Source organism: Pseudomonas viridiflava, assembly GCF_001642795.1.
GTDB classification, from domain to species: domain Bacteria; phylum Pseudomonadota; class Gammaproteobacteria; order Pseudomonadales; family Pseudomonadaceae; genus Aquipseudomonas; species Aquipseudomonas viridiflava.
The window spans coordinates 427,238-483,024 of sequence record NZ_LKEH01000018.1; the positions used below are offsets into that span (position 1 = coordinate 427,238).

Genomic DNA, 55,787 nt, shown 5'->3' on the forward strand with positions numbered 1-55,787 from the left:
AGAGTCCGAACAGGATCACCAGCATGCCACCGGCCGTGCGAACGCTGCGTCTGCGCAGCAGTGCGGTGGTGCGTTCGGCGGCCAGGCCGGTGGCAAGCAGCACGGGCCAGGTACCCAGTCCGAACGCCAGCATCAGCAAGGCGCTGTCGATGGCATTGCCCTGACTGGCAGCCCAGAGCAGGGTGCTGTAGACCAGTCCGCAGGGCAGCCAGCCCCACAGTGCGCCGAGCAACAGGGCGCGGGGGATGCTTGAAATCGGCAGCAGGCGCGTGGCGAAAGGTTGCAGGTAGCGCCAGAGGCCTCGGCCCAGGCGCTCGATGCGGGTCAGGCCGCTCCACCAGCCAGCGAGGTACAGGCCCATGGCGATCAGCAGAAGCGCTGCCGAGACACGCAGGGTCGTCGCGCCCGGGCTGTTCGCCACGGCCCAGCCGACCACTCCGCTGAAGAAACCGGCAATCGCGTAGCTGACGATGCGGCCCAGGTTGTAGGCCATCAATAGCTGCATGCGGCGTGCGCGCTGCTCTCGGGGAATGGCGAGCGTCAATGCGCCCATCAGCCCGCCACACATGCCCAGGCAATGGCCGCCGCCCAGCAGCCCCAGCACGAGCGCGGAAAACAGCAGCGGGATGAGGTCAAGCATGATGAGCGTCAGGCATCAGGTTTTCCGGCGCGGTTAGACGCTTCGGGATCGGGCGTGCTGCGTTGCGCCGCAGCCTGATGATCGGGGTCCTGGTCGTCGAACAGGATGCTGTGGGCCGGACCGTCCATGTCGTCGTACTGACCACTGTCCACCGCCCAGAAAAAGATGTAGATCGCGACCGCCACCAGCACCAGCGCGGCGGGAATCATGATGTAGAGCGCGGGCATGAAACCTCCGGGACGAATGGCGGTGCAGACGGCGGCATGCGTGTCAGGCGCAGGGCGTTGAGCACCACGATCAATGAACTTGCAGACATACCGATGGCAGCCCAGACCGGTGTGATCCAGCCCAGCGCCGCGAACGGCAGCATCAGGCCATTGTACAAGCCTGCCCACAGCAGGTTCTCGACAATCACCCGGCGTGTACGTCGCGCCAGATCAAAGGCATCGATCAGGCTGTGCAAGCGGTTGGACAGCAGCACCGCGTCTGCCCCGGTTCTGGTCAGGTCGGTGGCCGCGCCCATCGCCACGCTGATGGTGGCTGCGGCCATGGCCGGTACATCATTCACGCCGTCGCCGATCATCAGCACTGTGTGTCCTTGCGCCTGCAATTGCTGCAGCACGGCCAGCTTGTCGTCAGGTCGCAGACCGCCGCGCGCATCATCAATGCCCAGCGTGGCTGCCACTGTCTGCACCATCGGCGAACTGTCCCCCGACAACAGCAGGGTTTTCCAGCCGCGAGCCTGGCAGGCCTGGAGCAGTTCAACGGCATCGTCGCGCAGCCGGTCATCAAGGCCGAACCACGCCAGCGGGCCGTCGGTGTCGCCGAGCAGCAGCCATTGGCCGGTTTCGTCAGGCATCTGCAGGACGCGGGTATCGCTTAACGCGCAGACGAACTCAGGCTGACCGATGCGCAGGCGACGATTATCCACACTGCCCTCCAGGCCGAGTCCAGGCGTATTCGTGACCTGCCCGGCTTCCTTCGGTGCGCGGCCAAAGGCACGGGCGATGGGGTGTTCGGAACGGCTTTCCAGCGCGGCAGCCAACGCCAGGCACGTGTCTGCATCCAGCGTTGCCAATGGACGGACAGCCCGCACTGTCAGGCGACCCTCGGTGAGGGTGCCGGTCTTGTCGAAGATGACGGTGTCGATTGTGTTCAGGCCTTCCAGCACATGACCGCGTGTCACCAACAGCCCGAGTTTATGCAGCGTGCCGGTCGCAGCGGTCAGTGCGGTGGGCGTTGCCAGTGACAGGGCGCAGGGGCAGGTGGCGACCAGCATCGCCAAAACGATCCACAGGGCGCGGGATGAATCGAGTTGCCACCAGACGATGCCGATCACCGCAGCGGCAATCAGTGAAATCAGCAGAAATGTCTGTGCGGCACGATCCGCCATTCCTGCCAGCCGTGGCTTGTCGGCCTGGGCGCGCTCCAGCAGACGAACAATGGCGGACAGTTGCGTGTCATGACCCAGCGCGAGCACCTGGATCTTCAGGGCGCTCTCGACATTGAGCGTGCCCGCCGTGACGCCGTCACCGACGATTCTCGTGCGAGGCAGGTATTCGCCGGTCAACAATGACTCATCGACACTGGACTGCCCTTCAAGAATCCTGCCATCCACCGGAATCACTGCGCCGGGCTGCACCAGCACCTGATCGTCGATGCGCAGCTCGTTGAGCAGAATGCGTTCTGTCCGGCCGCTCGGGTTCACGCGCAGGCATGAGGCAGGTAACACGTTGACCAACTGTGCCGTCGCCACTGCCGTGCGTTCCCTCGCCCGGCGTTCCAGATAGCGTCCAGCCAGCAGAAACAGCGCGAACATGCCGACGGCATCGACGTACAGCTCTCCTGTTCCGCTGATGGCGGTCCAGAACCCTGCGACGTAGGCCGTGCCAATGGCCAGCGACACCGACACATCCATGGTCAGATGGCGGCTGCGCAAATCGCGTAACGCGCCGCGAAAGAACGGCGCGCAGCTGTAGAGCACGATGGGCGTGGTCAGAAACAGCGCTACCCAGCGCAGGATGGTATGCATCGACGGGCTGAGGTCCAGATTGAATTCCGGCCAGGTTGCCATGGTTGCCATCATTGCCTGAAACCACAGCAGACCGGCAACGCCCAGTTGCCGCAGTGCAAGCCTGTTCTCGCTTGCCAGCCGTTCGGCAGCGTGATCGGCCTGCCAGGGATGGGCGGCGTAGCCGATGTTGCGCAGCGTGTTCAACAGCTGGCTGAACGCAACCTGATCGCTGATCCAGCGCACCTGCAGTCGATGGTTCGACAGGTTCAGTCGCGCCTCGACCACACCCGGCAGCCTGCCGAGCCGTTGCTCGATCAGCCAGCCACAGGCCGCGCAACTGATGCCCTCTATGAGCAGGGTGGTTTCCGAAACGTCGGCGTCATGACGTACGAAAGGCGCCTGCACATCCGGGCGGTCGTAGAGTGCCAACTCATCAAGCACACGTGTTGGCAGGCTTTCCGGGTTGGCGGAGGTTTCGCTGCGATGGGCGTAATAGTGTTCCAGGCCGCCCGCGACAATGGCCTCGACCACTGCCTGACATCCTGGGCAGCACAGCTCACGGGTTTCTCCGAGTACGACGGCAGTGAAACGGCTGCCTGCCGGAACGGGGAGGGCGCAGTGATAGCAGAGCAGGGGCGCGTTCACGTCAGTCCTTGCGGCCTTGAGCCGCCTGCAGCGGCTCGTCGCCCAGCGTCAGTGTGCGGTCATGGCCCAGCCATTCCTCCTCGAACAGACGCCAGGTCTGACCGCCTTCGCTGCCCAGCAGTTCGACGAAGCGACGGCCTTCGACCCGGTCCTGAAGTTGCCCGACATAGCGACCGGCCTGCGAAGGGCTGCGGGTCAGAAATACACGGCGATCCCTGTCCGGCTGAGTGGGTGAGATCAGGTTCAATTCCAGCCTTTCGGGATTGCTGTTGCCACTCAGGTGCAGTTCGGCTTCGCCCGTCACGTCGTCCAGATGAAGGCTGGCGCGCAGTTTGAGGGTCTGGGCGAGTATCTCGCGATTGATCGAGCGATTGATGCCTTTGCCCGCTTCGTAATAGTTGTCGGTGACCAGATTGTCCGGGTGATTGATGGCGATGCCCGCCATGGTCAGGCTGAGCACGACCGAGCCACCCAGCATGGCAATGATGATCCATGGCCAGAGGTGCCTGTACCAGGGGCTTGCAGCGGTTGCGGCGGGCATGGCGATGCTCTTAGCGGGTGGACGGGCCGATGAACCGGCTTCTGGTTTCGAGGCGAATCTCGTCGTCATGCACATCCCTGAGGATGAACGTGATGTCCTGCGTGCTCGACGGCAGGGCTTCGGCAGCGCTGGACAGTTGCACTGGCGTGCTGAGAATCTCGCCTGCTTCGACCGTTATTTCACGACGTCCCTGCCATTTCAGATCAGGCAGCCCATGGGCTTCCAGTGCATAGGTACGGGCGACCTGATCCTTGTTCATGACCTTGAGGCTGTAGACGTTTTCGATCCGCCCCTCAGCGTTTTCCCGGTACAGCATGCGGTCCTTGCTGACATCCAGCCCGACCAGAGAGCGGGTCAGGAAGGCGCTGGTCAGCAACCCGATCATCAGCAGCAACACCAGCGCATAGCCGATCAGACGCGGGCGCAGTGTACGCGTTGTGTGCCCTGACAATCTGTTCTCGGTGGTGTAGCTGATCAGCCCGCGCGGGTAGGCCATTCTGTCCATGACCGTGTCGCAGGCATCGATACAGGCTGCGCAGCCGATACACTCGACCTGCAAGCCGTCGCGAATGTCGATGCCGGTCGGGCAGACCTGCACGCACATCGTGCAGTCAATGCAATCACCCAGACCTTGCGCCTGATGATCAGCCTCTTTTTTCCTTGCCCCGCGTGGTTCACCGCGTTGCGGGTCGTAGGACACGATCAGGGTATCCCTGTCGAACATCACGCTCTGGAATCGCGCGTAGGGGCACATGTAAATGCACACCTGTTCGCGCAGCCAGCCCGCGTTGACGTAGGTCGCCAGCGTGAAGAACCCGACCCAGAAATACGCCCAGCCATCGGCCTGCCCGGTGAACAGGTCCGTGATCAGTTGGCGGATTGGTGAAAAATAGCCGACGAAGGTCAAGCCAGTGGCGACGCCGATCAACAACCAAAGACTGTGTTTGGCCAGCTTGCGCGCCAGTTTTCCGATGGACATCGGTGAGCTGTCGAGTCTGATGCGCTGGTTGCGGTCGCCTTCGGTGAGTTTTTCGCACCACATGAAGATCCAGGTCCAGACGCTTTGCGGGCAGGTATAACCGCACCACACGCGTCCTGCGTAAACCGTCACGAAGAACAGGCCGAACGCGGCGACGATCAACAGACCTGAAAGCAGGATGAAATCCTGTGGCCAGAAGGTTGCGCCGAAAATGTAGAACCGGCGCTCAGGCAGGTCCCACCAGATGGCCTGATGACCCTCGCGATTGAGCCAGACCGCGCCGAAGTAGATCAGCAGCAACACCACGCCGGTGGTCATGCGCAGGTTGCGATAGACACCCTTGAACGTACGGGTGTAGATGTTTTTCCGCGAGGCGTACAGGTCGACGAACGCGTCGTCGCTCCCGGTCGGTGGTGTGATGTTGTGTAGCGGGATCCGCTCACTCATGGCGCGTTCCTGCGGCGAGGGTATTCACCGGGCCGCCGTCGAGTCGCTTGCAGGCTCCTCGTTCAACTGGCTGATCCACGGATTCAGCAGCGCGACATTGCAGGGCTGGAAATCCGCCGTGTTGCGCGTGACCACGGTCATGCCGTGAACCAGTGCGGTGGCTGCAATCAAGGCATCGCATTCGTTACGTGGGTCGGGAATATGAAGGTGTGCGCACCGTTTGGCAACGGCAGTGTCGACCGCCAGAATGCGCCCGGCGAAAGCTTTCAGAACGTGATGTTCCAACCAGGTTCTGAGCGCTGCGCCCTGAATCGGATCACGTCGTTCGACACGCAGGACGCCTGTTTCCAGCTCAAGAAGGGTGATGGATGAAATGAACAGGCTCGACGCCATGTGTGACCGGGACCATCTGAGCACGTTGGCGTCCGGGCTGCGTTTTCTGAGTTCGGAGACGACGTTGGTGTCGAGCAGAAACATCAGGAGAGGTCCACCGGACGGGGTGTGATAGCAGCCCGTTGTGGTTCGAATTCAATGTCTACAGGCATCGCGAGCAGGTCGGCAATGCTGACCGCGCTGCCTGTCAGCTTCAGATAATCTTCGATTGAAAGCAGAACATGGGCTGGGCGGCCCCGGTCGGTGATGATGACCGGACCTTCTTTGGCAGCCTTTTTGGCGCCGCTGGTGTCCTGATTGAATTCCCGGCTCGAGAGGGTAGTTGTCATGGGCGACCTCCTTGGAACAGCTAGCGCAGAGAAACGAAGTCTAGCCATGTAGAAATGTAACTACAAGTCTGGAATCTTTTCAGAATGAGCCGCGATATTGTCTATGGACGGGCCGCTGCGTGGTCATGCAGCTGGATCACTCTGCTTGAGCCGGCTTTTCCCGACGCGACAGGCTGTACACGTACGCCGCCAGAATATGCACCCGGTCATCACCCTGAGTCGCCTGTTGCGCAGGCATCTGCCCCTGACGGCCATAACGGATCGTCTGTTGAAGCTGGGCAAAGCCCGATCCGTAAATGAAGCCCGCTGGATGAGTCAAATCCGGCGCACCGAGAATCGCCAGACCTTTGCCTTCGGCACCGTGGCAGGCGATGCAACTGGTTGCGTAGATCTTCTGCCCGGCAACCGGGTCGGCCTTCGCGCCTTCGGGCAGGTTTCGACCGTCCATGAGCGTGATGACGTACGCCGAAACGTCACGTACGCCTTGCTCACCCAGTACTTCGCCCCAAGCGGGCATGACCGCACGACGGCCGTTCAGGATCGAGGTTTTGATCGATTGCGGGTCGCCGCCCCAACGCCAGTTGTCGTCCGTCAGGTTCGGAAAACCATAGGCCCCCTTGGCGTCCGAACCGTGGCAGACCGAGCAATTGGACGCAAACAGCCGCGCGCCCATGCCCAGTGCTTTCTGATCTTTGGCGACTTCCTCGATGGGCATGGCGGCGTATTTCGCAAACAGCGGGCCGTACTGGGCTTCGGCGCTCGCCACTTCCTTTTCCCATTCGTGAACGCCAGTCCAGCCTTGCTTACCGTCGGCAAATTGCAGCTGTTTGTCTTTGTCCAGATAGGTGTAGCCAGGCAGCAGGCCTTGCCAGTTGCCCAGGCCCGGATACAGCACCAGATAGCCCACGGCAAACACGATGGTGGCGATGAACAGCTTGAACCACCAGTTGGGCAGAGGGTTGTCGTATTCCTCGATACCGTCAAAGGAGTGACCCATGGTTTCGTCGGTCTGATCCTTGCGCTCTCCCTTGCGGGTCGCCATCAACAGCCAGACCAGAGCGACCAGCGTGCCCAGCGTAAGGACCGAGACATACAGGCTCCAGAACGTACTCATGGCGCATCGCTCCGGGAGGTTGTGGACCGCGTGACCTTGCTGATGGCTTCAGGATCATCGGCGAACGGCAGCAGCGTTGCGTCATCGAACTCGGCCTTGCGCTTCGGGCTGAACACCCACAGCGTCAGGCCGATGAACGCCACCATCACCACCAGCGTGCCAAGGCCTCGAATCATTCCGATGTCCATCATGTTCACCGTTTGCTCTTGATGAGGGTGCCGAGGCCTTGCAGGTACGCGACCAGCGCGTCCATTTCGGTCTTGCCTTGCACGGCCGCCGCAGCACCGGCGATATCGGCATCGGTGTAAGGCGTGCCCAGCGTGCGCAGCACTTCGAGCTTTTTCGCGGTGTCCTTGCCGTCGAGTACCTTTTCGACCAGAAACGGGTAGGCAGGCATTTTCGATTCAGGTACCACGTCGCGCGGGTTGTACAGGTGCGCGCGGTGCCAGTCGTCCGAGTAGCGACCGCCGACTCTCGCCAGATCCGGCCCTGTGCGTTTCGAGCCCCACAGGAAAGGGTGATCCCAGACGCTTTCGCCTGCGACCGAATAATGCCCGTAACGCTCGGTCTCAGCCCGGAACGGACGGATCATCTGCGAATGGCAACCCACACAGCCGTTGGCGATATAGACGTCGCGGCCTTCCACCTCCAGCGCCGTGCGCGGCTTCATACCCTCGATGGGTTGATTGGTCACGTCCTGAAAGAACAGCGGCACGATCTGCGTCAGGCCACCGATGCTGACAGCAATGACCATGAACAAGGCCAGCAGACCGATGTTCTTTTCCAGCACTTCATGCTTCATCAGTGCGCCCCCACGACGGTGATACGGGCCGCTGCCTCTGCTTCTGCAGGGCTGGAAGCGCGCACCGTGCGCCATACGTTCCACGCCATCAACAACATGCCACTGGTGAAAATCGCACCGCCGATAAACCGCACCACGTAGCCGGGATGGCTGGCCTGCATGGCTTCAACGAAGGAGTAGGTGAGCGTGCCGTCGGTATTGATCGCGCGCCACATCAGGCCTTGCGTGATGCCGTTGACCCACATCGAGGTGATGTACAACACGGTGCCGATGGTTGCCAGCCAGAAATGTGCGTTGATCAGGCCGACGCTGTGCATCTGCTGCCGACCGAAAACCCTGGGGATCATGTGGTAGGTCGCGCCGATGGTGATCATTGCCACCCAGCCCAGCGCGCCGGAATGTACATGGCCGATGGTCCAGTCGGTGTAGTGCGACAGTGAGTTGACCGTTTTGATCGCCATCATCGGCCCTTCGAACGTCGACATGCCGTAGAACGCCAGCGAGACCACCAGAAAGCGCAGGATCGGGTCGGTGCGCAATTTATGCCACGCCCCGGACAGGGTCATCATGCCGTTGATCATGCCGCCCCAGCTCGGCGCCAGCAGGATGATCGACATGACCATGCCCAGCGACTGTGCCCAGTCGGGCAGGGCGGTGTAATGCAGGTGGTGCGGGCCGGCCCAGATGTACAGCGTGATCAATGCCCAGAAATGCACGATGGACAGACGATAGGAGTAGATCGGGCGTTCGGCCTGCTTGGGCACGAAGTAGTACATCATCCCGAGAAAGCCTGTGGTCAGGAAAAAGCCCACGGCATTGTGCCCGTACCACCATTGGATCATCGCATCGGTAGCGCCCGCGTAGGCCGAGTAGGATTTGAACAGGCTGACCGGCAGGGCGATGTGATTGACCACGTGCAGCATGCCTGTTACCACAATGAATGCGCCGTAAAACCAGTTGGCGACGTAAATATGCCGGGTCTTGCGCCGCACGATAGTGCCGAAGAACACCGCGCCATAGGCGATCCACACAATGGCCAGCAGGATTGCAATCGGCCACTCGAGCTCTGCGTATTCCTTGGTGGTGGTGTAGCCCATCGGCAGCGAGACGATGGCGCTGACGATAACGGCCTGCCAGCCCCAGAAGGTAAAGGCCGCAAGCCGGTCTGAGATCAGCCGGGTTTGGCAGGTGCGCTGGACCACGTAATAGGACGTGCCGAACAGCGCACAGCCGCCGAAGGCAAAGATCACCAGATTGGTGTGCAGCGGACGCAAGCGACCGAACGTTGTCCACTCCAGACCGAAGTTCAGCTCGGGCCAGACCAGTTGCGAGGCAATGAACACACCCAGTGCCATGCCGACAATGCCCCAGACCACGGTCATGATGGCGAACTGGCGAACCACGGTGTAGTTGTAAGCCGTCGGGCTGATTGCTGCGCTCATTTACAGACTTCCAGAATTCAGATTTTTGCGAAGCATAAGCGGGCTCTGGCGAGGCGCGACATCGCCGGAACAGACCGAAAAGGCGGGGCAAGAGGAGACCGGCAAAGCGCTCTGGCACAAGGTGTCTGCGACAGGTCTCTGGTCGGCAAGCTTAACTTTGAAAGGCACACGTGGGAAGCCGACGCACTCATCTGGCGTGGCATCGAGGTGCGGTTGCCGATCGGTCACGGGTATAGTCCGTTTTTTTACCGCTATCCCTATAGAAGAGAAGCATCCATGAGTACCGGGACACAGGTCGAACATCAGTGCATGCGTCTGGCGCAGGATAACGGCTGGCTATGGACGGCAGGTCAGCGTGGTGCCGGGCAGGAGCCTGTCACGCTGTTGCTGGCGCATGGTGCCGGTGCGCCAATGGACAGCGATTTCATGAACAACATCGCGGGGTTTCTTGGCAGACAAGGTGTGGATGTCATGCGCTTCGAGTTCCCGTATATGGCCCAGCGACGTCAGGGTGGGAGCAAGCGTCCGCCCAATCAGCAAGGCCAACTGCTCGACTGTTGGCGTGAGGTTTATGCACAGCTGCGACCCTGTGTCACGGGACGGCTGGCGATTGGGGGCAAATCCATGGGGGGCAGGATGGCGAGCCTGATTGCCGACGAATTGAGCGTCGATGCGCTGGTGTGTCTGGGCTATCCCTTCTATGCGGTGGGCAAGCCGGAAAAACCGCGAACTGCACACCTGGCTGATCTTCGTACGCGGGCGCTGATCGTGCAGGGCGAGCGTGATGCGCTGGGTAATCGCGAGGCGGTCGAGCAATACGTGCTGTCAGGCACGATACGCCTGCACTGGCTGCCGACGGCCAATCATGACCTCAAGCCGTTGAAGGCTGCAGGCGTCACTCATGATCAATGCCTGATGGATTCGGCAGAGAACATTGCAGTATTTCTTCGCGAATGAGTCATTTGCACAGCACCTCGAAGGCACCTTCGGTGACCTCGAATGCCACGGCCGACATGCTGAAACTGAATTCGCCTCTCAAACGCATCGTGCGCGGATTGGCTTCGATCAGTTTCAGTACACCTGCCTGAAAATGCCCCGAGTGGTAGATCACGCTCTGCCAATGGGGCGTTTCGTTATAGATGACCTTGATTCGGTCGTGACCGATCAGGTTGTGCGTTCCCGGACGCAGGTCATGATCGAAGAACAGTCCGATGCTGGTGCGCTTGTTGCCGACCTTGCCGTCGGCAATCACTTTCCAGATCCAGTGATCAGGCGCGTGGGACAGTTCCGGGCGCTGCGTCAGTCGCCCCAGCAGCGAGGTCAGGACGAAAGGCTTCTGGTTGACGCGGGCGTCGAAAGTGCCTTCGCTGGAAGGTGGGCGGACAAAGCGGCGAGTGGGCGTGGCAGTGTGGCGCATGGTCGGGCTCTTGAAGCGGGAGGGCTGTACGCCTGATGTGCATACATGAAAAGAGGGCGTTACGTTATTCACGTAACGCCCTGGCTAACGCTTCAGCAATCGCTTAGCGAATGGCGACGCCAAGACTGGCATTGTGGTGCAGCAATTTGAAGTCTGCGCCTGTGACCAGATTTTTCACGTAGTACCATTTCCAGCCCACAAGGTTTACCGCCGCGACGGTCGACGACCAGTAGTTGCCTTTGCCTAGCGGCCAGCGGTTGCCGTAGGTGGCGTAGATTTCCTTCAACTCGTTGATCGACGGAATTCTGCCGCCCTTGGCCGAGGCTGCGCTGCTCATCTGCGACAGACTGCCGCTGCCCAGCCCCAGGCAATGAATGACCTTGGTGACGGTCACTTGATAACGCTTGCTGGCCCCTGACGCATCGGTGACCGAAATGGTTGCCGTGCCGTTGCCGCGCACGGTGGTCAGACCATTACCGTCCACTTTTGCCACCAGCGGGTTGCTCGATGTGTAACGGTAAGGTGCCTGTCCACCCGAAGCCTGTCGCCTGACGCTGGTGCCAGCCGGAAGCGAAGGCAGCAGATCCGGCACGCTCGGAATCAGATAAACCTTGCCCGCCAGCGTGACGGGCGAGGTATCGAACACCAGCTCCTTTTCCACCGTGAGCCACAATGGGACTGAACCCTTGGAAACGCTGTCACGTGTCACGGTATAGGTGACACTGACAGAGTTACCTTGCGAAGCGATGATCCATGCCTTGGGTACGTTGAAGAGCAGTTCATTACCCGTCGCAGGTTTGGCCGACGTGTCATGACTGGAAAGACCGCGCCAGTTGAGCACCACACTGTCCTCGCCGCTCATGCCCGGATAACTCACTCGCACCGTTGCCCCGGATTCAGGAATCAACGACGGCTTGACCACACCATCGTGACCGACCGTCTCCATGCTCGGTGCCGGGAGCTTCGTCAGGCCAGCGAGAACCTTCAAGGTCAGAGTCTCCGACGTCTGCACCAATCCATTGGCGCGGTTGACGGTATAAACCACTTCAACGTTCTGCCCGGCATTGGCGACCACCAGCGCAGGGGCAAACACGGTTTCCAGCGGCTGACCAGCCTCGCTGTCGATGAGGGTCTTTTCCTTCGTGTCGCTGCCTTTCGGACCTTTCCACTGAACCGTGACTCGATCACCGGCCTTGAAGCTTGCGCTGGCGTCGATGACAACGGTTGCACCATTCGGGGCGTTGGTTGGGTCGAGGGTGTCGCCGTTGGCTTGTTTTACGGTGGGGGTGGGCGTCGCAGGGACGATCATCTCTCGAACGTTGATCAACAGCTTTTCCGACAGGGCGATCCTGGTACCTCGCTGCACTTCGTACCATGCCTCTACCGTTCTGCCGATGCTGGCGTCCACGTAGCGTTTGGGAACCCGGAAGACAGCCTCGCGATTGATCATGCCGCTATTGATCACGGTATAGGTGCTGTACGTCCCGCCGATAGCACTCGAGTCCCAGTGCGCGGTGACTTTGTCGCCTTCTGCCATTCCCTGATAGGGCATTACACGCAGCAACGCTTCAAGCACAATATCGGCCGGATCGAGAAACCCGTCGGCGTCGACCTTGTCCGCAACAGGTGCTGGCAATGGTGTGGTGTTATCGATGTCTACCAACAGTTGCAGCACAGGCGATTTGAAGAACGCTTTTGTGTAGGTCTTGACGGTGTAGTAGACCTCCAGCGAACCACCGGCCAATGCACTGACCTTGTCGTCCGGGATCAGGAATTCTAGCGTTTTGTCGACATCATCCTGATTGAGATTTTTGACTTCGTCATGCATTACGGTTTCGCCACCTGGCGTGCGCCCCATCAGCACGAGCGTGACGTCGTTACCGTCCGCCATGAAGTGATAGGGTGGCACTTCGGCGATGACGTTGCGCTGCTTGGGGTCAAGCAATCCATTGACTGCCGCAGGGACACGCGGCGGCTCAAGCTGTTGAGCTTCGCCGAGGATCGTCAGAGGCAGGCTTTTGGAGCGCAGCACATCACCCGATGCCTTGGTGACGTTGTACTTGAGGCGGGCACGGCCCTGTGCGATGGGCTGAAACTGGTCGTTGGCAATCAGGAACTCGACAAAACTGCCAGGTACCTGCACCACTTTGGAAGCGGAATACGGTTCCAGAGCAATGCCTTCTGCAGTACTGCGCTCCACGATGAACTCAATGGTGTCGCCAATGACGATGTTCGCGTTGGAAAGCACCAGTGCCTGCACATCACCGCCGCCCAGTTTGTCCAGATCCAGCTCCATGTTGGGAGCTTGCGGAGCAATTGGGGCAGGCAGGCTGGAGAGGCCGATTTCTACCTCTGTGTAGGTCGGCAGCGAGAAGCGCGACCAGTTGTTGACGACATCCCGAATCTCGTAGCGCACGACGATGTTTTCAGAGTCGCCTGCTTCAATAATGACTTCTTCACCTATGTCGACGACAACCGGTTTGCCGAGCTGAGCGTCGGTCAAGGGTGGGCATTCAACTTCAACGCCGTGCCAGTAGACGGCAATCACATCGCCTACCGTCATATTCTCGTACGGCTGAACGGTGACCGATACGTTCGCCGGCGAAGTGATGATGCCCGCCGGACTGATCGCTGGAAGTTGTAGCTTTTCGTTTTCGTACGGCGTAGCGGGATCGGGGTCACGGCCGCCGGGCAGGTCCAGTTTTACGATCACCTTTTGGATGGGGGAGTGTTCCGGTGCATTCGAAGGGAACGGTAGATAGGCATACCGCACATCGGTTATTCCCGATTTGATCCAGCGAGTGTCCACATACAGTGAAAAGGTGCCATTGGTATCAGGATAATCTGAGGAATGGGTGTAGGTGTCGATAACCTCATCATTTGCGCCCCAGAACAATTCCAGGCGATCACGTTGTTTCAAAGTGATGGGGCCGACGAGTACTTCCAATGGTTTCGACGGGTCGGCTACGTCCACGTCACCGATACCCTGCTGGTTATAACTGAGGGGCAAGGGGGCAGGCAGAATGCTCAGTGCCAATGCTGATTTCATACAATATCCTTATTAACTTTTTTGTAGATAGCACCGACGCTTATCGAATGCCGCACAGACCGCCTAAACGCATATCCACATAGGCAGTGGCACGTTTGGAATTACCTTGGCCGCGATCACTTCGAACCTGAAAGGAAACTTCGGTATGCCCATAGCAGTGCTGCTCTAGCGTTGAGCGTGGAACGACCACCGTATAGCCGTTATTGACTTCATTTTGAGTGAGTGCCGGGGAAGTGTGCGTCCATTCAAATTTCTTGGTGCCACCGACAAGGTCGTCGTAAGCCTCGTAGGTGAAGTCAATGATTTGTCCTTCTTGAATATTGGTGTAAGGCTTGATGAAAATGAACGCGCCGTGTTCGCCGTTCTCGCGATTGATCGCTCCGTTTTCGTTGAGCGAATTGAAATGAGGTGCATCGGGGCCACTCGGTCCGCCTGGAAGTTCATCTTTGGACCGTACGATAATGCCTTGCTCTGGGGACGTCGTCATGTTGGGGTTTCCTGTCTGTGTAATGGTGTAATAAACGCGGATGTCATTGCCTGTACCGACCGGCTTGAACTTGCTGTTCAATGCGTTGAGTAAGAGCGGTCGACTTGCTGCAATGTCGCTATTGGTAATGGTGTAGGGTTGTTCGAGAACTTCTTGTCCGCCCCAAAAAACAGTGACGATTTGTGAGGCCTTGAAAAGCGTGTTCCAATTGATTAAAAGCGTGGCGTCGAGTTCGAAATCATTCTCATCAATAAGATTGTCTTCGTTGCTTGGGCTGCCGCTGCCGCCTTTGACGGTGAGTTTGTCCAATGCACCCGGAACAGGGAGTTCAATATTGACATTGATTTCAAGTCTTTCAGACGTGCCGATGATCTGGCCATTTCTGATTACGTCATACCTGAGCTCCCGCAGACCATTCTGTGCCAGGTCTATCGTCGCGTACTGAACATCGAAGATAAGAATAAAGGGTTCGCTAACATCCTCTGCTTCCACAGGCACTGGCCCGAGTCTTTCCGAGCCCCAGTAGAGAGCAATTTCATCTCCTCCTTCGATGATGGCGGAGCCAGGAATCTTGACTTCGACGCTGGCCAGAGCATCAGCGTTATCGATAAGGCCGTCGTATCCGTCAATGACCGGGGCCGGCAAGTCAGGTGTCACTTCTATCAGAAGCAGAGGGATCGTGATCTTTTTCGATTCGGCAGATACATTGCCTGCACGGTCTGTGACGGTGTAGTAGGTAGCACCGGCAGGGCTTTCAAGACGGGTCAGGAAGTCCTTTGTGAATGCGATTTCAATTGCTTCATTTTCATCCTCGGCACCACTCAGCTCCAGTGTCGGGCCTGGTACATCGCCCCAGTAGGTGTTGATGGTGTCGCCCTGCTTGAGCCCTGAGTAGCCAAAGATGCTGCCCGTCAGCACATCACCCATGGCGCTCAGTTCTTCAAGCGTCAAGCCGTCTTTTGCGATGTCCGGAAAATCCATGTAGCCCAGTTGATGGGTGCCCGGTGGCGTGCGATCAACGACGATGTTTCTTGGAGACGAAGATTGTGGGGATCCGCTTGGATAGCCTGTGACTCGATAGGTAAGCGTGTAGTCTCCATCAGACTTTAGTTCGTTTGCCACTTGTATATTCATTCGCAAGAGAGTGCCTTCCGGAGGCAGTGGCTCAAGTCTGACTGCACTGCCGATAGCGTTGTCATTCAGCTCTAACTGATACAGGTCTTTTGGGCGGGCACCTTCCCAAACAGGAAATTCGACAACTACATCGCGTTCCAGGTCGATCGTCTTGATCAGCCCGTCTGTTTCGTCCGCCACTGACACGAAGGGAGGCACGAGTGAAAGTTCTTGCTTGGGACGGCGGGTGTGCAAATCTTTACGGTTACGCATGATTATTTCCATATTGATTATTGATGCCATGGCTTTAAAAGCACTTGGTGCAGTGGGTGCTAAAAAGACAGGGTATTGTGCAGAAGATGCTTAACATCTGAAAATCACGTAATAGCAATTGCGATGGCTTGTCAATAATGGATTTATGTTTTTTTAGAGGCTCTAATAAAATAAAATTCTTTTCTTGCGACTGTAAGAATCAGACTACGCATTTTTCGGATATGGACGGCTTTGATTTCGGTTTTAGATAAGAGGGGCAGTGACGACACGCAAGCACAATGGTTCTTTTGAATGATGAGGTGACCTATTGTGATGAGCCGTTTCTTTGGCAGTAAGATAGCGATCAGTAAAGGCGTGGGCTTCACGCTCTACCTGACGGCCTCGCCTTTGATGGCGGGTTCTGTTTCTGTGGATCGATATATGTATATTGATGTTGACAGTCCAGTGAGTGCTTACGTAGTGGAGCCGGGAGGGCATCTTGTTTCAAATGGCGCGGTGATCAACGTTATCAATGCGCGAGGGGGACAGGTTGACTTGACCGGAGGGACGCTTGTGCAGGGCCGTCTTGATTCAGGTGAAACTGCTCGAACGATCATAAAGGACTCCAAGGTGATACATGACGATTTAATTGCAATGACTGTTTACAAAGGCTCTTACGCAAAGCTGGAGAACAGCGAAGTAGAGTCGCTGGGCATGGCGGTCAGCATAGCGAACGGCTCATCAATGGACATCGAAAATACCCGAGCCACAGCAGTGAAAACCTTCGATGACTATATAGGTATCGGCGTGGGTGTTTTCGGTTCGCAAGCCAATGTCTCGCGTCAAAGCTACATAAAAGGCCTCAATAACGGTATCTGGATTACCGATTCCCGGATCGAACAAAACGGAACCCGTTTTGATCGTGGCCGGCTGACGGTCGACAGCTCTACCGTTGAAGGTGTCAATGGCGCAGCGATAAAAGTGGACGGGCTTGAGGGCATACCGCATTTTGCGGAGATCGATATCCTGAACCGCGCTGTACTGATATCGGGTAACGGAAATCTTCTTGAAAGCGTCATCAACAGTACGTCCACCGTGAACGTCGACGACAGCGTCCTCTATGGCAATCTCTTCGCCGATGACACCAGTACCCTGAACGTCACTCTGCAAAACCGTGCCAGCCTCACCGGCGATATCTTCAATGGCAACACCCTGGCTGTGAAGTCCGGTGGCAACTGGCAGATGGTGGGGGATAACGCCATCAGATCGCTTTCCATGGACGGCGGTAGCGTGAATTTTGCCAAAGAGGGATTTCATACCTTGTCGCTGAATGAGCTGTCGGGGCAGGGCAGTTTTGGGATGCGGTTGGATCTGGACCAAGGCGTCGGCGACCTGATAGATGTCAACGGTCAGGCCAGCGGGCAGTTCGGGTTGCGGGTGCGTAATACCGGATTGGAGGTCGTTTCTTCCGACATGGAGCCGCTGAAAGTGGTCCACACCGAGGGCGGCGACGCGCAGTTCAGTCTGCTCGGCGGCCGAGTGGACCTGGGTGCTTTTTCCTATCAGTTGAAGCAGCAAGGCAATGACTGGTTCATCGTGGGCGAGGATAAGGTGATCAGTCCGTCCACTCAAAGTGCATTGGCGTTGTTCAATGCCGCGCCAACGGTGTGGATGGGTGAGCTTTCGACGCTGCGAACGCGCATGGGAGAGATTCGTGGCACGGGTCAGGGCGGTAGCTGGATGCGCGCCTATGGCAGTCGCCTCAACGCTACGACCGGCGACGGCGTGGACTATCGCCAGCAGATCAGCGGACTTTCGCTCGGCGCTGATGCGCCGGTCGAGGTCAGCAACGGTCAGTTGCTGTTCGGTGTGCTGGGCGGTTACAGCAAGTCCGATCTGGACCTGAGTCGTGGCACGTCGGGCAAGATCGACAGCTACTATGCGGGCGCTTACGGCACCTGGCTGGCGGACGATGGCTACTACATGGATGGCGTGCTCAAGCTCAACCGCTTCCGCAACAAGGCCAAGGTGGCGATGAGCGATTCCAGCCAGGCCAAGGGTGATTACAGCAACACCGCAGTGGGTGGTTGGGTAGAGTTCGGTCGCCACATCAAGCTGGAGGACGACTACTTTCTGGAACCGTTCGCTCAGTTGTCCAGCGTTGTCGTTGAAGGGAAGGACTACCGCATGGACAACGGTTTGAAGGCAAAGAACGACCGTACCCACTCGCTGCTGGGCAAGGTCGGCACCTCTGCGGGTCGTACCATCGCGCTCAAGGACGGCGGCGTGCTTCAGCCCTATGTGCGTGTCGCGTTGGCACAGGAGTTCTCGCGCAGCAACGACGTGAGCGTCAATGACGCGAAGTTCGACAACAGCCTGTTCGGCTCGAGGGCAGAACTGGGTGCCGGTGTGTCGGTATCGCTGTCCGAGCGCCTGCAGGTGCATGCGGACTTCGATTACATGAAAGGCAGGCATGTCGAGCAACCCTGGGGAGCCAATGTGGGGCTGAGCCTGGCGTTTTAACGCTTAGAGCGCAGCAGGTTTCATCCAGTCCAAGGCCCCCGGTGATCGCTCACCGGGGGCTTTTCAGTCAGTTATCGGGGAAGCGGCGGCTGATCCAGCGCTTTCGTTGTCGTTGTTTGGGCGTCAGCGGAGGCGAATAGTTGACGGTCACTTTCAAGGCAGGTGACGTGCCGATCAGGTGTGTATCCCGATGGATTTCATAATAGAGATCGACAAGCCCGTACTGCGGCTCGGCCATGAAGTGGTAGGACAGGCACATCTCTCGCACGATGCTGTTCGCTCCGACACGGTGATAGACCTGTGTCTGGGATGCGTTCCTGCCCCAATAAAAGATGATCACGTCGCCTTCGCACAGTTTTACGGAACCGGGTATGTGAATAACGATGCCCGCAAAAACCTGCTCCTGAGTGATGGCGTCAGGATTGACATGGGGCAGTTGAGGCGGTTTCAAGGTGTCTGAAATATCAGATGGCGGTATCGCTGCAACCGCAGGCTTACTCTCTGCATAGGCAGCAGCGGGTTCTTCGACCACGTTTGCTGCGTCTTCTTTCGGTCGTTCATCCGGGGTTGGTGTTTTCGAATCATCTTCGCTCATCGCGTTCCCTTGCCTGATATATTTAGTCGTTATGAGGTGTTGTGTTCGCAACGGTGGTTTTTCGTTGCGGAAAATATTACAAGGCAATCTGCGTTCAATATCAAGTCACTCGCCATTGGCGAGATGTGCAATGGGTATTTGATTATGGTGTTACAGGTTGTGTCTGTTTAAGATGTTTATTTATGACTGCTGGTCCCGTGTTTAAGGGGTCAGGCTTGAATTCGGATCTTTCGGTGCGATCAATTTTTCACGAGTAGCGTAGGACGCTTACTACAGTAATTTCTGAAAATTAGAAAAAGATTCTGCAATCATCCTTATCCCACTCCTATGTAGGATATTTCGTTCAACATTATTACCGAAATCGTTCACGCGTTCGCGTGAACGATGGTTTTTCAAGTATTCATATGAGTGTCTTTGTAAGGCTTAACGCTGCATGGACAACTCGACGAGTTGCGCCATGATCGAAACATTACCTGCCCGGTCGACTACCTGATAGCTGAACGTGATGTGCTCGCTGTCCAGGTTCGTCAGAAATTCACGCTCAAAGCCGATTTGCACAGGCCGGTCGGTCAGGTCTTGCGGTGTGACCACGTGAACCGGTCCTTCGATGCCGTTGCACAGGGTCTGAATCCGGTCACCGGACTGCATGTCCGCGTAGCCAGGGATCGCGCCTTTCAGGACGTCACCGAAGTTGACTTGCGGGAATATGATCGGGGCGAGAAGGGTTGCGCCGGGGGCGGTGCGGTCAACGACCAGCGGAGTGATGGGTGAGTCTTCGCTGACTTGATTGATATGATTCGTTACTTCAAACCCTACGTGATAAAGGCCCGACTTCATTAAGTATTGCTCCTCAAGATGCATGAGCAATGTATCGCCAGGCTCGTTTATGTTCGACACGACTTTGACTTCGCCGACGTTGAAATCATTAAGCTTCAGTTGGATGCTGTAACCAGCGCGTACGCCGTCCCATAATACTATTTCAACGGCGAGCGGTTGATTCAGACTTGCCGTGGTGATCAGCCCGTCAATCGGGCTGGCGGCAGGGATTATGGGGGCTGAAAATTCATAGCTCCTGTTATTTAAGTTCATGTGTTTCTCCGTTTAATCGTGGTTGATTATGCTGATCTTGAAGAGCGATATCGCACGAGGTTTTCAGATTCGTGGTAACGACGTTCAATGATCATTTATTGAGTCTTCACGTAATCGGAGTATGTTGGCGTTGTCAATGGCTTGCTAATTGATTTTTGGGAGTATTAAGGTGTTACGGAATAATCCTACTTTATGCTAGGGTCATGCTGTAGGAAAGTGGCTCTCAAAGAACAACGGATAATGGTTGAAAATAAAAAAGCCCCGACAAACCCAAATCTGCCGAGGCTCTTCCAAACACTATTCCCTTACCGATTAAACCGCTCCACTAACGAATATTGCGAATTCGCCGTATCCGTCAATTCCGCACTCAATACCGCAGAGCGATGCGCTTCATCCGAAGTCTTATCGGCCAATCCGGCAATGGTCGAGATATTGCGGTTGATCTCTTCAGCCACCGAACTCTGTTCTTCGGTGGCCGTGGCGATCTGGGTGGTCATGTCGGTGATGTTGGCCACCGCTTCGCTGATGCCCACCAGCGCCTGATCGGCTTCCAGTACGCGGGCTACGCCTTCTTCGGCCTGGCGATGCCCGGTGTTCATGGTTTGTACGGCGTCGTTTGCGGTCTGTTGCAGTTTGGCGATCAGGCCATGGATCTGTCCGGTGGATTCGGCGGTGCGTTGCGCCAGTTGCCGGACTTCGTCGGCGACCACGGCAAACCCACGGCCCATTTCTCCGGCGCGGGCGGCTTCGATGGCGGCGTTGAGGGCCAGCAGGTTGGTCTGGTCGGCGATGCCTTTGATCACATCGACCACGCCGCCGATTTCATCGCTGTCCTTGGCCAGTTGCGTCACGGTCAGGCCGGTTTCGCCGACCGATGTCGACAAACGCTGAATGGCTTCGCGGGTCTCGCCGGCAATATCGCGGCCGCGACGGGTCAGTTCGTTGGCCTGTTGCGTGGCCTCGGCGGCGCGGTTCACGTGGCTGGCGACTTCTTGTGTGGTAGCCGCCATTTCGTTGATCGCAGCGGCAACCTGTTCTGTTTCCACGCGCTGACGCTCGAGCCCGGTCGAGCTGGCGTTGGCCAGCGAGTTGGATTGACGTGCCTGATGGTTCAGGTGTTCAGCGGTGTCCTGCAGGCGCGTCAGGCAGGTTTTCATGCGCGCCTCCTGGCTGAGTATCGACATCTCCAGACGCGCCTGCGGACCGCGACTGTCGGTGTACATCTGCGCTATCAGCGGGTCGGACGTGGTCTGTTCGGCCAGGCGCAGCAGGCGCTTGGTGCCACGTTGTTGCCACGACAGCCCCAGCAGGCCCAGCGGCACCGAGAGCGCGGCGGCCAGGGCAAAGCCCCATGACGAGTTCAGCCATACACCGATCAGAAAACCGAGCTGGCTGACGAGGATGAACGGCAGCCAGTCCTGCAGCATCGGCAGCCATTTATCGCGCCCTGGCACTGCGCTCTTGCCCTGGTTCAGGCGCGCGTAGAGCCCTTCGGCACGACGGATCTGCTCGGCGGTCGGCTTGATGCGCACTGACTCGAAACCCACAACCTGGCGGTTTTCCAGCATCGGCGTCACGTAGGCGTTGACCCAGTAGTGATCGCCGTTCTTGCAGCGGTTCTTGACGATGCCCATCCAGGGTTGACCAGATTTGAGCGTCGTCCACATGTGCTCAAAAACGGCAGGCGGCACGTCAGGGTGGCGGACGGTATTGTGAGGCGCGCCGACGAGTTCTTCATGGCTGTACCCACTGATGTCCACGAAGGCTTCGTTGCAGTACGTGATGGTGCCGCGGGTGTCGGTGGTGGAAATCAGACGTTGTTCGGCAGGAAAAGTCCGCTCACGTTGAGTGATTGGCTGGTTATTGCGCATTGGATTTCGGTCCTTCGATCAATAAGACTTTCGCGTGTTATCGACCGGTCAGCTCGAAAATTGAATATTACTGGCAGTTTCTGATTCGTCAGACGCAGCTACCGGTCCAGCATAGGGTAGGTAAACAGTGCGAAATGCACCAGATTCAGCCCGAAGTGGCTGATCACCGCAGCCGTCAGGCCACCGAAACGGAAAGCCACGCCGTAACCGATACCCGCCATGCCCGCGAGCAGTCCCCATTCCCATCCGGCGCCCAGATGTGAAAGTCCGAAAAGACAGGCTGTGAGGGTGATCGCCAGCGGTGTCGCGAACCTTGCCGAACCGAACCATCGTTGCAGACCGCCTTGAAGATAGGCGCGGAAGAACAGCTCTTCTGTCAGCGTTACCAGGAGCAGGTTGTTCACCCACCAGATCGTGCTTTGCGCAGGCCATTTGGGTGCCCAGCCCGTTATGCCCAGCATAACGGCCGTCGTCATGCAAAAGGCCGATGTGACGACGAGTGCGAGAACGCCGACTTTGAGTGAATGGGCAATGCCGACGCCGACCAGAATCCAGGGGCAGGCCAGCAGCAGCCAGAAGCCGATCAGAGGCTTGTCCAGGTTCAGGTCCATCGTGTAGGCCGCCGCGTCGGGCGTAAACCGTACGGCATCAATGACGATCGCGTTGTTGAAACCGGGCATCACGCTTAAAGCCAGCGCAAGGCCCGTCAGAATGAACATTGCGTGACCGATCACGCGAACGTAGCGAGGGCGAGTGTTCTGGACGCACACGCCAGCAATGATCAGCAGGCTCAGGCCCAGTATCGCTGAAGGGGCGAGGCTGCCCTGTAAAAGCGCCAGTCCGTACCCGATGCTCAGAAGACTTAAAGCCAGCCAGTGCCGTAAGGCCATAGCAATAACCCTGATGAATGAAATCGGGGAGTCTACAGCGCTTTGGGCGGGGAATTTGTTTCTAACCACTTCCGCAGGCACCTGGGGACATCCCAGGTGCCGTCGCGGTCATCAGGACGCGATCAACTGCCGCAGTACGTAATGCAGAATACCGCCGGACTTGAAGTACTCGACTTCATTCAGCGTATCAATGCGGCACAGCACGTCGACCGTCTCCTGACTGCCATCTTCACGGGTGATGTGCAATTGCAGGCCGATACCCGGACGGATGTCGGCATCGGTCAGCCCGGTGATGCTTAACGTCTCCTTGCCGCTCAGGTTCAGGCTCTTGCGGGTCTGCCCGTTCTTGAACTGCAGCGGCAATACGCCCATGCCCACCAGGTTGGAACGGTGAATACGCTCGAAGCTCTCGGCGATCACTGCCTTGACGCCTAGCAGGTTGGTGCCTTTGGCTGCCCAGTCGCGGCTGGAGCCGGTGCCGTATTCCTGCCCGGCAATGATCACCAGCGGCGTACCTTCCTGCTGATAACGCATGGCTGCGTCGTAGATCGCCAGCTTCTCGCCGGAAGGGACGTGCACAGTATTGCCGCCTTCCTCACCCCCCAGCATTTCGTTGCGAATGCGGATATTGGCGAAGGTGCCGCGCATCATCACTTCGTGGTTGCCGCGTCGCGAGCCGTAAGAGTTGAAATCCTGATAGTCGACGCCTTTCTCCTTCAGGTAACGCCCGGCAGGGCTATCGGCCTTGATGTTGCCCGCAGGAGAGATATGGTCAGTGGTCACGGAATCGCCCAGCAGCGCAAGGATGCGCGCATTCTCGACATCCTTGATGACCGGCAACGGGCCGCCGATGTCTTCGAAGAACGGCGGATGCTGGATGTAGGTCGAATCGTCCTGCCAGACATAGGTTGCCGCTTGCGGCACCTCAATAGACTGCCACTGCTCGTCACCGGCAAACACTTCGGCGTATTCCTTGTGGAACATGCTGGTGTTGACGCTTTCCACGGCTTCGGCGATTTCTTTCTGGGTCGGCCAGATATCACGCAGATAGACTGGCTTGCCATCCGAGCCTTCGCCCAGCGGCTCGCTGCTGATGTCGATGCGCACCGAGCCTGCCAGTGCGTAGGCCACCACCAGCGGCGGTGAAGCCAGCCAGTTGGTTTTCACCAATGGGTGAACACGACCTTCAAAGTTGCGGTTGCCCGACAGCACTGAGGCGACGGTCAGGTCCGACTGTTGAATGGCTTTTTCGATGGGTTCCAGCAGCGGGCCTGAGTTACCGATACAGGTGGTGCAACCGTAGCCCACCAGATCGAAACCCAGCTTATCGAGATATTCGGTCAGCCCTGCCGCTTTGTAATAGTCGGTGACGACCTTGGAGCCCGGAGCCAGCGAGCTTTTGACCCACGGCTTGCGCTGCAGGCCTTTTTCGACGGCCTTCTTCGCAACCAGCCCGGCTGCCATCATGACGCTCGGGTTGGAGGTGTTGGTGCAGGACGTGATGGCGGCGATGACCACGGCACCATCCTTCAAACGATGGGTTTCTCCATTGTGCTCGTAAGAAATCTCACCGCTGACCTGCGCTTCGTTGCCCACGGCAACACCGCCTCCGCCTTCGCTTTCAAGTCGACCTTCTTCGACTTTCGCAGGCTTGACCTGCAAGCCGAGGAAATCACTGAACGCCTGAGCCACATTGGGCAGAGCAACCCGGTCCTGCGGGCGCTTCGGCCCTGCAAGGCTGGCTTCCACCGTGCTCATGTCCAGTTCCAGGCTGTCGGTGAACACCGGTTCCTGACCTGGCAGACGCCACAGGCCCTGCGCCTTGCTATAGGCCTCGACCAGCTTCACGGTTTCATCCGGGCGACCGGACAGGCGCAGGTAATCCAGCGTCACGTCATCGACCGGAAAGAAGCCGCAAGTCGCGCCATATTCCGGCGCCATGTTGGCGATGGTGGCGCGGTCCGCCAGCGGCAGATCGGCCAGGCCGTCGCCGAAGAACTCGACGAATTTTCCCACCACGCCTTTCTTGCGCAGCATCTGGGTCACGGTCAGCACCAGGTCGGTGGCCGTGATGCCTTCCTTCAATTTGCCGGTCAGCTTGAAGCCGATCACCTCCGGAATCAGCATCGACACCGGCTGGCCAAGCATGGCCGCTTCGGCTTCGATACCGCCCACACCCCAGCCGAGCACGCCCAGGCCATTGATCATGGTGGTGTGCGAGTCGGTTCCGACCAAGGTATCCGGGAACGCGTAGGTGCGACCGTCTTCTTCCTTGGTCCAGACCGTGCGGCCCAGATACTCCAGGTTCACCTGGTGGCAGATGCCAGTGCCTGGCGGCACTACGCTGAAGTTGTCGAAGGCGCTCTGGCCCCAGCGAAGAAACGCATAACGCTCACCGTTGCGCTGCATCTCGATATCGACGTTCTGCTCGAACGCCTGCGAATCGCCGAACTTGTCGACCATCACCGAGTGGTCGATCACCAGGTCCACCGGCGACAACGGGTTGATACGCTGCGGATCGCCACCGGCCTTAGCCACGGCGGCGCGCATGGCGGCCAGATCGACAACAGCAGGTACGCCGGTGAAGTCCTGCATCAGCACCCGTGCAGGGCGGTACTGAATCTCGCGGTTGGAACGACGGTCCTTCAACCAGCCGGCAATGGCCTTGAGGTCGTCACCGGTAACGGTCTTGTCGTCTTCCCAGCGCAACAGGTTTTCCAGCAGCACCTTGAGTGACATCGGCAGCTTGTCCAGATCACCCAGCGAGCGGGCGGCGTCGGGCAGGCTGAAGTAATGGTAGGTCTTGTTATCGATGTCGAGTGTTTTCAGGCTTTTCAGGCTATCGAGGGAGGGCATGAACGGCTCCTTGTAGAATAATCTGTGAGCGACGAATCGCGGGTCCGGGTGAATCAGGTCGTGGACGCCGCGTGTGGCCTCAAGCTTAGTGGACTGCCGGGCCGCGCCAGTGGTTCCTGATTCCGTTATCATGCGCGGCTTTCAAGTCCGCCGGGTTACGCCCGCGTGTCGTTGTCCCAGGAGTCACCATGAATACGCTGTTTATGCATTGCCGGCCCGGTTTCGAAAGCGAGGTTTGCTCGGAGATCGCCGAGCATGCTGCGCGCCTGGAGGTTGCCGGTTACGCCAAGGCGCGCCCCAACACCGCCTGCGCGGAATTCATCTGCAGCGAGCCCGACGGTGCCGAACGGCTGATGAGTGGCCAGCGCTTCGATCAACTGATTTTTCCTCGGCAGTGGGCACGCGGCGTCTTTCTGGACCTGCCGGAAACCGACCGCATCAGTGTGATTCTCGGTCAGATGGCCGATTTTCCGGTCTGCGGCAGCCTGTGGCTGGAGGTCGTGGACACCAACGACGGCAAGGAACTGTCGAATTTCTGCAAGAAGTTCGAAGCGCCTCTGCGCAAGGCCCTGAGCCAGGCGGGCAAGCTGATCGACGACCCGCGCAAGCCGCGTCTGCTGTTGACCTTCAAGAGTGGTCGCGAGGTGTTTCTGGGGCTGGCCGACGCGGGCAATTCAGCGATGTGGCCGATGGGCATTCCGCGTTTGAAGTTCCCGCGTGAGGCGCCCAGCCGCTCGACCTTGAAGCTGGAAGAAGCCTGGCATCACTTCATTCCCAGGGATCAGTGGGATGAGCGCCTATCCGGCGACATGACCGGCGTGGATCTGGGCGCTGCGCCCGGCGGCTGGACTTATCAACTGGTGCGCCGCGGCATGCTGGTGACCGCGATCGATAACGGTCCGATGGCGGAAAGCCTGATGGACACCGGGCTCGTTCAACACCTGATGGCCGACGGCTTTACCTACAAGCCTCGTCAGCCGGTGGACTGGATGGTGTGCGACATCGTCGAAAAACCTGCGCGCAACGCTGCGCTGCTGGAAACCTGGCTGGGCGAAGGCCTGTGCCGTGAAGCGGTGGTCAATCTCAAGTTGCCGATGAAACAGCGCTACGCTGAAGTGCGCCGTCTGCTCGACAGGATCGAGGAAGGTTTCAAGGAGCGGGGCATTCGCGTATCGATCGGCTGCAAGCAGCTCTATCACGACCGTGAAGAAGTCACCTGTCATTTGCGCAGACTGGACGTCGCCAAGACAGCACGTCCGCGCAAGGGCTGACGTGATCGTGTGAATTAGGTAACAATGACCACCCGTTTCTGGAGCCCCCCATGTCTGAATCCACCGAAAGCCTCACCGTCGATGCCGTGCTGGATGCCAGCGGACTGTTCTGCCCGGAGCCGGTAATGATGTTGCATCAGAAGGTGCGCGACCTGCCTGCTGGCGGATTGCTAAAGGTGATTGCGACCGACCCGTCGACTACCCGCGACATCCCCAAGTTCTGCGTTTTCCTCGGTCATGAACTGATCGAGCAGCAGGCCGGTGACGGGACCTTCCTGTACTGGATCCGCAAGAAGCTGGACTGATCGGTTGTCGCCGCCTCTCGCCCTTGCTCGCGCTGAGCAAGGGCCAATGCCCGCCTTCAGAGAGACCCCCCATGCGCATTGTCGCTGATGAAAACATTCCCCTGCTCGACGCCTTTTTTGCTCACTTTGGCGACATCCGTCGTCTGCCGGGCCGCTCCATCGACCGTGCTGCCGTTGCCGACGCCGACATCCTGTTGGTGCGCTCGGTGACGCCGGTCACTCGCGAGTTGCTGGAAGGCAGTGCAGTACGTTTTGTCGGGACCTGCACCATCGGTACCGACCATCTGGATCTGGCCTATTTTCTGGAAGCCGGAATCCAGTGGTCCAGTGCGCCGGGCTGCAATGCCCGTGGTGTGGTGGACTATGTGCTGGGCAGCCTGCTCACGCTGGCGGAAATCGAAGGTGCCGACCTCGCGCAACGCACCTATGGCATCGTCGGTGCCGGGCAGGTGGGCGGGCGGCTGGTCAATGTCCTGAAAGGGCTCGGCTGGAACGTGCTGGTCTGCGACCCTCCGCGTCAGGCGGCTGAGTCGGTTGATTTCGTCACGCTTGATGAGATTGTCGAGCGCTGCGATGTGATCAGCTTGCACACCCCGCTCAACAGAACCGGCAACTTACCGACCTGGCACCTGTTCGACGAATCACGTCTGCGCCAGCTCAGGCAGGGTGCCTGGCTGATCAATGCCAGCCGTGGAGCGGTGGTCGATAACGCCGCACTGCATGAGGTGCTTCTCGATCGTGAAGATCTGCAGGCTGTGCTCGACGTCTGGGAAGGCGAACCGCAGGTCAACGTACCGCTGGCTGATCTGTGTGTGATTGCCACGCCGCACATCGCCGGTTATAGCCTGGACGGCCGGCAGCGCGGGACTGCGCAGATCTATCAGGCGCTCTGTGCCTTTCTCGGTCAGCCAGCCTCCATTGTGCTTGAGGATCTGCTGCCCCGACCCTGGCTTGCCCAGGTGACGCTGGATGAGAGAACCGACCCGGTCTGGGCCTTGAACATGCTGTGCCGGGGTGTTTACGACCCGCGTCGGGATGATGCCGACTTCAGGCGCAGTCTGGTGGGTGATACCGCCAGTCAGCGTCTGGCCTTCGACGCGCTGCGTAAACACTATCCGCCGCGTCGGGAGATCGAAGGGCTCAAGGTTTGCCTGAGTGGCGAATCCGAGGCGCTGGCGAAGATTGTCCGTGCGCTTGGTGCGGTGGTCATGCAGGTGGAATGACAGGTAGAAAAAACCCGACTCTGGAGTCGGGTTTCAAGGTATTCGGTGTCACTCAGTTTTGTTCTTCAGGGGTGACCCAAAGCTTGTCACACGCCTGGCAGGCTGCCTGAACCATTTCTTCAGTGATCACAACTTCGCGTCCATCCTGGTCGAGAATCGCACCGCCAACGGGCAGGTCTGGGGTCGCTCGAACGATAGTGACTTCGCTACTGCTGCGCTCTTGCAGGCTCATGGTGTTTCTCCTTTCATCAGGGTTGCGCGTTGAATTTAGCGACACTTGATGACCGCCCGATGACATCGTTCAGTCGTTCAAGCGTGGCTCCAGTCCAGCAGAAACAGGATAAATCTGCCAGCAATTGCTTAGATCGATCCCTTATAGGGGGCTCGTAAAGCTGTCATATCACATGACCCGTCAAACGCCGATCAAGTTCACTGATTTTTGCCGACGTCCTCGAGCGTTTTTGTCGCGCGAGAGGTGTAGGCTGGCGGCTTGGTCAATCAAGACGTACAGGCAGGTTGGTTTTTTCATGATTTCAGTGGTTCCCCGTCGTCACCGTCAGGCCATTCGTCTGGCTGTGGGTTTTATCGCGCCTTATCGATGGCATGCACTGGGCGCCTTGCTTGCGCTGATTGTCACGGCAGGCATCACGTTGTCCATGGGGCAGGGCATCAAGCTGATGGTCGATCAGGGCTTCATGACCCGCTCGCCCGAATTGCTCGAACGCTCCATCGGCCTGTTCATGTTGCTGACGCTCGGTCTGGCCGTCGGCACGTTCACGCGTTTCTATCTGGTGTCATGGATTGGCGAGCGCGTTGTCGCAGACCTGCGCAAGAGAGTCTTCGATCATTTGATCGAGCTGCATCCCGGCTTTTACGAGAACAACCGCAGTTCCGAGATCCAGTCGCGACTGACGGCCGACACCACGTTGCTGCAGTCAGTGATCGGCTCTTCACTGTCGATGTTTTTGCGAAACGCCTTGATGGTGGTCGGGGGCGTCATATTGCTGTTCGTGACCAACCCCAAGCTGACCAGTATCGTGGTGGTCGCCTTGCCGTTGATCATCGCGCCGATCCTGATGTTCGGCAGGCGTGTGCGCAGTTTGTCGCGGGAAAGCCAGGATCGGGTGGCCGATGTCGGCAGCTATGTGGCTGAAGCACTGGGACAGATCAAGACGGTCCAGGCCTACAACCACCAGCAACAGGACAAACAGCGCTTTTCGGTGACCGCCGAGCAGGCTTTCGATACGGCTCGCAAGCGGATTCTGCAGCGTTCATGGCTGGTCACGGTAGTGATCGTGCTGGTATTGGGCGCGGTCGCGGTAATGCTTTGGGTTGGCGGCATGGACGTGATCAGCGGCCGTATCTCCAGCGGTGAGCTGGCAGCGTTCGTGTTCTATGCGCTGGTGGTCGGCATGGCAATCGGTACATTGAGCGAGGTGATCGGTGAGCTGCAGCGGGCAGCGGGTGCTGCCGAGCGGATCAGTGAACTGCTTCAGGCCCGCAGCGAAATCACAGCGCCGACGGTCAATCTGCAACGCCTGCCTGCACGGGTCACCGGAAGACTGGCGCTGGAAGGCGTCAGCTTTGCCTACCCGTCTCGTCCGGAACGCAATGCGATCGATGACTTGAGTCTGGCCATCCAGGCAGGCGAAACCCTGGCCATCGTCGGGCCTTCGGGAGCCGGAAAATCAACGCTTTTTGACCTGCTACTGCGCTTCTATGATCCTCAGCAAGGACGTGTCCTGCTCGAAGGTGTGCCTGTCACCGAGCTTGATCCTCTCGATCTGCGCCGCTGTTTCGCGTTTGTCTCTCAATCACCTGCGCTGTTTTTCGGCAGTGTCGAAGACAACATCCGCTACGGCAACGCTGCCGCGACGTCTGAGCAGGTTGAGGCCGCCGCACGCATCGCTCATGCCCACGAATTCATCCTCGACATGGCTGACGGTTACCAGACTCATCTGGGGGATGGCGGGATGGGGCTTTCAGGCGGACAGCGTCAACGTCTGGCCATTGCCAGAGCGCTGCTGGTCGATGCGCCGATTCTGCTGCTGGATGAGGCCACCAGCGCACTGGATGCGCAAAGTGAGCATCTCATCCAGCAGGCGCTGCCGAGCCTTATGAAAGGGCGTACGACGCTGGTGATCGCCCACAGGCTGGCGACGGTTCAGAACGCCGACCGTATTGCGGTGATGGACAAGGGGCGCCTGGTGGCTGTCGGTACGCACAAACAACTGATTGCCAACAACCCGCTGTACGCGAGGCTGGCGGCGTTGCAGTTCAATGCCGGGATGGATGAAGCGGGGTAGGGCGTGGATACCTTGCGCGAAGCCGTGGGAGGACAGGCCCTCCCACGTTGGTCTGTCAGCGGTACTCACACAGATAGGCGGTATCGACACTGACCTTGAGCTGGAATTTGCTGTTGGCGGGAACGTTGAACTGGCTGCCGGTGGCGAAGGTTTCCCAGTCGGTGCTGTCAGGGAGCTTCACACTTAACTCGCCCGAAATCACGTGCATGATTTCCTTTTGCGCAGTACCGAACTCGTATTCGCCCGCCGCCATCACACCGATGGTTGCCTGACCTTCAGCCTGGCTGAAAGCGATGGATTTGACGGTGCCGTCGAAGTACTCGTTAACCTTGAACATGGGCGATTCCTTATGAAAGGGTTAAAAAGGGCTTGCCAGTATGCCCAACGGGCGAAATCCCGTCACTTTTAATACAAAAGGCTTAATACCAAGTGACTGACGGTCGTTCTGGGCGTCCTGCGGCAAACATCTCACCGTGGGAGGCGGTTTGCCGGCGATATCAGGAACCACCGTAATCAATTAGGCAGAATCAACGGCAGTAGTCTGGCGGTGTTTCGCGCATCGACCAGTGCGCGATGCTGTTGCCCCGTGAACTGCATGCCGGCCAGTTGCAATGCGCTGTTGAGCCCCACGGGGCGTTGCAACTGGCGAGCCTGGGCGAAGCGTTGTTTGAGGTTGACGTACGGCATGTCGGACAAGGCGCTGGTCATGTCGTGCTGGCGCCATTGTTCCTCCAGCTGCTTGCGGTCGTAGTCGCCCCAGCTCGCCCATCCCACGACGCGTGCCCGGTGATGGCTCAACCATCGCTCGAACAGCGGCCACACAACAGGGAATGTCGCGGCGCCGTCGATATTGTTTTGACTGATATGGGTCAAATCACGGCAGAAATGAGTCAGCACCGGCCTGCGCACCGGGCGCACAAAGCGCTCGAAGTGATCCAGCTCCCGGCCATCCTGATTGACCAGCGTCGCGCCTATTTCGATGACTTCCATTTCTGCGACAGGCCAACCACCCTCCTCTGTGGTTGCCTCAAGATCAATCACCAGCCAATGCGGCATTTTCAATGCTCCCGTCAGTATGCGTCAGGTTGAGCGTAGCCATTTACGCACGGCTGTGCCCGGTGCTCTTGTCAGGCTGTAGTCATGTGGACGCATCATGATTGTCCTCTCTCTTGCATCGACCCTGGCATCGAGTATTCGTGCGTTTGTACCAAGTTGGAAGAACCCTCGAGAAGCCCTCTACTGAATCGATACTTGTACGCTGATTTCTAGAGTTGTTTAAAGCGACGAAACCGCATAGCTTGTGAGGTTTTAATCGATGTCGTTTTTATGAAGAAACATGCAGTGATAATCGAGTCGTTTGCGCGCAGGGCAGTATTGGGAACGCTTCTGGTCGCGTCACTGCTCTCTGCATCGCAGGCTGCCGCCGTTCAGATCGTTCGCGTGGCGGCGGTGCATTTCCCGCCTTATATGGTCCGCCCTGAAAAAGGCGAGGATGCCGGGCTTCTTCCGCGGCTGGTGGACGCCTTGAACGCCGAGCAGGACGATTATCAATTCATTATGGTGCCCACCTCGGTGCCACGCAGGTTCCGCGACTTCGCGGAAGGTCGTTTCGACATCGCGATCTTTGAAAATCCTGAATGGGGCTGGAGGGAGATCGCTCACGAGACTGTGGACATGGGCCTTGAAGACGCCGAAGTTTATGTGGCGCGTCGTGTCGAAGGGCGTCAGCAGAACTATTTCGATGACTTGCATGACAAGCGTCTGGCGATCTTCAGTGGTTATCACTACGGATTTGCCAATTTCAATGCCGATCAGAAATACCTGGCTGAGCATTTCAACATCACTTCCACCTATTCCCACGACAGCAATCTGTTGATGGTGTTACGTGGACGTGCCGACATCGCACCTGTCACGCGTTCCTACCTGATCGATTTCATGTCACACAACAAGGACGAAGCGTCGCAGCTGCTGGTCTCTGATCGTGTCGACCAGGTCTATCGGCAGTACGCACTCATGCGTCCACATGGCGCCATCAATGGCGTGCATTTCAGCGAGCTGCTGCAAAAGCTGCGTGAGGACGGGGAGTTGGACACCATCTTCCGGCCGTTGAACATCAAGGTCTTGCCGATGCAGGCCGGTGTCGTTCTGGAATGAGGCAGGGCTGACAGGCTCATGCGCCTTTCAACCCCGGGATTCAGCGGTCCTTGGCTTCCTTGGCGTCCATTTCGGCGTTGCGCTCATGGACACGCTTGAGCTGCTCTTCGGTCAGAGGAACCTTTTTTGCGGTGTCGCGCAGCATCATCAGGCCACCTGCGATCGAGCCGATTGCAACCAATAGAATTAACCAGGCATACCAGGGCATAACGCTCTCCTTCTTGTGATACCGGTTTGAGCTGCGGTGCGGCTCATTGGTTCAAGTGTAAGCGTCATGCAGAGGCCGCGCGCGATCAATTCGCGTGCGGCCTCATGGTTTTATGGACGGGTAACGTCAGAGTCCGGTCAGCATGGCGTCGGCAGGTGCGTCGGCGCGGGACTTGGCGGTCAGGCTGAAGTAGATGAAAGCGATCGCCATCAGGCCGAGGAAGATCAGGCCGATCAGCATGTTGAACCAGGCCATCGCAAGCAAACACACCACCGCCAGGGCCAGTGCAACGCTGGGAACCACCGGGTAGCCCGGCGCACGGAACGAGCGCTCCAGCAACGGCTCGGTCTTGCGCAGCTTGAACAGGCTGAGCATGCTCATGATGTACATCACGATGGCACCGAATACCGCCATGGTAATCATCGCAGCGGTCAGCGTCATGCCGCCCAGGTTGATCAGTCCGTCACTATAGATCGCGGCGATACCGATCAGGCCGCCTGCGATGATTGCCCGGTGCGGCGTCTGGAAGCGCGACAGCTTTGCCAGAGAAGCTGGAAGATACCCGGCGCGGGCGAGGGCGAAGAACTGACGCGAATAGCCCAGGATGATCCCGTGAAAGCTGGCTACCAGACCGAACAGGCCGATCCACACCAGCATGTGCAGCCAGCCGGAGCTGTCGCCGACCACGGCTTTCATCGCCTGTGGCAGTGGGTCATTGATGTTGGACAGAGTGCGCCAGTCGCCCACGCCACCGGCAAACAGCATCACGCCCAGCGCCAGCGTCACCAGCGTCAGGATGCCGCTGATGTAGGCCTTTGGAATGGTGCGCTTCGGGTCTTTCGCTTCCTCGGCCGCCATAGCCGCGCCTTCGATGGCCAGGAAAAACCAGATGGCGAACGGAATCGCTGCGAACATCCCCGCGATGGCCTCGGGGCCGAATGTCTGCGAGCCTGCCCAGCCGTTCAGGGCGAAATTGCTGAAGCTGAAGGCGGGTGCGACCACGCCCATGAACACCAGCAGCTCGGCCACCGCCAGAATGCACACCACCAGCTCAAAGGTCGCCGCCAGCTTCACGCCCATGATGTTGAGGGCCATGAACACGATGTAGGCACCGACTGCGGCATGCTTGGGGTCAAGCCCGGGATATTGCACATTGAGGTACGCACCGATTGCCAGAGCAATGGCCGGTGGCGCGAAGACGAATTCGATCAGCGTCGCCATGCCGGCGATCAGGCCACCTTTCTCGCCGAAGGCGCGACGGCTATAGGCAAACGGGCCACCTGCATGAGGAATGGCAGTGGTCAGCTCGGTGAAACTGAAGATGAAGCAGGTGTACATGGTGGCGACCATCAGCGCTGTTACCAGAAATCCCAGCGTGCCTGCCACACCCCACCCGTAGCTCCAGCCGAAGTATTCGCCGGAAATCACCAATCCGACAGCGATCCCCCATAGATGCAGCGTGCCTAGCGTTGGCTTGAGTTGAGTGCTCATTGTTATCTCCCTGAGGTTCGAAGTGCGTCGAAACATTTTGTTGCAGGGGCTTGCAGAGGCCGTGCCAGTGCACGACGAACCGTCGTATTGCTTCAAAAGAGGTCGTTTGTAGAACGGATCGCTGAATCGGTTCAGGCTGATGTGCGGCTTTGGTGCGTGGCGGTCTTGGGATGTTCGCTGCAAGTGCAGGCCAGCATGGGGCCTTGAGACGATCAGGCTGACGTCTTTCACAGACAGGGCACGCTTGGTAAATACCGATCTACGGGTCCCGTCTGTCCGCAGCTTCGGCTACAATGCGCGCCGATTTCGACTTACCTGAGAACCCGCCCATGTCCGCCTGCCAGACTCCCGTCATCGTCGCCCTGGATTTCCCGACCCGAGAAGCCGCCTTGCGCCTGGCTGATCAGCTCGACCCCACGCTGTGCCGGGTCAAGGTCGGCAAGGAACTGTTCACCAGCTGCGCGTCGGACATCGTCGAAACGCTGCGTAACAAGGGTTTCGAAGTGTTCCTCGATCTCAAATTCCATGACATTCCCAACACCACCGCGATGGCTGTCAAAGCCGCAGCAGAGATGGGCGTCTGGATGGTCAACGTCCACTGTTCCGGAGGCCTGCGCATGATGGCGGCCTGTCGCGAGGTGCTTGATCAACGCAGTGGCCCGCAGCCGCTGTTGATCGGCGTCACGGTGTTGACCAGCATGGAGCGCGAGGATCTGGCCGGTATCGGGCTGGATATCGATCCACAGGTGCAGGTGCTGCGTTTGGCGGCGCTGGCGGAAAAGGCAGGTATGGACGGTCTGGTGTGTTCGGCGCTTGAAGCGCAGGCCCTGAAAGCGGCTCACCCGTCATTGCAACTGGTGACCCCCGGCATCCGTCCGGCAGGCAGCGCGCTGGATGACCAACGCCGTATCCTGACCCCGCGTCAGGCACTGGACGCCGGTTCCGACTACCTCGTGATCGGCCGCCCGATCAGCCAGGCAGCCGATCCGGCCAAGGCACTGGCGGCGGTGGTTGCCGAGCTGGCGTAAACACTGAATGCCTACCCTGTGATCGTTCCCACGCGCGCACGCTCTGCGTGGTAACGCCTCTCAGGACGCTCCGCGTCCGCTCTCGAATGTGACGCAGGGCGTCACGGGATGCATGCCAACGCAGAGCGCTGGCATGATCCCCCAGCTTCAGTAATTTCAATCCACCTTCAGCATCAACTTGCCGAAGTTCTCGCCACTGAACAGCTTGAGCAGGGTTTCAGGGAAAGTCTCCAGACCTTTCTCAATGTGCTCCTTGCTCTTGATCTTGCCTTCCTTGATCCAGCCTGCCAGTTCCTTGCCCGCTTCACCGAAACGAGCCGCGTGGTCGAGCACTACAAAGCCTTCCATACGGGCACGGTTGACCAGCAACGACAGATAGTTGGCCGGGCCTTTGACGGCCGTGGTGCTGTTGTACTGACTGATTGCGCCGCAGATCACAACGCGCGCACCAACGGCGAGCTGGCTCAGCACTGCATCCAGAATGTCGCCGCCCACGTTATCGAAGTACACATTCACGCCGTCCGGGCACTCACGCTTCAGCGCCTTGTGAATGTCGCTCTCGGCCTTGTAGTCGATGGCGGCATCAAACCCCAGTTCTTCGGTCAGCAGGCTGCATTTCTCCTTGCCACCGGCGATCCCGACGACGCGGCAACCCTTGAGCTTGGCGATCTGTCCGGCAATGCTGCCCACGGCCCCGGCTGCACCTGAAATCACGACGGTGTCGCCGCTCTTCGGCAGACCGACATCCAGCAGCGCAAAGTAGGCCGTCATGCCCGTCATGCCCAGCGCCGACAGGTACAGCGGCAACGGTGCGAGGTTGGTGTCGACCTTGTAAAAACCCTTGGGCTCGCCAACAAAGTAATCCTGAACGCCGATGGCGCCTTGCACATGATCACCCTTGGCGAATTTCGGGTTCTTCGACTCGATGACTTCGCCCACGCCCAGTGCGCGCATCACTTCGCCAAGTTGTACAGGCGGGATGTAGGACTTGCCCTCGTTCATCCAGCCGCGCATGGCAGGGTCCAGCGACAGATATTTGTTTCTCAGCAGAATCTGGCCGTCCGCCAATGCAGGGACAGGCACTTCCTGATAAGTGAAATCATCACGGCGCACGGCACCGGAAGGGCGTTTGGCGAGCAGAAACTGGCGATTGGAAAGATCGGTCATGGCAGGGCCTCCTATAAGAGTCAAAAAGTGATTCAAGCCTCGGACGGTGGCCGAGGCAAGCGGCGGTCGTTGAGCGAATGCCGCCTGATCCATATGGTTGATAGGAGTCCCTGTGGGCGGCTGCGTTCAAATTGATACACATGGCTGTCGCAGAGTGCGAGGCTGCGCCTTGAGTCGGCCAGGCGAGTGCTCTACATTGGCCGTTCATTGAAGTACGGATCACTGGCATGTCCTCGACGAATTCGAACACCGTTCACCCTCAGGTTCTGCGTGCAGGCGACGCCGTCGCACTGGTTTCTCCGGCTGGACCCGTGGACCCGCGCAAGATCGAATCGGCTGTCGAGGTTCTCAAGAGTTGGGGGCTGCGCCCGCGTGTCTATCCTCATGCCCTGGGCAAACATTCGTTCTATTCAGGTACTGACGAAGAACGTCTTGCCGACCTCAACGCCGCGCTGGCTGACCCCGAAATCAGAGCCGTGATCTGTAACCGGGGCGGCTACGGCATGCAGCGGATAGTCCGTCAGGTGGATATGGATGCGGTGCGCCGCGATCCGAAGCTGGTCACCGGCTTTTCCGATATCACCGCTTTGCACGGCGCGCTCTGGAGTCATGCACGCCTGGCGAGCATTCATGGTCCGGTCGCGACCCAATTGGAGCGAGGCGGGCTGTTTGCCAGCGGTATGCGCCACGTACTGATGAGCACTGAACCGGTTCTGCTCACGTCTGATCCGGCCGCGCCGAACGCCAGCGTGCGAACCGGCGGAACGGCGCAGGGTGTGCTGTTGGGCGGCAACCTGTGCATGTTGAGCACCTCGGTTGGCACGCCGTTCATGCCTGACCTTACCGGCGCGATTCTGTTGCTTGAAGAGGTGAACGAGCCCGCGTATCGGGTCGATCGGATGCTCACGCATCTTGGCAACTGCGGCATTCTTGAGCGTCTGGCAGGTATCGCGCTGGGTGAGTTCAGTCCTGCCCCCAACACCGGTGGCACCATCAGTCCGGCCCATGTATTGGCAGAGCGCCTGAGCAGTCTGGGTATCCCTGTGCTGGGCGGACTGCCCGTAGGGCACGGCGATGCCAATCAGGCCGTACCGCTGGGAACACAGGCCGTGCTGGACGCAGATGCAGGTACGTTGCTGGTCGCGGCAGCTGCTCGTGAGTAAACCCGCTTCAAGCTGCCCGGCGCGGATTTAGAATCAGCAGCGTCAACACTCCCGCGACGATGCCCCAGAACGCTGAACCGATGGAAAATAGCGTGAGCCCGGATGCGGTCACCATGAAGGTGATCAACGCCGGTTCGCGTTCGCCGGGCTCGGCCATGGCGACGGTCAGGCCGTTGATGATCGAGCCAAACAGCGCCAGCGCCGCAATCGACAGCACCAGTTCCTTGGGAAATGCGCCGAAGAGCGCAGCCAGCGTCGCGCCGAACACACCCGCCACTGCGTAGAAAGTCCCGCACCAGATCGCTGCCGTATAGCGCTTGTCCTTGTCTTCATGGGCATGCGGACCCGTGCAGATCGCTGCGCTGATGGCCGCCAGATTGACGCCATGGGCGCCGAAGGGCGCGGTCAGCAGCGAAGCGATACCGGTCACGGAGATCAACGGCGAGGCGGGCGTCTGATAGCCGTCGGCTCGCAGCACCGCAATCCCCGGCATGTTCTGTGACGTCATGGCCACCACGAACAACGGAATGCCGATGCTTATGGTCGCCGCCAGTGAAAACTCAGGTGTCGTCCAGACGGGCAGAGCCACTTCCATCGCCAGACCATCGAAATTGAGCAGTCCCAGCAGCGCTGACAGCACCACCCCGACCAACAGTGCCGCCAGCACCGAATAGCGCGGCGATATACGCTTGATCACCAGATAGGTCAAAAACATACCTAACACCAGGCCGGTACGATGCTGCACCGCGATAAAAATCTCGCTGCCGATCCTGAACAGAATGCCCGCCAACAAGGCTGCAGCAAGCGAGGCGGGCAGGCGTTTGACCATGCGTTCGAAGCTGCCGGTCAGTCCGCACAGCGTAACCAGAATGGCACACGTGATGAACGCGCCGATCGCTTGCGGATACGTCACCCCGCCCAGACTGGTAATCAACAGCGCAGCCCCGGGCGTTGACCACGCAACGGTGATTGGCGCGCGATAACGCAGTGACAGACCGATGCTGCATACCGCCATGCCCATGAACAAGGCCCACAGCCATGAGGAAATCTGCACGCTGGTCAGCCCCGCTGCCTGGCCTGCCTGAAACATCAGTACCAGCGAACTGGTGCAGCCCGTCATCATGGCGATGAAGCCCGCCACAACAGAGGAGGGCGATGAGTCTGCCAAAGGACGCAGCGGCAGCTTCAGGTGAGAATTCATGCAGGGTCTTCCTTGAACGGCAGGCAGCAAAAAGGCGCACAGCCTATACGGATCGCCAGGCAGGCGTGCGATACAGCGGCATGAGCAATCGCCGGAACAGTTATTTTCGGTGAGCAGCTGACCTGATCAGTCGGCGTCTGAATCGGCGGGCCGAGCGCTGGACTGCAGCGTCTGGCCAAGCGCCTCGTTGACGGCCATCCAGCCATCCACGGCTGCCTGCCCCGCGTCGGCGAATACGCGTTGCAGCAGTTTGACCTGTTCACGACGCAGCGCCTGTTCAAACCTGACGCCTTCTTCAGTCAGCCCGAGCAGTCGCTTGCGCTTATCAGTGTCGGGCGCCTCGCTGTGCACCAGATTCATGGCGATCAGTTGCCGCAAGGGGGCGTTGAGGGCCTGTTTGCTGACGCCGAGGACTGTCAGCAGTTCCTTGACGCTGAGGTCGGGATAGCGCGCGATGAAAAACACGATGCGCTGATGGACGCGACTGAAGCCGCGCTTGTCCAGCATTTCGTCGGCTTTCGCAGTGAAAGCCTGGTAGCCGAAGAAAAAGGCTTCCATGGCACGCTGCTGATTGGCGGAATTTTTAAGGTCAAGCATATTGACGTATCCGGGTGGCGCGGCGTAATTTGAGTCAACAAGTTTGACTCATTTGCATTGGGCTCTGCCAGGGATATTGTCATGCCATTCTCCGAACGCGTTTCCCGTCTCAAAAGTTCTCTGATCCGCGAGATTCTTGCCGCTGCCCAGCGTCCGGAAGTCATGTCCTTTGCCGGTGGCCTGCCTGCCGAGTCCATGCTGCCCAAGGTCGAGTGGGCGCAAATGCCTGTCGCGCTGGGCCAATACGGCATGAGTGAGGGTGAGCCGGCGCTGCGCGAGGCACTGGCCGCCGAAGCCCGGGCGTTGGGCATCCAGTGTGAGGCCAGTCAGGTACTGGTGGTCAGCGGTTCGCAACAGACGCTGGACCTGGCCGCCAAGCTGTACATAGACAAGGGCACGGAAATCCTGCTGGAAGCGCCGACTTATCTGGCTGCGCTGCAGATCTTTCAACTTTTTGGCGCGAATTGCCTCACGGTGCCTTTGCAGGCCGATGGCCCTGAACTCGCTGCCATGCGCCAGCGTCTGGAACAGCACAAACCTGCCTTCGCCTACCTGATCCCGACCTTTCAGAACCCCTCCGCTGTGCGCTACAGCGAAGCCAGCCGCGAAGCGGTAGCGGCACTGCTCGACGAGTTCGGCGTGACCCTGATCGAGGACGAACCCTACCGCGAGCTGAGTTTCGACGGCGGCAGCGCCAGGCCCATCGTCAGCCGATTGAAACGGTCGAGCTGGGTCTACACCGGAACGGTCTCCAAGACCCTGCTGCCCGGTCTGCGCGTGGGGTATCTGATCGCCAGTCCCGATCTGTTCCCGCACCTGCTGCGCCTCAAGCAGTCGGCCGACCTGCACACCAACCGTCTCGGACAGTGGCAGGCCTTGCAGTGGATCGGCACCGAACACTACCGTGAGCACCTGACGACGTTGCGCGAGTTCTATCGCAGCCGACGGGACGCGTTCGAGCGGGCGCTGCAGGATCATTTCAGCGATCTGGCCGAGTGGAACAGCCCGCAAGGTGGCCTGTTCTTTTGGCTGACCCTGCGTCAGCCGCTGGACACACGCACGCTACTGGATGCCGCGCTTGCGCAGGACGTGGCGTTCATGCCCGGCGAGCCGTTCTTTGCCGACCCTGACGCCAATCACGGCCATCTGCGACTCAACTTCAGCCACATTGATCCGGCCCGGCTGGACGAAGGCGTGAAACGACTGGCATCTGTCGTGCGCACAGCACAGAATCTCAAGGCAGCCTGAATCGATTCGATCAGCAGGGACTTCGGTCACAGAAGGGGCAGGGCGATGTACAAGGTTTACGGTGATTACAACTCGGGCAACTGCTACAAGATCAAGCTGATGCTCAACCTGCTGAACATTCAGTACGAGTGGGTGCCGGTCGATATCCTCAATGGCGAAACCCAGACGCCAGCCTTTCTGGAGAAGAATCCCAACGGCAAGATCCCGGTTCTGGAACTGGAAGACGGTACGTGCCTGTGGGAGTCCAACGCGATTCTCAACTTCCTGGCCGACGGCACCGCTTACCTGCCGACCGAGCCACGCCTGCGCACGCAGGTCCTGCAGTGGCAGTTCTTCGAGCAGTACAGTCACGAGCCTTCGGTGGCGGTTGCGCGCTTCATCCAGTTCTATCTGGGCCTGCCCGCAGAGCGCATGGTCGAGTACCGCGCCATGCAGAAGTCCGGCTACCGCGCGCTGGCGGTAATGGAGCAACAGCTTGATCGCACGCCGTTTCTGGTAGGTGAGCACTTTTCCATTGCCGACATCGCACTCTATGCTTACACCCATGTGGCGCATCAGGGCGGCTTTGATCTGGCGCCTTATTCCGGCATTCGCAAATGGCTGGATCGGGTCAAAGACCAGCCGGGGTACGTGGGAATGCTGGATTGACTGCAACTGCGGGAGCCGGCCCGTTCACGACAACAGCTACCTGACATACCGAGAAAAGGAATATTCCATGCGTTTCGCTATAACTGTCCTGGCCGCCCTGATGGCATTGGGCGTTGGCTGTTCGGCCCAGGCCGAGGACTGCGATGCCAGTCAGGCGAGCATGAACCAGTGCGCGGCCAAGGAATTATCAGCACTCGATGCCGACCTGAACACGCAGTACAACGCGCAGATGAACTGGCTGAAAAGTCCGGAAAAAAAACAGGCGCTCAAGGACGCTCAGCGCAAATGGCTCGCTCTGCGTGATGCCGACTGCCTGTATCAGGTGGGCAAGCGTGAAGATTCAGGGTCGATCTGGCCATTGCTGCAAACCCGGTGTCTTGCAGAGCAGACCAGGGTACGGGTCAATCAGTTGAAGGCTTACGTTGCCTGTCGGCAGGAAGGTTGCCCGCGCTGAAGGTACGCGGGCTTTGACTCAGACTGCGCCGAAACGCTTGTCCAAATAGTCGATGATGACGTTGGACTCGTACATCCAGACCGTTTTGTCGCCTTCCTCGATGCGCAGGCAGGGCACCTTGATTTTGCCGCCTTCGTTGAGCAGTGTCTGGCGATCCAGCTCATTATTCTTCGCATCGCGCAGGGCGACCGGCACGTTCAGGCGACGCAGCGCGCGGCGGGTTTTGACGCAGAAAGGGCAGGCGTGAAACTGGTACAGGGTCAGGTCCTGCGCCGATTGATCCACTGCAGCCTGAGCTGCCGGATCACGTTTCTTCTTGCTCGGGCGAGTGAGGAAATCGATGCCGATGACGAGTTGGCCGAGACCGACCCTTAATGCTTTCATGAACACGATCACAACCTCTTGCGATGGGGAGATGGAGCAGCAGCCGCGCCGAAAGGCGAGGCTGCGAGCCGGGGATCACTTGATCAGGCTGAGAAATTCGCTGCGGGTCGCTGCGTTTTCACGGAACTCGCCAAGCATCACCGAGGTGATCATGGCAGAGTTCTGCTTCTCGACGCCGCGCATCATCATGCACATGTGCTGGGCTTCGATGACCACGGCAACACCAAGTGCGCCAGTGACTTGCTGAATGGCCTCGGCGATCTGACGGCTGAGGTTTTCCTGGATCTGCAGGCGGCGAGCATACATGTCGACGATGCGTGCGACTTTCGACAGCCCAAGCACCTTGCCATTCGGGATGTACGCGACGTGAGCCTTGCCAATGAACGGCAGCAGGTGATGCTCGCACAGCGAATACAGCTCGATGTCCTTGACCATGACCATCTCGCTGGCGTCAGAGCTGAACAGCGCTTCGTTGGTCACTTCTTCAAGGGTCTGCGCGTAACCGCGGCACAGGTACTGCATCGCCTTGGCGGCACGTTTCGGTGTGTCGAGCAGGCCTTCGCGGGAGACGTCTTCGCCCAGTTGCCCCAGGATGGCGGTGTAATTCTGTTCCAGTGTCACAGGACTGTGTTTCCGTGTGGGTTCGATAAACGCGAAGGCATGACCCCTTCGCCAAGTCACATATAGTAACTTACGCGCAGGGACAGGTGCACGGCGGGGCTGCAAAACGGCGTTTTGTATCGCTTTGCTTACCCGATGGCAACGCACTGGCTACCCATTTTCCCCGGTGGACGCGGTCTGATGGACAGGTTTTCAAATACTGTCCGTTGAAAGAGTGAGTCCGGGATGTTGAGTCGAATGGTAAAAATGGCAGTGTTCGCCATCGTGTTGTCGTCAATGTCGGGCTGCTGGCCGTTCTGGCCCGGTCCGGGTGGACATGGGGGCGGCGGCGGTCACCATCAGGGGCCAGGCGGTGGCGGCGGTCCGGGTCCGGGCTTCGGTCCTGGCGGCGGTCGCTGAGGGTAAGAGCGCGGGTCACGACGCCTTTAGTCGTCGCGACCTTCCATCATCGTGCGCTTGAGCATCACATACACCGCACCCGCGCCGCCATGTTTGGCCAGGCATGAGCAGAAGCCCAGTACCTGCGAATGCTGACGCAGCCAGGTGTTGACGTGGCTTTTGATCATCGGGCGCTTGCCGTCCAGTCGTACGGCTTTGCCGTGCGTGACGCGCACGCAGCGTATTTCGAGTTTTGTGGCTTCGGCCAGAAACTCCCACAGGGTTTCCCGGGCCAGTTCGACGTTCATTCCGTGCAGATCCAGTGTGCCTTCGAAGCTGATCTGCCCCAGCTTGAGTTTGCGCATCTGGCCTTCCTGAACCCCGTCGCGCGACCAGCTCAGCACGTCTTCGGGGCCGACATCGATCACGAACTGGTCGGACAGACCATCAATCGTCACCGCATCGGTACGCACGGTCGCCGACTGACGCAGGCGCGCCAGCAATTTGCGGTCAGTCTTGGGTTTGCCGACATCGGCATGTTCGTGCTTGATGGGCTTGACGCCACGCGTCTCGCTTCTGAACAGGGAAAAATCGTCGTCTTGCATGGGGCCTCCGCGAAGGGGGCTAGTTTAACCGGGAAGACGAAGCGCTCAGTCGTGTTTTTTCATCAGATGGGCTGACATGCTCAATCCGCCGGAACTGCGCGGCCCACGACCGCTTCTGCGCCACAGCCACATACCCAGCAAAAGCACCAGCAAACCGGCCACGGCAACCACTGCGGCACCTGCGGGATTGGCGTTCAGATCGCCCAGTGCCTGGGGATGCACGATCAGGCTGGAGCCTCCGGTCAGGGCCAGCGCCACACCGGAGACCAGAAACACGAAGGCAATTGTTTTGCCGATTCGCGTCCGCCAGTTACTTCGCCCTTTGGGACGCAGCCTGCGGGCGTCGAAACCATCGGATATCTTCATTCCGGTTTCCTCAGTGTTTATCGGCGCTCTGACCAGAACAGGCGGACCTGGGTTCCCGTTCCGGACGCAAAGGAGGGCAATAAGGGATGGGCGGTTAGGTGAATAGGCTCATACAGCCTGTGCACAGAGGCAAGGGGCTCAAATCAGGTCTTTGGTCAGTGCCAGCGTGGCAAAGTTGTCGGCCATGATCGCCATCTCGGTGCGGTGCACGACCTGAGCGCTTACCACACCGTGTGGGCTCGGCAGGTCGCGGGTCGCGCAGGCATCATCGACCAGCGTGCAGCGATAGCCGTAATCCTTGGTGGCGCGAACGGTGGTGCTGATGCTTGAGTGGCTCATGAAGCCGCAGATCACCAGATCCAGGTGACCCAGGCTCTGTAGCAATTCGTGCAGTCCGGTGCCGTTGAAGGCGTTGGGCAGACGCTTTTCGACCAGATGTTCGTCGGCCTGAGGCAGCAGTTCCGGGACCAGTTGGCCGCGCTCGCCCTGAGGGTCGAACAGGCCGCCAACGGTTCCGAGGTGGCGGACATGCACGATCGGGCATTTGACGGCGCGGGCCTTGGCAACCAACTGACCGATATTGGCCAGGGCTTCATCGACGCCGGTAAGGGCCAACGGACCGCTGAGGTACTCTTTCTGCGCGTCGATGATAATCAACGTGGCATTGCTCAGGCTGGCCGGCGCATGAACACGGCCGCTGAGTTGAAACATGGTCTTGATGGAAGGCATTCGAGGGCTCCTTTTGAATGGGGCTTTTGCGACATTGTCCTCTGGCTGAAGGGTTATGGGAATGGTCACTGTTGCAAGTCACGGTTTTTATGGCCTGCAGGGCATTTGGATGGCTGCGTAGCTGGCGGTTTGCCTTGATGGCGGGTCGCGAATGGGCGAAACTTCCAGGCCTGCCCGCGCCGCTCAGAGATCAGGCGCATTGCCTCGTCCTGCCCCCGGCCTTTTCAAGTGGCCTGTCGTTTTCTCAAGGAGTCTGTCCATGATCACTTCCCGCTTGCGTACCGTGCGCGACCACATCCGTTGGGCCGTCAGCCGGTTTCATGAGGAAGATGTATTTTTCGGTCATGGCACCGACAACGCGTGGGACGAAGCGCGGCAACTGGTGCTGGGCGCGCTGCACCTGCCCTGGGAAATTGCCGACAGCTACCTGGATTGCCGCCTGGAGGTCGATGAGATTTCCGAACTGCAGGGCCTGATCAAGCGCCGCATCAACGAGCGTATCCCGACGCCTTATCTGCTGGGCGAGGCCTGGTTCTGTGGCATGTCGTTCATCGTCGATGACCGCGTGCTGATTCCACGTTCGCCGATTGCCGAACTGATCGAAGACCGTTTTGCGCCCTGGCTGGCGAGCGAGCCGACCCGCATTCTTGACTTGTGTACCGGATCGGGCTGTATCGGTATCGCATGTGCCGACGAGTTCAAGGACGCCGAAGTCGCATTGGCCGATCTGTCATACGACGCGCTTGAAGTGGCCAACCAGAACATCGAGCGTCATGGCATGGAAGACCGTGTCTACACCGTGCAGGGCGATGGCTTCGAAGGTCTGCCCGGGCAGCGCTTCGACCTGATCGTTTCCAACCCGCCGTATGTCGATGCCGAGGATTTTGCCGACATGCCGGACGAATACCAGCACGAGCCGGAACTGGCGCTGGCCTGTGGCAGTGATGGATTGAATCTGGTGCGTCGCATGCTCGCCGAGGCGGCCGATCATCTGACCGAGAAAGGTCTGCTGATCGTTGAGGTGGGCAACAGCCAGGTGCATGTCGAGGCGCTTTACCCGGAAGTCGATTTCGCCTGGCTGGACTTCCAGCGCGGCGGGCACGGTGTGTTCATGCTGACCGCCGAGCAGTGCGTCGCGCATCAGGCGCTGTTCCAGTCGAGGGTGTAAATCCCGAGTGGCGGCACTGTGTGTGCCGCCAGATCAACGGTGGGTCGCGATCCAGATCAGCAGGCCCGCCTGGAATACTGCGAATGTCACCAGACAGGCAATCGTGAAGCGCAAGCTGCTGTCTTCGCGCTTGTACTTGCTGACCCGGTCTTCGTGCTGACGGATAGTGACTTCCTGCTCCAGCAGATTTTTCTCGGCCTTCTCCAGCATGTGCGAGGCTTCGAGAATCTCGATGATCTGCACCTTGTCGTTGTTCCAGGTGCTGTGCAGATTGCCGACATGCACATCCTTGATGCTGCCTTTCATGTGCTGGGCGTCGGCGTACACCACCTCGAAACCCAGTGTGCGCAGAAAGTGGTCGCGACGCAGGCGCGTGTCTTCGTTGAGGCCGTCCTTGCTCGCCAGTGCCACGCTTTCTATCTTATATGAAGACCATTTGCGTTGTGCCCAGTGCACGCCGTGCGCGATCAGGAAGCGCCCGATACCGCGGTTCCACGGTTCGATCTGCAAGCCGGACTCGGGGCCGAAACGCACCATGCGTTTTTGATGGTCCACCCAGATATCCAGATTGTTCTGTTCCTTTCGCACACGCTGGCCTGGCAACTGAATGCTGATGCGCAACAGGCTCAGTTCCTTGCTGTGACGCTCGGCGCGTCCGAACTGAACGAAACGCAGCGGTCGTCCACCCGTGGCGCGGTCGGTCGGCAACGGCGACAGGCGCAGCATCTGAAAATTCTCAGGCACCACGTCTTCCCACGGTTGTGGCGGTGCGGGTGCAGCGGCTTCTGCGCTGTCGGGTGCAGCAACGGTTTCGGTCATGGCGGTATCAGTCATGGAGGCGGTCCTGTCCATGGCTTTGTGCAGCAAACACAAAGCCAGCAATCCGCTATCGGCAGTCTTTGCCCAGACTGAAGGGCAAAACGGCGGGTTTGCAGATTACTGGCGTCAAATCTTCCGTCAGGCCGGCGGCAAGGCCTGGATGAAGCGCAGAATGCGCGCCGTGACCTGCTTGGCCAACGGTTGGGTGGGATTGCGATAGGACAGCAACTGTTGCTCCAGATTGTCGGGAACAATGCGCAAGACGTGATTCATGCCATCGATCAGCGCCAGTTCGGCATCCGGTTTGGCTTTCTGAAGCAGCAACGCATCGCCCACGCCCACCTGAATGTCGTTGCGGCCCTGAACGATCAGCGCAGGCATCGTCAGCGCGCCGAAGGCGGCGGTAGGGTCCTGTCGAAACAGCGAGATCAGATAGGGCTGTACGCTCGGCCTGAACACCACCTCGAGTTCCTGCGGGACCTTCTCATCGGTCTTGCCTGCCTTCAACTCGTCCAGCAGTTGGTTGCTACGTTGCAGCAACTCGGGAGGCAGGCGTTCCTGAAACTGCTCGCGCAGTACTTGATCCACCGGGCGACCGGTGCCGGCAACCGATATCACTGCGGCAGCGCCAGCTTTGTCGGCGGCAAGGGCTGCCACCAATGCGCCTTCGCTATGACCCAGCAGAATCAGCTGGCCGAGGCGCGGGTTGGCGCGGATCGCTCTGACCCACAATTGCACGTCGGCCACGTAGCGCTCGACACTCAGGTCGCGCTCGTCCGGCGTGACGGCCTTGCTCGCCGCCACACCACGTTTGTCATAACGCACGCTGGCGATGCCGTGGGTTGCGAGGAAAACCGCCAGACGCTTCATGCTGTCGTTGCGTCCACCTTCAGGGTTGTTGCCATCCCGGTCGGTTGGGCCTGAGCCCGCAATGATCAGTACTACAGGCACCGGCCTGTCTGCGCGCGGCATCAGCAGCGTGCCGTAAAGCGTGCCGTTTCCGGTGTCCACGTTCATGGGGCGTTGCACGACATTGGGCGTGGCTGCGCTGGCCGTTGCGGCAAACAGGGTGAGCAGCAATGTCATCGGCAGGACCAGCAGGCGCAGCATGTTTGAAGCTTTCATCGAAGAATTACCAGATAACATCGCAAGGCCATCATAGGGCAGGGTCTCGCTTGGACGCACGCCGTAACGGAAGGTTCGAGGATGAACTGTACGGCGAGCCTGCGTATACTGGCGCGCTTGATTCAATGATTTGGTTTTTTGGCTGATTTTTCGGAGCGCCCGCATGTCCGGCAACACTTTCGGCAAGCTGTTCACTGTCACCACCGCCGGCGAAAGCCATGGCCCGGCGCTGGTCGCTATCGTCGACGGCTGCCCGCCCGGTCTGGAGCTGGATCTGCAGGACCTGCAGCGCGACCTGGATCGCCGCAAGCCGGGCACCAGCCGGCACACCACGCAGCGCCAGGAGGCCGACGAGGTCGAGATTCTTTCCGGGGTGTTCGAAGGCAAGACCACCGGCGCGTCTATCGGCCTGCTGATCCGCAACACCGATCAGAAGTCCAAGGATTATTCGAACATCAAGGACTTGTTCCGGCCCGCGCACGCCGACTACACCTATCACCACAAGTATGGCGTGCGCGACTACCGTGGCGGCGGTCGCAGCTCGGCGCGTGAAACGGCCATGCGTGTCGCCGCAGGTGCCATCGCCAAGAAATACCTGGCGACCCAGGGCATTGTCATTCGCGGCTACATGAGCCAGCTGGGTCCGATCCAGATTCCGTTCAAGACCTGGGATTCGGTCGAGCAGAACGCATTTTTCTGTCCCGATCCTGACAAGGTGCCGGAGCTGGAGACCTATATGGACCAGCTGCGTCGCGACCAGGATTCGGTTGGCGCGAAAATCACTGTCGTGGCCGAAGGCGTCATGCCGGGTCTGGGCGAACCGATTTTCGACCGTCTGGACGCCGAACTGGCCCATGCGCTGATGAGCATCAATGCCGTGAAGGGCGTAGAAATCGGCGCAGGCTTCGACTGCGTTGCCCAACGTGGCACCGAGCACCGTGACGAGATGACGCCGCAAGGTTTCCTGTCCAATCAGGCAGGCGGCATTCTGGGCGGGATTTCTTCCGGCCAGCCGATCATCGCGCATCTGGCGCTCAAGCCGACATCGAGCATTACCACGCCGGGCCGCTCCATCGATGTCGATGGCAACGCCGCAGACGTCATCACCAAAGGGCGTCATGACCCTTGCGTCGGGATCCGTGCCACGCCGATTGCCGAAGCCATGATGGCCATCGTGCTGCTGGACCATCTGTTGCGCCATCGCGGTCAGAACGCCGACGTCAGTGTCACCACGCCTGTGCTGGCTCAGCTGTAATGAGCGTGGCCACTGTCGCGGACCGCTAACGTGGCGCCACTTCCTCACGGACAGCTTCCTTACTGGCGGCTGTCCGGTTTCTATCTGTGTTACTTCGCCTTGCTCGGCTCGTCCGCGCCGTACATGGCGCTGTATCTGCATCATCTGGGGTTTTCCAGCGCGCGGATTGGCGAGCTGATCGCCATTCCGATGCTGATGCGATGCGTGGCGCCGAACCTCTGGGGCTGGCTCGGCGACTACACCGGGCGGCGGCTGGCCATCGTACGCTTTGGTGCGGTCTGCACACTGCTGGCGTTCTCGCTCATCCTGCTGGATCACAGCTATGCCTGGCTGGCGATGGTCATGGCCCTGTACGCGTTCTTCTGGCATGCGATTCTGCCGCAGTTCGAGGTGATTACCCTCGCTCACCTGCAAGGTCAGACTGCCCGGTACAGCCAGATCCGCCTGTGGGGCTCTATCGGCTTCATTCTGGCGGTGGTGGTGCTCGGACGATTGCTCGAATGGTTCAGCCTGGACCTGTTCCCTCACATGCTTCTGACGGTCATGGCCGGCATCGCGATCAGCAGTTGGTGGGTGCCCAACGCGCAGCCGCCCGTCTCATCGAGGCCGTCGGACGAGGGCGGCTTTCTCCGGCAGTTGTCACGCCCCGGCGTGCTGGCGTTCTACCTCAGTGTCGCGCTGATGCTGCTCAGCCATGGCCCGTATTACACGTTTCTGACCCTGCATCTCGAGGCACTGGGCTACAGTCGCAGCCTGATCGGTGTGCTGTGGTCAGTGGGCGTGGTGGCGGAAGTGTTGATGTTCATGGTGATGAGCCGTGTTCTGCAGCGTTTTTCGGTGCGTCAGGTGTTGCTGGCCAGTTTTCTGCTGGCGGCGGTGCGCTGGCTGCTGCTGGGCGCATTTGCCGAGCATTTGCTGGTCTTGCTGGTTGCTCAGGTGATGCACGCCGCGACGTTCGGCAGCTTTCACGCCGCTGCCATCCATTTCGTGCAACGTAGCTTCGGTCCACGTCAGCAAGGTCAGGGGCAGGCGCTGTATGCCGCACTGTCCGGCGTCGGCGGGGCATTGGGCGCGTTGTACTCAGGTTATAGCTGGACTGCGCTGGGGCCATTCTGGACCTTTGCCATCGCCAGCCTTGCGGCACTGGCCGCAGCCATCATGATTGTCACACCCAGGAAAGAGGAAGGTGTATGACCCGCGAACACTTGGCGCAGCAGATCATCGAAGCCGGCCGGTTTCTGTATGGCCGTGGCTGGTCGCCTGCCACCAGCAGCAACTACTCGGTCCGGCTGTCGGCCAGCGAGGCACTGCTGACGGTGTCCGGCAAGCACAAGGGCCAGTTGGGTATCGACGATGTGCTGGCCACCGATCTGCACGGCAACAGCCTGGAACCGGGCAAGAAGCCATCTGCTGAAACGCTGCTGCACACCCAGTTGTACAATTGCAGGCCGCAGGTCGGTGCCGTATTGCACACGCATTCGGTGAACGCGACTGTGTTGTCCAGACTGACCGATGCCGATCATCTGGTATTCGAGGACTACGAACTGCAGAAAGCCTTTCAGGGCGTGGCCACCCATGAATCGCAAGTGGTGGTGCCGATTTTCGACAATGATCAGGACATTGCCCGGCTGGCCGCGAAGGTGCAGCCCTGGCTCGATGCCCATCCAGACTGCGCCGGTTACTTGATTCGCGGCCACGGACTCTATACCTGGGGCGCGCAGATGAGCGATGCACTGCGTCAGATCGAAGCATTCGAATTTCTGTTTGAATGCGAGCTGAAGATGCGCACGGTCTTGAACCGTTGACTGCCACGCGTTAAACACGTGTGTATGCCTGACCGGCCTGTAAAAGCCGGAAGGCCTTGCCAAGCCCAAGCCGAGGATTCAATGCCATGAGCAGCCTGTCCGTTTACCACGTTTCAAGTCCTGAGGTGCCCAACAAGGTACTGACCCACCTGGAAGACATCACCTCGACCCTGGCCGAGCAGGGCGTTTCGTTTGCGCGTTGGGAAGCTGCGACGCCAATCACGCCGGGCGCCTCCCAGGAAGATGTCATCCATGCCTACCGCAGCCAGATCGATGCGCTGATGACCGAGCACGGCTACGTGACCGTTGACGTCATCAGCCTCAATAGCGATCACCCGCAAAAAGCCGAATTGCGTGCGAAGTTTCTTGAAGAGCATCGTCATGGCGAAGATGAAGTGCGCTTCTTCGTAGCCGGTCGAGGCCTGTTCACGTTGCACATCGAAGATTACGTCTACGCCGTGCTGTGCGAGAAGAACGACCTGATTTCCGTACCTGCCGGGACGAAGCACTGGTTCGACATGGGTGAAAACCCGCACTTCGTCGCCATCCGCCTGTTCAATAACCCTGAAGGTTGGGTCGCGAACTTCACCGGTGAAGACATCGCAGGCCGTTTCCCAAGGCTTGAAGACTGACCCGTCCGCCGTTTGCTTATGTACCGCCTCAAAGGAGCCAGACCCTGATGTCCATCAAAGCCATCCTCACGGATATCGAAGGCACCACCAGTGCGGTGAGTTTCGTGTTCGACGTGCTGTTCCCGTTCGCCAGGCAGCACTTGCCGGACTTCGTTCGCCAGAACGCTGACAAGCCTGCGGTTGCAGAGCAAGTGCAGGCCGTGCGTGCCGACAGTGGCGAGTCGCAGGCCGATGTCGAACGAGTCGTCGAGATTCTCTTGCAGTGGATTGCCGAGGATCGCAAGGCCACGCCACTCAAGGCACTGCAAGGCATGGTCTGGGAGCAGGGCTACAACGCCGGTCAGTTGAAAGGGCATGTGTACCCGGACGCTGTCGAGGCTCTGAAACGCTGGCACACCGAGGGTTACAGGCTGTATGTATATTCCTCGGGCTCGATTCAGGCTCAGCAATTGATCTTCGGTTGCTCCGAGGCGGGTGATCTTTCCGGTCTGTTCAGTGGTTATTTCGACACCACGTCCGGCCCCAAGCGCGAGGCGCAGTCCTACCGCACCATCACGCAAGCCATTGGCTGCGAGGCGGGCGAGATACTGTTTCTGTCGGATATCGTCGAAGAGCTGGATGCCGCACGAGATGCAGGCATGGCGACCTGTGGTCTGGTGCGCGCCGAAGGCGCTCTGGCAGGTCATGAAAACGTATCCAGCTTCGCACTGATCGACCCGACTGCCTGGTAAAAATCCTTTCTCGAACGCTGTTACCAGCGATTTCTGTCAGTAGCGTCCTGCTTTTGAGTGGGACGCTGCCTGTCTGTGAGTGCGTTAATCCTGTTTGTTTAAGGCGTTGTTTTCAAGCACGGTCAGTCGTGTAAGTTTCGCGTTTTCGAATCCCTCATCGAGCGAATGCCACTGGTTTACTCGAGCAGGGCAGGGAGGGAGCGGCGGCGATGTGCAGTGCCATGACGGACAACGCAACAATGGGTTTATTGATAGAGCAGATGGTCAGTACGATCACTGAAATCGATGGGCAGACAGCCATCGGGAATGCGCTTCGATGGCTGAGGCAGGAGTGCCGCTGTGAGCGGGCCATGTTCTACCAGTTCAAGGGTGTACAACTGCTGACGTTCGTGACGTCCAACGTCGATGACGTGTGGGGCGAAGCCTATCGTCGTCAGCAGATGATTTCCCATGATCCGGTGGTGCGTCATTACCGCAACAACCTCGGGTTTCTGGAATGGGACGATGCGATCAGGCATTACCTTCCGCCCGCCTGGTATGAAGAAACACTCAGTGCCTGCAACCTCGCACCGGCGATTTCATATGGCTACACCAGCCACTGCCGGGGTGTTGACGGCGTGACGTCGATCTTCACATTGGCGGGACTGACGCGTAATACCACCCAAAGTGACAAATACCTGATCACCAGTCTGGTACCTGTGTTGCACAGGGTCGGCCGCGGCATTCAGTTCAGCTCCAGGGGGCTTACCCAAAAAGAGCTGGAGATTCTGCAGTGGGCCAGAGACGGAAAGACTGCATGGGAAATCTCGATGATCAAGGAGATTTCAGAAGCCACGGTGAAATTTCACCTGAAGACCATCTATTCCAAACTGGGTGTCGCCAATCGTGCGCAGGCGGTGGGGGAGGCGTTGTGTCGCGGATTCATTACCTGACAATTAAAACCAGACAGGCAAAAAAAGCCGCGAGAACAAAAATGTAATCGCGGCGAACAAGGGATGAGAGAGCGTACAACGGCGTCACCAGGTTCGGTGACGCGAAAACTTTAGCGCGTGTGATAAGTCGGCAGATCGAAGCGGTGCTGGCTTTGCAGCATCGAGATGGCCGGCAGATCGCTGGCTTGTGCGGCCAGGTCGCGACGGATTGCGCTGATTACCCATTCCAGCTGTACCGGAGTGTGCAGTTGTGCATAAGACACGGAGCGACGGATCTGTTTGCCTTCATCGTTGCGCAGCGACAACAACACGCCGCCGTCAGGACGAGGCTGGGTGGTCACGGTGTAGTCGGAAAATACGGAAGCGAATTTTTCTTGAATAAAAGTCATGTCTAGCGGCTCCATTGCTCATGGGATAACAAGCTTGGAAGTACTAGTGCAGTGTCTGTGCCACATTTGCCATGAATTTTTTTCCTTTAAAATCAACGAGTTAAAATAACGTCATTTTAAGAGGTTCGTGCATTTTGCATGAAAGCCTATCGGGCATCCTGCATTTTGCCGTTTGCGGGGAACCAAATGGCTGGAAAGCGGACCAAGTCGGTATTTTTTCAATCGAGGGCATGGCTTGACCCTGATCGAACAGCTGGCAAGACTTACGGTCAGTGTGTTTACCGCTGCCGGGTACATCGGATTCCCGGATGACCGTGCGCCAAGGAGTTAGTGATGACCGATTCAAATACCAGTCAACCGAAGACTATGACTGACGAAGAGACTGCCGAGTTCGCTGAACAGGTATTCAATGTTGCGCGTCAGGGTGATGCGGTGATGCTGGAACGTCTGCTGAAAAAAGGCCTTCCTGCAGACCTGCGCAACCACAAGGGTGACACGCTGCTGATGCTCGCCAGCTATCACGGCCACCTTGATGCGGTTCGTGTACTGCTCGAGCACAAGGCCAACCCGGAAATTCGCAACGACAATGGGCAGAGCCCGATCGCAGGCGCGGCCTTCAAGGGCGACCTTGCGGTGGTGAAACTGCTGGTGGAAAACGGCGCCGAAGTGGAAGGCGCGTCTGCCGATGGTCGCACTGCGCTGATGATGGCGGCGATGTTCAACCGGATGGAAATCGTCGACTACCTGATCAGCAAGGGCGCTGATCCGCATGTCCGTGATGCCAAAGGTGTGAACGCGCTCGCAGCCGCCCAGACAATGGGCGCCACCGGGACCGCAGAGCAACTGATCAATCTGGGTGTTCAGCCGGTCTGATTCGGCCCTGTGGCTGTGATCAGCCTGAAGGCATAGAGGTGCGAAGGATTTCCCGTTATCCTTCGCACCTCTTTTTTTTGCCCGCTATCAGGATGTTTCTCATGAAAGACGCTCTCGCCGAATTAATCAGCAAAATCAGTTCGGGGTGCATGGGCGACGACGAGATCCTGCGCGTGGCTGACGAAGCCGCCCAGGCCTATGCCGACCCGAAGGCTTTTCTGAGCGCCAATCCTGATATCAATTACGACGACACTTTTCCCATCCCGTTGGGGGAGTGGGTCGTGGTCGGCAGTCTGCCGGAGACTGTCCTGTTTCAGGCCGACACCTATGCGGACCTGTTCGAGCAGATCGTCCAGTCGTTTGGCAAGGATGTGACGTTCAACATCAAGTCGAAACAACTGACCAAGGTCGAGCCGCTGGTGGCGCTCAATCGCATCCAGATCCAGCTGAGCAGCATGAACAAGGAAATGGGCGGCTACACCCTGATGGATTTCAGCCAGCCGCTGGACGATGAGCTGCAGGCGGTGCTGGTCTACGGCAACGATGAAGCACGTGTACTGGAGCTGGCAGCAGCGGCGGGCATTCATGCCGCGCCTTCGTTGCAGGCATTGCGCGGCTAATCAGCCGAGCGCGGTATCCAGAAACATCATCACTGCAAATCCGCCCATCAAGCCCAGCGTCGCCGACGTCTGGTGACCGTTGCGGTGGGTTTCCGGGATGACCTCATGTGACACCACGAAAATCATCGCACCCGCCGCCAGACCCATGCTCAGCGGGTAGGCAATAGCGAAGCCGCTGGAAATGCCCAGTCCGATCAATGCGCCCAGGGGCTCCATCAGGCCGGAGCCAATGGCGACCATCATGGCCTTGAAGGATGAAAGCCCCGTCGCCCTCAACGCCAGCGCTATCGCCAGTCCTTCCGGAATGTCCTGAATGGCGATGGCCGTGGTCAGTGGCAGGCCGACGTTCATGTTACCGCCTGCGAAGCTCACCCCGATGGCCATGCCTTCCGGCAGGTTATGC

General features: G+C 58.8%; 58 protein-coding genes (2 of these 58 running past the window's edge). 22 read left to right on the top strand and 36 right to left on the bottom strand.

Annotated elements, in window-relative coordinates:
• The 11 genes from AO065_RS05755 to ccoN all read right to left on the bottom strand — a co-directional run.
• Positions 1–640: the 5' portion of a sulfite exporter TauE/SafE family protein gene (locus AO065_RS05755; protein WP_004880813.1), read on the bottom strand. Its footprint begins 44 nt before the window's first position; only the first 640 of its 684 coding nucleotides appear in the window; the start codon lies at positions 638–640; its stop codon lies beyond the left edge, outside the window.
• 8 nt (positions 641–648) lie between these two features.
• Positions 649–867, bottom strand: a complete 219-nt coding sequence (gene ccoS, locus AO065_RS05760) for a cbb3-type cytochrome oxidase assembly protein CcoS (RefSeq protein ID WP_004880816.1) — start codon at positions 865–867, stop codon at positions 649–651.
• On the bottom strand, positions 846–3,299 hold the full coding sequence (locus AO065_RS05765) for a heavy metal translocating P-type ATPase (protein ID WP_004880818.1): 2,454 nt from the start codon (positions 3,297–3,299) through the stop codon (positions 846–848). Before AO065_RS05765 ends, ccoS begins: the two co-directional genes overlap by 22 nt.
• Before the next feature lies 1 nt (position 3,300).
• A complete protein-coding gene (locus AO065_RS05770) occupies positions 3,301–3,840 on the bottom strand; it encodes a FixH family protein (RefSeq protein WP_004880819.1) in 540 nt (179 codons plus the stop codon).
• A gap of 10 nt (positions 3,841–3,850) precedes the next feature.
• Complete coding sequence (gene ccoG, locus AO065_RS05775; RefSeq protein ID WP_004880820.1) at positions 3,851–5,266, bottom strand: cytochrome c oxidase accessory protein CcoG; 1,416 nt, start codon at positions 5,264–5,266, stop codon at positions 3,851–3,853.
• A 24-nt stretch (positions 5,267–5,290) separates the two neighbouring features.
• Positions 5,291–5,743: a type II toxin-antitoxin system VapC family toxin gene (locus AO065_RS05780; RefSeq protein WP_004880822.1), complete on the bottom strand. Its 453-nt coding sequence runs from the start codon at positions 5,741–5,743 to the stop codon at positions 5,291–5,293.
• Positions 5,743–5,988, bottom strand: a complete 246-nt coding sequence (locus AO065_RS05785; RefSeq protein ID WP_004880823.1) for a type II toxin-antitoxin system Phd/YefM family antitoxin — start codon at positions 5,986–5,988, stop codon at positions 5,743–5,745. Before AO065_RS05785 ends, AO065_RS05780 begins: the two co-directional genes overlap by 1 nt.
• Positions 5,989–6,124: 136 nt before the next feature.
• Positions 6,125–7,102 carry a cytochrome-c oxidase, cbb3-type subunit III gene (gene ccoP, locus AO065_RS05790; protein ID WP_004880825.1) on the bottom strand — a complete coding sequence of 326 codons (978 nt, stop codon included), beginning with the start codon at positions 7,100–7,102 and terminating at the stop codon, positions 6,125–6,127.
• The gene (locus AO065_RS05795; RefSeq protein WP_004880827.1) at positions 7,099–7,290 is read right to left on the bottom strand and encodes a CcoQ/FixQ family Cbb3-type cytochrome c oxidase assembly chaperone; all 192 of its coding nucleotides are present in this window, start codon (positions 7,288–7,290) and stop codon (positions 7,099–7,101) included. Before AO065_RS05795 ends, ccoP begins: the two co-directional genes overlap by 4 nt.
• Positions 7,291–7,295: 5 nt before the next feature.
• Positions 7,296–7,904 carry a cytochrome-c oxidase, cbb3-type subunit II gene (gene ccoO / locus AO065_RS05800; protein ID WP_004880829.1) on the bottom strand — a complete coding sequence of 203 codons (609 nt, stop codon included), beginning with the start codon at positions 7,902–7,904 and terminating at the stop codon, positions 7,296–7,298.
• Positions 7,904–9,346, bottom strand: a complete 1,443-nt coding sequence (gene ccoN, locus AO065_RS05805; RefSeq protein WP_004880830.1) for a cytochrome-c oxidase, cbb3-type subunit I — start codon at positions 9,344–9,346, stop codon at positions 7,904–7,906. The genes ccoO and ccoN overlap by 1 nt, the downstream gene beginning before the upstream one ends.
• 276 nt (positions 9,347–9,622) lie before the next feature.
• Here ccoN and AO065_RS05810 point away from each other — a divergent pair, with 276 nt between their 5' ends.
• On the top strand, positions 9,623–10,303 hold the full coding sequence (locus AO065_RS05810) for an alpha/beta family hydrolase (protein WP_004880832.1): 681 nt from the start codon (positions 9,623–9,625) through the stop codon (positions 10,301–10,303).
• Between the two features lies 1 nt (position 10,304).
• On the opposite strand, the gene AO065_RS05815 is transcribed toward AO065_RS05810, so the two are convergent.
• The 3 genes from AO065_RS05815 to AO065_RS05825 form a co-directional block, all read right to left on the bottom strand.
• Complete coding sequence (locus AO065_RS05815) at positions 10,305–10,763, bottom strand: hypothetical protein (RefSeq protein WP_004880834.1); 459 nt, start codon at positions 10,761–10,763, stop codon at positions 10,305–10,307.
• 103 nt (positions 10,764–10,866) lie between these two features.
• A complete protein-coding gene (locus AO065_RS05820) occupies positions 10,867–13,812 on the bottom strand; it encodes an Ig-like domain-containing protein (RefSeq protein WP_004880837.1) in 2,946 nt (981 codons plus the stop codon).
• A 40-nt stretch (positions 13,813–13,852) separates the two neighbouring features.
• A complete protein-coding gene (locus tag AO065_RS05825) occupies positions 13,853–15,685 on the bottom strand; it encodes a hypothetical protein (protein WP_004880838.1) in 1,833 nt (610 codons plus the stop codon).
• A 633-nt stretch (positions 15,686–16,318) separates the two neighbouring features.
• Between AO065_RS05825 and AO065_RS05830 the strand changes: the two genes are divergently transcribed.
• Entirely contained in the window at positions 16,319–18,187 is a 1,869-nt protein-coding gene (locus AO065_RS05830) for an autotransporter outer membrane beta-barrel domain-containing protein (protein WP_004880841.1), read from the top strand.
• A 67-nt stretch (positions 18,188–18,254) separates the two neighbouring features.
• Here AO065_RS05830 and AO065_RS05835 read toward each other — a convergent pair whose 3' ends face one another.
• From AO065_RS05835 to acnA, 5 genes are all read right to left on the bottom strand, one after another.
• Positions 18,255–18,782, bottom strand: a complete 528-nt coding sequence (locus AO065_RS05835; RefSeq protein ID WP_004880843.1) for a hypothetical protein — start codon at positions 18,780–18,782, stop codon at positions 18,255–18,257.
• A gap of 423 nt (positions 18,783–19,205) precedes the next feature.
• A complete protein-coding gene (locus tag AO065_RS05840) occupies positions 19,206–19,871 on the bottom strand; it encodes a hypothetical protein (protein WP_004880844.1) in 666 nt (221 codons plus the stop codon).
• A gap of 305 nt (positions 19,872–20,176) precedes the next feature.
• Positions 20,177–21,742, bottom strand: coding sequence for a methyl-accepting chemotaxis protein (locus AO065_RS05845; RefSeq protein ID WP_004880845.1), 1,566 nt, complete (start codon positions 21,740–21,742; stop codon positions 20,177–20,179).
• A gap of 98 nt (positions 21,743–21,840) precedes the next feature.
• On the bottom strand, positions 21,841–22,632 hold the full coding sequence (locus AO065_RS05850; protein WP_004880846.1) for a CPBP family intramembrane glutamic endopeptidase: 792 nt from the start codon (positions 22,630–22,632) through the stop codon (positions 21,841–21,843).
• A 111-nt stretch (positions 22,633–22,743) separates the two neighbouring features.
• A complete protein-coding gene (acnA, locus tag AO065_RS05855; protein ID WP_054540843.1) occupies positions 22,744–25,488 on the bottom strand; it encodes an aconitate hydratase AcnA in 2,745 nt (914 codons plus the stop codon).
• A gap of 188 nt (positions 25,489–25,676) precedes the next feature.
• On the opposite strand from acnA, the gene rlmM reads away from it, so the two are divergent.
• From rlmM to pdxB, 3 genes are all read left to right on the top strand, one after another.
• On the top strand, positions 25,677–26,759 hold the full coding sequence (gene rlmM / locus AO065_RS05860; RefSeq protein ID WP_004880863.1) for a 23S rRNA (cytidine(2498)-2'-O)-methyltransferase RlmM: 1,083 nt from the start codon (positions 25,677–25,679) through the stop codon (positions 26,757–26,759).
• Positions 26,760–26,809: 50 nt separating this feature from the next.
• Positions 26,810–27,064, top strand: coding sequence for a sulfurtransferase TusA (tusA, locus tag AO065_RS05865; RefSeq protein WP_004880865.1), 255 nt, complete (start codon positions 26,810–26,812; stop codon positions 27,062–27,064).
• Positions 27,065–27,135: 71 nt separating this feature from the next.
• Positions 27,136–28,287 carry a 4-phosphoerythronate dehydrogenase PdxB gene (gene pdxB / locus AO065_RS05870; RefSeq protein ID WP_004880868.1) on the top strand — a complete coding sequence of 384 codons (1,152 nt, stop codon included), beginning with the start codon at positions 27,136–27,138 and terminating at the stop codon, positions 28,285–28,287.
• A gap of 52 nt (positions 28,288–28,339) precedes the next feature.
• Here pdxB and AO065_RS05875 read toward each other — a convergent pair whose 3' ends face one another.
• Positions 28,340–28,519 (bottom strand): PA1571 family protein, encoded by a 180-nt coding sequence (locus AO065_RS05875; RefSeq protein WP_004880870.1) that lies wholly within the window; start codon positions 28,517–28,519, stop codon positions 28,340–28,342.
• Positions 28,520–28,814: 295 nt separating this feature from the next.
• On the opposite strand from AO065_RS05875, the gene AO065_RS05880 reads away from it, so the two are divergent.
• On the top strand, positions 28,815–30,593 hold the full coding sequence (locus AO065_RS05880; protein ID WP_004880872.1) for an ABC transporter transmembrane domain-containing protein: 1,779 nt from the start codon (positions 28,815–28,817) through the stop codon (positions 30,591–30,593).
• Positions 30,594–30,648: 55 nt separating this feature from the next.
• On the opposite strand, the gene ppnP is transcribed toward AO065_RS05880, so the two are convergent.
• Together ppnP and AO065_RS05890 are read right to left on the bottom strand one after the other, a co-directional pair.
• A complete protein-coding gene (ppnP, locus tag AO065_RS05885) occupies positions 30,649–30,930 on the bottom strand; it encodes a pyrimidine/purine nucleoside phosphorylase (RefSeq protein ID WP_004880874.1) in 282 nt (93 codons plus the stop codon).
• A gap of 176 nt (positions 30,931–31,106) precedes the next feature.
• Complete coding sequence (locus AO065_RS05890) at positions 31,107–31,649, bottom strand: 3'-5' exonuclease (RefSeq protein WP_004880875.1); 543 nt, start codon at positions 31,647–31,649, stop codon at positions 31,107–31,109.
• A gap of 270 nt (positions 31,650–31,919) precedes the next feature.
• Here AO065_RS05890 and AO065_RS05895 point away from each other — a divergent pair, with 270 nt between their 5' ends.
• Complete coding sequence (locus AO065_RS05895) at positions 31,920–32,747, top strand: substrate-binding periplasmic protein (protein ID WP_004880877.1); 828 nt, start codon at positions 31,920–31,922, stop codon at positions 32,745–32,747.
• Between the two features lie 40 nt (positions 32,748–32,787).
• Here AO065_RS05895 and AO065_RS05900 read toward each other — a convergent pair whose 3' ends face one another.
• The gene (locus AO065_RS05900) at positions 32,788–32,955 is read right to left on the bottom strand and encodes a DUF2897 family protein (RefSeq protein ID WP_004880879.1); all 168 of its coding nucleotides are present in this window, start codon (positions 32,953–32,955) and stop codon (positions 32,788–32,790) included.
• A gap of 126 nt (positions 32,956–33,081) precedes the next feature.
• Complete coding sequence (gene eat / locus AO065_RS05905) at positions 33,082–34,446, bottom strand: ethanolamine permease (RefSeq protein ID WP_004880880.1); 1,365 nt, start codon at positions 34,444–34,446, stop codon at positions 33,082–33,084.
• A gap of 329 nt (positions 34,447–34,775) precedes the next feature.
• Here eat and pyrF point away from each other — a divergent pair, with 329 nt between their 5' ends.
• Complete coding sequence (pyrF, locus tag AO065_RS05910) at positions 34,776–35,474, top strand: orotidine-5'-phosphate decarboxylase (RefSeq protein WP_004880882.1); 699 nt, start codon at positions 34,776–34,778, stop codon at positions 35,472–35,474.
• Positions 35,475–35,630: 156 nt separating this feature from the next.
• Here pyrF and AO065_RS05915 read toward each other — a convergent pair whose 3' ends face one another.
• Entirely contained in the window at positions 35,631–36,641 is a 1,011-nt protein-coding gene (locus AO065_RS05915; protein WP_004880884.1) for an NADP-dependent oxidoreductase, read from the bottom strand.
• A gap of 227 nt (positions 36,642–36,868) precedes the next feature.
• Here AO065_RS05915 and AO065_RS05920 point away from each other — a divergent pair, with 227 nt between their 5' ends.
• Positions 36,869–37,804, top strand: a complete 936-nt coding sequence (locus tag AO065_RS05920; protein ID WP_004880887.1) for a S66 peptidase family protein — start codon at positions 36,869–36,871, stop codon at positions 37,802–37,804.
• A gap of 7 nt (positions 37,805–37,811) precedes the next feature.
• On the opposite strand, the gene AO065_RS05925 is transcribed toward AO065_RS05920, so the two are convergent.
• Positions 37,812–39,005: a benzoate/H(+) symporter BenE family transporter gene (locus AO065_RS05925; protein WP_004880889.1), complete on the bottom strand. Its 1,194-nt coding sequence runs from the start codon at positions 39,003–39,005 to the stop codon at positions 37,812–37,814.
• Positions 39,006–39,131: 126 nt separating this feature from the next.
• Entirely contained in the window at positions 39,132–39,602 is a 471-nt protein-coding gene (locus tag AO065_RS05930; protein WP_004880891.1) for a MarR family winged helix-turn-helix transcriptional regulator, read from the bottom strand.
• Between the two features lie 81 nt (positions 39,603–39,683).
• Here AO065_RS05930 and AO065_RS05935 point away from each other — a divergent pair, with 81 nt between their 5' ends.
• The 3 genes from AO065_RS05935 to AO065_RS05945 all read left to right on the top strand — a co-directional run bounded on the left by AO065_RS05935 (position 39,684) and on the right by AO065_RS05945 (position 41,952).
• On the top strand, positions 39,684–40,850 hold the full coding sequence (locus AO065_RS05935; protein WP_004880893.1) for an aminotransferase-like domain-containing protein: 1,167 nt from the start codon (positions 39,684–39,686) through the stop codon (positions 40,848–40,850).
• A gap of 45 nt (positions 40,851–40,895) precedes the next feature.
• Positions 40,896–41,498, top strand: coding sequence for a glutathione S-transferase family protein (locus tag AO065_RS05940; protein ID WP_004880895.1), 603 nt, complete (start codon positions 40,896–40,898; stop codon positions 41,496–41,498).
• 67 nt (positions 41,499–41,565) lie between these two features.
• Entirely contained in the window at positions 41,566–41,952 is a 387-nt protein-coding gene (locus AO065_RS05945) for a lysozyme inhibitor LprI family protein (protein WP_004880898.1), read from the top strand.
• An 18-nt stretch (positions 41,953–41,970) separates the two neighbouring features.
• Here AO065_RS05945 and AO065_RS05950 read toward each other — a convergent pair whose 3' ends face one another.
• Positions 41,971–42,342: a glutathione S-transferase N-terminal domain-containing protein gene (locus AO065_RS05950; RefSeq protein WP_004880899.1), complete on the bottom strand. Its 372-nt coding sequence runs from the start codon at positions 42,340–42,342 to the stop codon at positions 41,971–41,973.
• A gap of 69 nt (positions 42,343–42,411) precedes the next feature.
• Positions 42,412–42,957: a GTP cyclohydrolase I FolE gene (folE, locus tag AO065_RS05955; protein WP_004880900.1), complete on the bottom strand. Its 546-nt coding sequence runs from the start codon at positions 42,955–42,957 to the stop codon at positions 42,412–42,414.
• A 237-nt stretch (positions 42,958–43,194) separates the two neighbouring features.
• Here folE and AO065_RS26475 point away from each other — a divergent pair, with 237 nt between their 5' ends.
• Entirely contained in the window at positions 43,195–43,356 is a 162-nt protein-coding gene (locus AO065_RS26475; protein WP_162272280.1) for a hypothetical protein, read from the top strand.
• 26 nt (positions 43,357–43,382) lie between these two features.
• On the opposite strand, the gene AO065_RS05960 is transcribed toward AO065_RS26475, so the two are convergent.
• The 3 genes from AO065_RS05960 to AO065_RS05970 all read right to left on the bottom strand — a co-directional run bounded on the left by AO065_RS05960 (position 43,383) and on the right by AO065_RS05970 (position 45,035).
• Positions 43,383–43,940: a Smr/MutS family protein gene (locus tag AO065_RS05960; protein WP_004880904.1), complete on the bottom strand. Its 558-nt coding sequence runs from the start codon at positions 43,938–43,940 to the stop codon at positions 43,383–43,385.
• Positions 43,941–43,985: 45 nt separating this feature from the next.
• Positions 43,986–44,306, bottom strand: a complete 321-nt coding sequence (locus AO065_RS05965; RefSeq protein WP_004880906.1) for a hypothetical protein — start codon at positions 44,304–44,306, stop codon at positions 43,986–43,988.
• Positions 44,307–44,444: 138 nt separating this feature from the next.
• Positions 44,445–45,035, bottom strand: a complete 591-nt coding sequence (locus tag AO065_RS05970) for a cysteine hydrolase family protein (protein ID WP_004880908.1) — start codon at positions 45,033–45,035, stop codon at positions 44,445–44,447.
• A gap of 259 nt (positions 45,036–45,294) precedes the next feature.
• Between AO065_RS05970 and prmB the strand changes: the two genes are divergently transcribed.
• Entirely contained in the window at positions 45,295–46,203 is a 909-nt protein-coding gene (gene prmB, locus AO065_RS05975) for a 50S ribosomal protein L3 N(5)-glutamine methyltransferase (RefSeq protein WP_004880909.1), read from the top strand.
• Between the two features lie 33 nt (positions 46,204–46,236).
• On the opposite strand, the gene AO065_RS05980 is transcribed toward prmB, so the two are convergent.
• The gene (locus AO065_RS05980) at positions 46,237–47,037 is read right to left on the bottom strand and encodes a hypothetical protein (RefSeq protein WP_074454466.1); all 801 of its coding nucleotides are present in this window, start codon (positions 47,035–47,037) and stop codon (positions 46,237–46,239) included.
• A 123-nt stretch (positions 47,038–47,160) separates the two neighbouring features.
• Positions 47,161–48,168 carry an alpha/beta hydrolase gene (locus AO065_RS05985; RefSeq protein WP_032650650.1) on the bottom strand — a complete coding sequence of 336 codons (1,008 nt, stop codon included), beginning with the start codon at positions 48,166–48,168 and terminating at the stop codon, positions 47,161–47,163.
• A 142-nt stretch (positions 48,169–48,310) separates the two neighbouring features.
• Here AO065_RS05985 and aroC point away from each other — a divergent pair, with 142 nt between their 5' ends.
• The 6 genes from aroC (at position 48,311) to AO065_RS06015 (ending at position 53,502) form a co-directional block, all read left to right on the top strand.
• A complete protein-coding gene (gene aroC / locus AO065_RS05990; protein WP_004880916.1) occupies positions 48,311–49,402 on the top strand; it encodes a chorismate synthase in 1,092 nt (363 codons plus the stop codon).
• Between the two features lie 30 nt (positions 49,403–49,432).
• The gene (locus tag AO065_RS05995; RefSeq protein WP_004880918.1) at positions 49,433–50,596 is read left to right on the top strand and encodes an MFS transporter; all 1,164 of its coding nucleotides are present in this window, start codon (positions 49,433–49,435) and stop codon (positions 50,594–50,596) included.
• Positions 50,593–51,207, top strand: a complete 615-nt coding sequence (locus tag AO065_RS06000) for a methylthioribulose 1-phosphate dehydratase (RefSeq protein ID WP_004880920.1) — start codon at positions 50,593–50,595, stop codon at positions 51,205–51,207. The genes AO065_RS05995 and AO065_RS06000 overlap by 4 nt, the downstream gene beginning before the upstream one ends.
• Positions 51,208–51,293: 86 nt before the next feature.
• The gene (locus tag AO065_RS06005) at positions 51,294–51,839 is read left to right on the top strand and encodes a 1,2-dihydroxy-3-keto-5-methylthiopentene dioxygenase (RefSeq protein ID WP_004880921.1); all 546 of its coding nucleotides are present in this window, start codon (positions 51,294–51,296) and stop codon (positions 51,837–51,839) included.
• Between the two features lie 47 nt (positions 51,840–51,886).
• Positions 51,887–52,570 carry an acireductone synthase gene (mtnC, locus tag AO065_RS06010; protein ID WP_004880923.1) on the top strand — a complete coding sequence of 228 codons (684 nt, stop codon included), beginning with the start codon at positions 51,887–51,889 and terminating at the stop codon, positions 52,568–52,570.
• Positions 52,571–52,779: 209 nt separating this feature from the next.
• A complete protein-coding gene (locus AO065_RS06015; RefSeq protein ID WP_004880926.1) occupies positions 52,780–53,502 on the top strand; it encodes a helix-turn-helix transcriptional regulator in 723 nt (240 codons plus the stop codon).
• A 110-nt stretch (positions 53,503–53,612) separates the two neighbouring features.
• Here the strand turns inward: AO065_RS06015 and AO065_RS06020 are convergent, their stop codons facing one another.
• Complete coding sequence (locus AO065_RS06020; protein WP_004880927.1) at positions 53,613–53,891, bottom strand: DUF3509 domain-containing protein; 279 nt, start codon at positions 53,889–53,891, stop codon at positions 53,613–53,615.
• A 333-nt stretch (positions 53,892–54,224) separates the two neighbouring features.
• On the opposite strand from AO065_RS06020, the gene AO065_RS06025 reads away from it, so the two are divergent.
• Together AO065_RS06025 and AO065_RS06030 are read left to right on the top strand one after the other, a co-directional pair.
• A complete protein-coding gene (locus AO065_RS06025; protein ID WP_004880928.1) occupies positions 54,225–54,764 on the top strand; it encodes an ankyrin repeat domain-containing protein in 540 nt (179 codons plus the stop codon).
• Positions 54,765–54,865: 101 nt separating this feature from the next.
• Complete coding sequence (locus tag AO065_RS06030; protein ID WP_004880929.1) at positions 54,866–55,384, top strand: hypothetical protein; 519 nt, start codon at positions 54,866–54,868, stop codon at positions 55,382–55,384.
• Here AO065_RS06030 and AO065_RS06035 read toward each other — a convergent pair whose 3' ends face one another.
• Positions 55,385–55,787, bottom strand: partial view of a ZIP family metal transporter gene (locus tag AO065_RS06035; RefSeq protein WP_004880931.1) — the 3' portion only. It continues 524 nt past the right edge of the window; 403 of the gene's 927 nt are visible here — the last part of the coding sequence; the start codon falls outside the window, past its right edge; it ends in the stop codon at positions 55,385–55,387.

Coding starts and splice junctions, on each gene's coding strand:
- ccoS (WP_004880816.1), bottom strand. CDS start 867: ATGCCCGCGCTCTACATCATGATTCCCGCCGCGCTGGTGCTGGTGGCG.
- AO065_RS05770 (WP_004880819.1), bottom strand. CDS start 3,840: ATGCCCGCCGCAACCGCTGCAAGCCCCTGGTACAGGCACCTCTGGCCA.
- ccoG (WP_004880820.1), bottom strand. CDS start 5,266: ATGAGTGAGCGGATCCCGCTACACAACATCACACCACCGACCGGGAGC.
- AO065_RS05780 (WP_004880822.1), bottom strand. CDS start 5,743: ATGTTTCTGCTCGACACCAACGTCGTCTCCGAACTCAGAAAACGCAGC.
- AO065_RS05785 (WP_004880823.1), bottom strand. CDS start 5,988: ATGACAACTACCCTCTCGAGCCGGGAATTCAATCAGGACACCAGCGGC.
- ccoP (WP_004880825.1), bottom strand. CDS start 7,102: ATGAGTACGTTCTGGAGCCTGTATGTCTCGGTCCTTACGCTGGGCACG.
- AO065_RS05795 (WP_004880827.1), bottom strand. CDS start 7,290: ATGGACATCGGAATGATTCGAGGCCTTGGCACGCTGGTGGTGATGGTG.
- ccoO (WP_004880829.1), bottom strand. CDS start 7,904: ATGAAGCATGAAGTGCTGGAAAAGAACATCGGTCTGCTGGCCTTGTTC.
- ccoN (WP_004880830.1), bottom strand. CDS start 9,346: ATGAGCGCAGCAATCAGCCCGACGGCTTACAACTACACCGTGGTTCGC.
- AO065_RS05810 (WP_004880832.1), top strand. CDS start 9,623: ATGAGTACCGGGACACAGGTCGAACATCAGTGCATGCGTCTGGCGCAG.
- AO065_RS05815 (WP_004880834.1), bottom strand. CDS start 10,763: ATGCGCCACACTGCCACGCCCACTCGCCGCTTTGTCCGCCCACCTTCC.
- AO065_RS05820 (WP_004880837.1), bottom strand. CDS start 13,812: ATGAAATCAGCATTGGCACTGAGCATTCTGCCTGCCCCCTTGCCCCTC.
- AO065_RS05825 (WP_004880838.1), bottom strand. CDS start 15,685: ATGCGTAACCGTAAAGATTTGCACACCCGCCGTCCCAAGCAAGAACTT.
- AO065_RS05830 (WP_004880841.1), top strand. CDS start 16,319: ATGACTGTTTACAAAGGCTCTTACGCAAAGCTGGAGAACAGCGAAGTA.
- AO065_RS05835 (WP_004880843.1), bottom strand. CDS start 18,782: ATGAGCGAAGATGATTCGAAAACACCAACCCCGGATGAACGACCGAAA.
- AO065_RS05840 (WP_004880844.1), bottom strand. CDS start 19,871: ATGAACTTAAATAACAGGAGCTATGAATTTTCAGCCCCCATAATCCCT.
- AO065_RS05845 (WP_004880845.1), bottom strand. CDS start 21,742: ATGCGCAATAACCAGCCAATCACTCAACGTGAGCGGACTTTTCCTGCC.
- AO065_RS05850 (WP_004880846.1), bottom strand. CDS start 22,632: ATGGCCTTACGGCACTGGCTGGCTTTAAGTCTTCTGAGCATCGGGTAC.
- acnA (WP_054540843.1), bottom strand. CDS start 25,488: ATGCCCTCCCTCGATAGCCTGAAAAGCCTGAAAACACTCGACATCGAT.
- rlmM (WP_004880863.1), top strand. CDS start 25,677: ATGAATACGCTGTTTATGCATTGCCGGCCCGGTTTCGAAAGCGAGGTT.
- tusA (WP_004880865.1), top strand. CDS start 26,810: ATGTCTGAATCCACCGAAAGCCTCACCGTCGATGCCGTGCTGGATGCC.
- pdxB (WP_004880868.1), top strand. CDS start 27,136: ATGCGCATTGTCGCTGATGAAAACATTCCCCTGCTCGACGCCTTTTTT.
- AO065_RS05875 (WP_004880870.1), bottom strand. CDS start 28,519: ATGAGCCTGCAAGAGCGCAGCAGTAGCGAAGTCACTATCGTTCGAGCG.
- AO065_RS05880 (WP_004880872.1), top strand. CDS start 28,815: ATGATTTCAGTGGTTCCCCGTCGTCACCGTCAGGCCATTCGTCTGGCT.
- ppnP (WP_004880874.1), bottom strand. CDS start 30,930: ATGTTCAAGGTTAACGAGTACTTCGACGGCACCGTCAAATCCATCGCT.
- AO065_RS05890 (WP_004880875.1), bottom strand. CDS start 31,649: ATGCCGCATTGGCTGGTGATTGATCTTGAGGCAACCACAGAGGAGGGT.
- AO065_RS05895 (WP_004880877.1), top strand. CDS start 31,920: ATGAAGAAACATGCAGTGATAATCGAGTCGTTTGCGCGCAGGGCAGTA.
- AO065_RS05900 (WP_004880879.1), bottom strand. CDS start 32,955: ATGCCCTGGTATGCCTGGTTAATTCTATTGGTTGCAATCGGCTCGATC.
- eat (WP_004880880.1), bottom strand. CDS start 34,446: ATGAGCACTCAACTCAAGCCAACGCTAGGCACGCTGCATCTATGGGGG.
- pyrF (WP_004880882.1), top strand. CDS start 34,776: ATGTCCGCCTGCCAGACTCCCGTCATCGTCGCCCTGGATTTCCCGACC.
- AO065_RS05915 (WP_004880884.1), bottom strand. CDS start 36,641: ATGACCGATCTTTCCAATCGCCAGTTTCTGCTCGCCAAACGCCCTTCC.
- AO065_RS05920 (WP_004880887.1), top strand. CDS start 36,869: ATGTCCTCGACGAATTCGAACACCGTTCACCCTCAGGTTCTGCGTGCA.
- AO065_RS05925 (WP_004880889.1), bottom strand. CDS start 39,005: ATGAATTCTCACCTGAAGCTGCCGCTGCGTCCTTTGGCAGACTCATCG.
- AO065_RS05930 (WP_004880891.1), bottom strand. CDS start 39,602: ATGCTTGACCTTAAAAATTCCGCCAATCAGCAGCGTGCCATGGAAGCC.
- AO065_RS05935 (WP_004880893.1), top strand. CDS start 39,684: ATGCCATTCTCCGAACGCGTTTCCCGTCTCAAAAGTTCTCTGATCCGC.
- AO065_RS05940 (WP_004880895.1), top strand. CDS start 40,896: ATGTACAAGGTTTACGGTGATTACAACTCGGGCAACTGCTACAAGATC.
- AO065_RS05945 (WP_004880898.1), top strand. CDS start 41,566: ATGCGTTTCGCTATAACTGTCCTGGCCGCCCTGATGGCATTGGGCGTT.
- AO065_RS26475 (WP_162272280.1), top strand. CDS start 43,195: ATGGTAAAAATGGCAGTGTTCGCCATCGTGTTGTCGTCAATGTCGGGC.
- AO065_RS05960 (WP_004880904.1), bottom strand. CDS start 43,940: ATGCAAGACGACGATTTTTCCCTGTTCAGAAGCGAGACGCGTGGCGTC.
- AO065_RS05965 (WP_004880906.1), bottom strand. CDS start 44,306: ATGAAGATATCCGATGGTTTCGACGCCCGCAGGCTGCGTCCCAAAGGG.
- AO065_RS05970 (WP_004880908.1), bottom strand. CDS start 45,035: ATGCCTTCCATCAAGACCATGTTTCAACTCAGCGGCCGTGTTCATGCG.
- prmB (WP_004880909.1), top strand. CDS start 45,295: ATGATCACTTCCCGCTTGCGTACCGTGCGCGACCACATCCGTTGGGCC.
- AO065_RS05980 (WP_074454466.1), bottom strand. CDS start 47,037: ATGACTGATACCGCCATGACCGAAACCGTTGCTGCACCCGACAGCGCA.
- AO065_RS05985 (WP_032650650.1), bottom strand. CDS start 48,168: ATGTTATCTGGTAATTCTTCGATGAAAGCTTCAAACATGCTGCGCCTG.
- aroC (WP_004880916.1), top strand. CDS start 48,311: ATGTCCGGCAACACTTTCGGCAAGCTGTTCACTGTCACCACCGCCGGC.
- AO065_RS06000 (WP_004880920.1), top strand. CDS start 50,593: ATGACCCGCGAACACTTGGCGCAGCAGATCATCGAAGCCGGCCGGTTT.
- AO065_RS06005 (WP_004880921.1), top strand. CDS start 51,294: ATGAGCAGCCTGTCCGTTTACCACGTTTCAAGTCCTGAGGTGCCCAAC.
- mtnC (WP_004880923.1), top strand. CDS start 51,887: ATGTCCATCAAAGCCATCCTCACGGATATCGAAGGCACCACCAGTGCG.
- AO065_RS06015 (WP_004880926.1), top strand. CDS start 52,780: ATGTGCAGTGCCATGACGGACAACGCAACAATGGGTTTATTGATAGAG.
- AO065_RS06020 (WP_004880927.1), bottom strand. CDS start 53,891: ATGACTTTTATTCAAGAAAAATTCGCTTCCGTATTTTCCGACTACACC.
- AO065_RS06025 (WP_004880928.1), top strand. CDS start 54,225: ATGACCGATTCAAATACCAGTCAACCGAAGACTATGACTGACGAAGAG.
- AO065_RS06030 (WP_004880929.1), top strand. CDS start 54,866: ATGAAAGACGCTCTCGCCGAATTAATCAGCAAAATCAGTTCGGGGTGC.